The following is a 57,671-nucleotide window of genomic DNA, read 5'->3' on the forward strand; positions in this document are numbered from 1 at the left end:
TATGCCTAATCAATGGCGGTATGAATGTTTCCTTTAAAGTTTCCTTAAAATTCGCCTCAAAAAAGGTTGACTGTTTTGGGAATGGTTGGTATTATAAATATCATAAAACAGTGAACAATGTCGAATATTGACGCTTTTGAACATTGAGAGGAGCAACGATTGTAATGATGAAATCAACAGGAATTGTACGTAAGGTAGATGAGCTTGGACGGGTCGTTATTCCAATTGAATTGCGCCGCACACTGGGTATCGGAGAAAAAGATGCGCTCGAAATTTACGTGGACGGTGAGCGGATCATGCTTAAGAAATATGAGCCTGCCTGTATTTTCTGCGGCAATGCTGAGAATGTAACCTATTTCAAAGGTAAAATTGTTTGTCATGAATGTATTTCTGCTATCCCTACCCCTGTGACAAACTAAAACAAATAGGTTATAATAGGAACTAATCAAATTGTTAATTCTAACCTTTTTATATCTCCTTGGCCTCCCGTTCGCGCGGGAGGTATTTTTTTGCACTTTTTTCGGGGACTTTCCCCGGATGCCCCTTTATCCTATTTAAACATTAACTATTAAATTCATAACCCTTAGATCATAACCCTTAACTTCTTCTTACCCTCCCAAACCCTCCCTACAGGGAGGGCCCCAAGGGCCCCGGCCCTCTGGACACCCGGAAGCTTGGTTAACTGTGCAGATGGAGCGGAAGGAAGCCGTTTTCGGCGGTGGACCGGCCCTTTTCGGAGTACCTGAAGGAACGTCCTCAGGGCCTTGCCATGCGCAGAGTTTCGCCACACGCTTCGCTCTTGCGTCGGATGTGCGGCTACGCTCTTAGGTGACGCTAGCTCGTGGAACTGCTCTCCCTGCTGGAATCGCTTTAAGGCGGAGCCGATTAGCAACTTTGGTGCGTACTGGTTATTTGCCTTCATGTTACCTTCGTGCTGCGGCACGCTCTCCCTGCGGGAATCACTATGTCAGCGCGGGTGAAATGAATAGGGTATACGCAGATAGTTTAGGTGCAATATTGGATAATCGGTCTTGGAAAAATTGGATAGCTGCATTCTGTACAGTTATTTAATACCAAAATGAGAAGCTGATTGTTTTAGTTGTATTTAATACAATTATATCCATATAAGTGTATAGAATACAATTATTTCATCATACATTCTAATCATCTGAGCTATTTCAGAGTTTATCTAACAGATACTTAACTCGCAATAAACGTGATCAGTTACGCTATCCCCTTATTCCCGCTCCAGCAGCGCATTATAAATATCACGCTTGGCCAAGCCGCGGTCAGAGGCCGCTTTTTTCATAGCGTCTTTTCGCGTCAGGCCTGAAGCTTCATAGTGGGTCACATGAGCTTCGATGCTGAGCTCCCGCCACCAGGAAGACTCCGCGAGCTCCGCCTCTTCTTTGCTCTCTCCCTCAAGCACAATTACGTACTCACCAAGCGGAGGATGCTCCTCCAGCCAGGCACAGCATTCTTCAATCGTACCGCGCAGAAATTCCTCATACCGTTTGGTCAGCTCACGGGCCAGTGTAACCCGGCGGTTGCCAAAGGCTTCCTGCAAATGAACCAACGTCTTAGCGACACGATGCGGTGACTCATAGAAGAGTAGTGTGCCCTGAGCAGAGCGGAGAGGTGCCAGAACGGCCCGGATATCCTTGCGCTCTCTGGGCAGAAAACCGATAAATGTGAAGCTGGCGGTAGGCAATCCCGAAGCAATCAAAGCTGACAGCGCCGCGTTAGCTCCGGGAATCGGAATGACCGGAATTTGATGACTTACAGCAAGAGCTACGAGATCAGCTCCAGGATCAGAAATCGCCGGCAGGCCGGCATCGCTGACAAGGGCTAAATTTTTACCTTCTATTATATAGCGTATCAGTTCAGGTCCGCTTGCCGCCTTATTATGCTCATGGTAACTGAACAGCATGGAGGGTGTAATTTCAAAATGGCTCAGTAATTTACGCGTCTGTCTCGTATCCTCTGCGGCAATAATATCGCATTCCTTCAAAGTGCGTACCGCGCGGTACGTCATATCTTCCAGATTACCGATCGGTGTAGCCACCAGATACAGACAGCCGCATCCTTCGGGCTTTGCTCCGTCATTGTTATTTTGAAAGCTGCTTTGGCATGTTATCGTCATTGGCTGTTATCCTCTTTGTTCCCATAATAAATATCCATAATCTCCGGGCAGTATTGATTGTCCTCATTATATACGATTAAAGGTGGTTGTAAACGCACCTCCGGCTTCCCGTCGCGCGCCGCTTCAATCAGTACCATATTCGCCTCCAGATGGGCACGGGGATGTACAAAGCGGATCAGCTTCGGTTCCAGCCGGTGCTTACGCATTAGACTGATGATATCCACCAGACGCTGCGGCTTATGTACCATACTGACTTTGCCTCCAGTGCGGACCAGCCGGACACAGGCCTGAATGACCTCCTCCAGCGTACAGCCAATTTCATGACGGGCCATGGCCTGATGTGAATTCAGCTTCAGGTCGCTCCCGTTAAGCGGCATATAGGGAGGATTAACCGTTATTGCATCATATACACCATACCCTGCGGTATTATGCAGCTCCCGCAAATCACCTTCATGGATCAGCACCCGCTCCTCCAGCCTGTTCAAAGCTACACTGCGCCGGGCCATGTCGGCAAGACGGGGCTGAATTTCTATCCCTTCAATAGAAGCTTTGGTGCGCGTGGTCAGCAGCATAGGGATAACTCCGTTACCGGTGCATAGATCAAGTACTCTTCCGCGCGGCGGTATACTGGCGAACCGGGCCAGCAGTACAGCATCCATAGAGAAGCTGAATACTTCGTCACTCTGGATAATCCGCAGATCATGGGTTAGCAAGTCATCGATCCGCTCCGCACTATGCAAGGACACCGGGGTATCGTTAAACGAATTGGTCATTGTACATTCCTCCAAATTCAAAAAAACCGTAGGCGAAAATCTCCTACGGCTGGATATCCTCATTTATTCAGAAAAGAAAGGCAGAACAGACAATCGCCTTCCGTCCGCAAATGCCCGAAATAGACATTGCAGATGTGGAAACCTTCATGGTACAGTCTGGCCAGATTATCGTAACCTTCTCCGACAACCTCTTCTTTGCCTTCGGCAGCCAGTATAGCCTCCGCCTCAGCAGAAAGCGCGGCCTTATCCAGAGGGGCTTCCCTTTTCAATATGATACGTAGCTGCTCATTCTCCAGACTAAGCTTCTGGTTTGCTTCCATCAGCTCTTTAACCGTCTGTTTCCAATCTCCTAGAGTGGCGCGCATTTCATCCATCTGCGCTTCCATCTCCTGCATGTGTGCAAATATATTTTTCTTCTCCAAGTTTCCACCCCGAAAGTAACCTTATAATGGTTTACTTGACGACAACATCATCCATTGGAAGTTCTTTAACTTTGCCCACTTCAAACAACTGCACATGAACTGTGCGGCTTCCGGCATTAATACCTACTACTTTGCCATCACCCAGTGAGGTTACGACGATTTTGCCTACCGCCGGCATTTCTTCCTTCGTGCTCTCATAATTATCATGCTCAAACTTCAGACAACACATCAGCCGTCCGCATAGTCCCGAGATCTTGGTCGGGTTCAGCGAGAGATTCTGGTCCTTGGCCATCTTGATGGACACCGGCTCGAAATCACCCAGCCAGGAGGAGCAGCAGAGCACCCGTCCGCAAGGTCCAAGTCCGCCAAGCATCTTGGCTTCATCACGCACACCAATTTGCCGGAGCTCGATGCGGGTTCGGAAAATACTTGCCAGGTCCTTAACCAGTTCGCGGAAATCCACGCGGCCCTCGGCAGTGAAATAAAAAATGATCTTATTACGGTCAAACGTAAATTCCACATCCACGAGCTTCATTTTGAGGCCATGATCGCGGATTTTATTTAAACAGGTGGTAAAAGCGTCCTTTGCAGCACCTTTGTTCTCTTCGACCACACGTGCGTCGGTTTCACCGGCAATACGCATGACCTTCTTGAGCGGCAGTACAACGTCTGCTTCCTGCACCTCTTTTTTGCCAACGACAACCTTACCGTATTCGACCCCTCTTGCTGTCTCAACAATAACGCATTGATCGCGCTCAATCGGGAAATCAAGTGGATCAAAATAATATATTTTACCCGCTTTTTTGAAGCGGACACCTACTACGCTGTACAAAAATTAACCCCCTTGTTTGCCGGTAAAAGGAATCCTTAAGCAAGCCTGCTTCCCAGATGATTCATGCTTGTCCTTCCTCATCCGTTAAACCCGTACTTCCAGGTGCTGAAGCGTTTATCCGGAGGATTTATCATAAATAACCCGGCCTGTTAACTTTCCAACCGGATTAAGAACTGCTCCAAACACAACTGGGTATTGGTATTGGAGCGGAGCCTGCGCTTGCTCTCCACCGCAAATTCCATGTAAGCTACCCATTGTTCCGTACTCCGCTGACGGGCAGCCCTGGAAATGAAGTCTAACTGATCTATGAAAACGATACTTTCGTGCTTTCGGTACAGGAAGTAGAGCATATCTTTGAACCATAAGTGAAACATGCTGAATAGAATATCCAAATGTTCACCTAGCCCGGTCTTGAACACCTTCTGCCCTGCAGTTGCTACTGCGGAGCTGCCTTTGCCCAAAGACTCCTTTGCTAATTGTAACACTAGATTTCTCATTTCTGCAAACCAATTCTGTGCCAAAAGTTCCCTGCAGCCGTCAAGACCTGCAGTCAGTGATACCGCGCACCGTGCCAGCGGCACCGGAACCCCTTCACTGGACAGCGCCTGAAGCATAATATCCGGATGAAGCGGACTAAACGGAATGCGCTGGGTTCTGGACTGGATCGTCGGCAGCAGGGAACTGCTGTTATCAGAGATCAGAATTCCTACCGCAGGAGCGGGAGGCTCCTCCAGAAATTTCAGCAGACTGTTGGCGGCTTGCACCGTCATTTTGTCCGCTCCTTCTATAATATAAACCTTCGGGTTAATTCCTTCCGAGCGGTAGGAAAAAACACGCTGAAGTTCGCGGATCTGGTCAATCTTGATACTCGCCCCATCGGGCCGCAGCAACGATAAATCGGGATGGTTGCCATGCTCCACCTTACGGCACTCCAGACATTCCCCGCAGGCATCATCCTTGCACTTCGTGCAGAATATCGCTTGGGCGAACGTCATAGCCATTCTGACCTGGCCGCTCCCTGGCGGACCAGTGAACAGATAGGCATGACTTACAGCGTCCTTACGCAAGGCATTTTGAAGCAGCCGCTTGGCATCCTCCTGGCCTAATAATTCATGAAAAGACATATATTCCTCCAAGTTTGTCAGAACGAAAGATTAATCAGCAGTCCTCGGATCTCTCCGACCCGTCCGAGCAGATCAATCCTGCCCTGCTCACTGTCCAGCAGATCATCTGCCATATTCAGCAGAGCGGCATCAATTTCATCCAGCAGCTTGTAGCGTTTGCCCCGGCCGCGTCGGTCCCAGCCCTTGGTCTCCTTCAGGATCACTCCGCGGCGGGCGGTCTCCTCCAGGAACCGTTTGATCATGTTCCGGTAGATCGCCAGTTCACGGACGGTCATGGATTTAGAGAGCCGGTCGCCTTGCTGCTGGATATCTTTAATCTGGCGGTTTAGTTCATCTATTGTTTTTTGCTCACTTTGCTGTTGAAATACATCGGTGAAGTTCTTTTGCTGAACAGGCCGCCGGTCAGCTTCCGTGGTCGACAATTCACTTTTTAAGGGCCTGTAGCCCGGGTTGATCTTCAAAGGTATCTACCGCCCCTATGGTTTATTGCTATATTATGCGTTAGTAATGCTCGAAACGATCAACCGGAAGGACGAATACTGTAGCTCCGCCTACTTGAACTTCCACGGGAAGAGGCAAATATGAATCTGTCGTACCGCTCATCGGTGTTACAGGTGTGACCAATTGTTCACGTACTTTACAGCTGTTGCGGATTACACTCAGTACTGCATCAACCTGAATATCATCTACCCCAATCAGAAAAGTGGTGTTCCCCGCCCGCAAAAATCCGCCTGTACTGGCCAGCTTGGTTGCACGGAAATTCGCTTTGACTAGTTCACTGGATAGCCGGTTGCTGTCCTTATCTTGGATAATTGCAATGATCAAATTCATCTTCGTTTCCCCTCCTGCATGTTGTGTGATCACAGAGTTCCTCGCAGCTGCGCTAGCCTGCTTCAGGTCTGTGTGTAATCATTATACCTCTATTGTTTATTTGACAAAACCTCTTAGAAATCCTTTAATATCCGGTCTTTCAGTGTCTGTACAATGTCCTGCTCTACCATATGGATCGGGCGGTTGGCATCAAGTACAACAATCCGCTGCGGATCGGAATCCACCACAAGCTGATAACCCGCCTTAACCTTCTGGTGAAATTCAAGGCTCTCCAAATCCAGACGATTGACTTCCCGGTTCTGATTAGCTGCTATCCGAGACAACCCCACCTCAGGATCAACATCAAGATAGAAGGTAAGGTCAGGCATCCTGCCGCCGGTCGCGAACCGGTTAATTCCCCACACTTCCTCGATGCCGAGTCCTCTTGCATAACCCTGATAGACCAGGCTGCTGTCTACAAATCGGTCACATAACACAGTAATCCCCTCCTGCAGTGCAGGCTCGACTACTTCCGCCAGATGCTGGCTTCTTGCTGCCGCGTATAACAGGGCTTCTGTCCGGGCATCCATAGCCGTATGGGCCGGGTCCAGAATAATGGAGCGGATCTTCTCGGCGATTTCAATTCCGCCCGGTTCGCGGGTGATTAAGTAGGGCATGGAATGATTCTGCAGATAAGCCGCTACTCTGCCGAGTACGGTTGTTTTACCGGAGCCGTCGCCTCCCTCCAGAGTAATGAAGAAACCTTCGCGCTTCACTTATACTTCTCCGCCCTTCTGAATGTTGTATACCTTAATATGCTGTAAGGCGGGATCGGCACAGGCCTGAAATTTAGCCCCGCCAGCGCGGAGGCTGCCCAGCCTGCCGCATATGGACTCTGTTATGATCTCTCCGGGATAAAGCAGCGGTATTCCGGGCGGATAGGGAATAACCATTTCGGCCGCCACCCTGCCCGCACTTGCTTCAAGCGTTATACTCTCTGTCTCCCTAGCAGCAACCGGCTTCGTGGAGAACCGGACCGGAGCTGAGATCAGCGATGTGCTGAAATTGTTCCACGTGGAATTTAGGCTGGAAAAGGCTGACATAGCCTCTTCCCCCTTATTGTATGATGCAGCCGCCAGTATGGTCCTGGAGGTGGAATCCGATTGAGACTCTACGATAGGGGCAGAATTAAGGACAAAGCCAGAGCCTGCTGTAGCATCGGAAACAGAAGCAAGGCCGCATCCAGAATCAAAAGCTGACCCCGTGCCGCTCCTCTGCGGCACCCCGCAGGCTGTCTGCGCCGCGATATCCCGCAGCGCCTCCAGCAGCACCGCTGCATCCTCTGCCTTCGAGCCGAGGCTGAAGGCCAGTACCACGTGCCGGTCGTCGCTCATCTCCGGCACGATTCCTCTTTCTTCGAGCCTGCGCTGCAGCTCGAAGCCCCCCAGGACCCCGGCGGCGTCATAAATGACGGCCTTAAAGGTGTCCTGTGTCCCGTACGCCACCCCGTGCTGCGGCGGCGTATCTGTCTCTGCGGCGTCAGCACCGCCGCAGGTGCGCTGCAGCGGCACGGCCGGCTGCAGCAGACCAAAGCGCGGCAGCACAGCCAGGCCGCGCCGCAGGACGTCCACGGCGGCAAGCCCCGCCGTGAAGGCACCGGCGCGCTGGCTGTGCAGCAGCCGCCGGGCCAGATCGAGCGAAGCCATCACGGGGTATGATGGGCTGGAGCTCTGCACCATGGCGAGGCGCTGGCGAAGCAGCGCACGGTCGAGCCATGGCCCTTGCACATGCAGCATGGCGCCCATCGTCAGCGCCGTCAGCATCTTATGCGTGGACTGCACCACGCCGTCCGCGCCCTGGGCAAGCGCCCCGGCTGGCAGCGCCGGGTGCTGCCCGTAATGCGCCCCGTGCGCCTCATCCACCAGTAGCGGAATCCCGCTGTCGTGACAGGCCTGCGCGAGGGGCGCAAGATCGCTGCCCATGCCGTAGTAATTCGGCATAGTAACCAGTACCGCGGCAGCCTCCGGATAAGCCGCCAGTGCAGCCTGGACCGTTTCTACCGCCGGTGCAACCGCAAGCCCGCTGCCTGGATCAATCTGCGGCTCCAAGAAAACGGCCTGTGCCCCGGCCAGCATCAGTCCGTGGATTACAGATTTGTGGACATTGCGCTGCAGGATAAGCAGCATCCCCGGCTCGTAGCAAACGGTCAGAATAAGTGCCAGATTGCCTGATGTGCTGCCGCCTACCAGAAAGAAGCTCTCCTCTGCGCCGAAACAATCCGCCGCCAGCTCCTGAGCCTCCTGAATTACCCCTTCAGGATGATGAAGATCATCCGTTCCGGTAATCTCTGTCGCATCATAGCGCATCACGTCAGCCAGATACCCTGCACCGCCGGTATTCCGGTAAGCTTCGCCATTCTTGTGCCCCGGCACATGATAAGATATATTACCCTTAAGTTTATATTGTTCCAGCATTTCGTATACAGGTGCCCTGCCAGGCTGTAAATTGTTCATTTGTTCTTCCTTCCCTGGGGGTTACCTTCTATTTTAACGCAAATATACCCAAACGCCTATTATTATGCACAAAGTCTTCCTGAAACAACAAAACGGCTCCCACACCAGACCCTGGCGGAGAAACCGTTAGAGAAACCCTTTTATTTGCAGCCAACGCGACACACATCCACCGCCCGCTCTTTATATACTTACTTGTAAATTGTTGCTGCTGCTCTCGGGTTAAGCATTCTTCTGCAGATTGATCTTCTTCATCCGGCCGATGAAGAAACGGTACTTGGCATCTTCCGCCTCTGTACGCACCATCTCACTCTCACAATCCTCACAGATGAAATGCGAGACAATCACAATGCCTTCTTCCTTTACTTGCCCGCAGATGATGCAGGCCTGCCCGGTTTGCTGTTCCATAATCATCCCACCTTGACTCTTTTTAAGATCAGTATGGTACACCTTCTATCATTTTAAACCTTTTCATAGTTTTTTCCTAATCCTTCATAGCCTGAAATATATATATTCGCCTAATGCCCAATCGGTGTATCTGATCCCGGGTTTAATAAATCGCACGGTTAGGCCGATATTAATAACATGAGAACTTGTGAGGAGGTCTGAAATTTCTTTATGGAACCAAACACTAAAGGCGCTGCTACATTCTATCAATACAAGCTTATCAAAAAAATTAATATTTCCGCATCCCTGCTGCGGGTCTATATTGCGCTTCCTTTTGTGTTCCTTGTACTGGAAACAGTTTTCCTATCCTGGCTAAGCATTCTGTTCATGATTATTGCCGGACCCGTAATGCTGTGGATTCAATATGTCATTTCGCGTTCAGTTCTGCTGATCTCCGGACACCCTATCGTAAAACGGTGGAAAATGTCCCTGCACCTGCCCTGGCCCGGTTATATGCCTGATCAATATATCAACTATGGCATCTTCCGCAAAGTACAAATGCATAACCTGTGGATCGGTCTCTGCATCACAGCGCTCTTTATCGTCTGGGCACCGCCTGCATTTACCGCATCTTTAGTAATATGCCATCTATGGCTGCTGCTGCCCCGCCTGTATACCCTTCTGCGGCTGCGCAGCGAAGCGAAAGACGGCATGCTGAAATTTAATCCGTCTGATGCCTCCTATTACGCCCAATAATCTTAAGCAATCATACATACGGGCGCATATTCAACTTGCATCCCACACAAAAAAATTCGCCATCCCTATACGGACGGCGATTTTTTTATTTGCTCTTTAATCCTTTGGTGGTGACTTTCTTTTCCTTCGGGATCATTACAATGAAGTAGCCATCATGCACGGTTAAGTGTACAATAAGTCCTTCCTTCTGAAAAACGCGGGAGCTTCCTGAATCCTCATTACTCTGCTCTTCCCATCCCCATGCCTTGATCTCCTCCAGATAAGGCTCAGGTACACCCTTCTTCTCTTTCAGCCCGGGCAAAGAGTATCTTACATAATCCATGGCCACGTTCGTAGTGGTCCTGTCGGGGGAACTGGCTTCTTTAGGAACGGGAAAGCTTTTCTCATTGAGCGCACCGTCAAAAGTCTCCCAGGCCGGCTCCTTCGCTCCGCAGCCGGCCAGCATAACTCCAACTATACAAAGAATAACTAATATCCATAAAGGTTGGGTTCGCTTCATACCTTAAATCCTCCTTACCTCTACCATGCATCTAAAGACGCAAGAAAATTCAAAGTTAGAATTTATCTGTAGTTCATTCGTATTAAGGCCTCTGCTTAATATTTGCACTTTTCTATTATACTTGGAACTATCGACACGTCGGTAACAAAAATGTCACTTGTTTGTAAGCGTTTTATATATGGTTTCTGCTTATTTGCCCTCTTTTTCTCAATATATATACAAAAAAGCCATTGTCGATTGCTCAACAATGGCTCATGTGCTTGGCGGCGTCCTACTCTCCCAGGACCCTTCGGTCCAAGTACCATCGGCGCTGGAGGGCTTAACGGTCGTGTTCGGGATGGGTACGCGTGGAACCCCTCCGCTATCGCCACCAAACATGCGTCTGTGAAACAGACGCTGCCGCTTGAAATTCGGTTCATCACGGATGTGTGAATGAATTTCATGGCGTACAGGCTTGATCGCCTGAAAACTGAATCCGAAACGAATCTGCGCTCTAAGAAATTTGGATAAGCCCTCGACCGATTAGTATTGGTCAGCTCCGTGCATTGCTGCACTTCCACCTCCAACCTATCTACCTCGTCGTCTTCAAGGGGTCTTACTAGTTGGGAAATCTCATCTTGAGGGGGGCTTCACGCTTAGATGCTTTCAGCGCTTATCCCGTCCGTACGTAGCTACTCAGCCATGCTCCTGGCGGAACAACTGATGCACCAGCGGTACGTCCATCCCGGTCCTCTCGTACTAAGGACAGCTCCTCTCAAATTTCCTGCGCCCACGACAGATAGGGACCGAACTGTCTCACGACGTTCTGAACCCAGCTCGCGTACCGCTTTAATGGGCGAACAGCCCAACCCTTGGGACCTACTTCAGCCCCAGGATGCGATGAGCCGACATCGAGGTGCCAAACCTCCCCGTCGATGTGGACTCTTGGGGGAGATAAGCCTGTTATCCCCAGGGTAGCTTTTATCCGTTGAGCGATGGCCCTTCCATGCGGTACCACCGGATCACTAAGTCCGACTTTCGTCCCTGCTCGACTTGTAGGTCTCGCAGTCAAGCTCCCTTATGCCTTTGCACTCTGCGAATGATTTCCAACCATTCTGAGGGAACCTTTGAACGCCTCCGTTACTCTTTAGGAGGCGACCGCCCCAGTCAAACTGCCCGCCTGACACGGTCCCCGTACCCGCTTAGGGTACTAGGTTAGAACCTAGATACGATCAGGGTGGTATCCCAACGGCGCCTCCGCAGAAGCTTGCGCTCCTGCCTCAACGGCTCCCACCTATCCTGTACAGATCGTACCCAAATTCAATATCAAGCTGCAGTAAAGCTCCATGGGGTCTTTCCGTCTTGTCGCGGGTAACCTGCATCTTCACAGGTATTAAAATTTCACCGGATCTCTCGTTGAGACAGCGCCCAAGTCGTTACGCCATTCGTGCGGGTCAGAATTTACCTGACAAGGAATTTCGCTACCTTAGGACCGTTATAGTTACGGCCGCCGTTTACTGGGGCTTCGGTTCACAGCTTCGGGTTGCCCCTAACCACTCCCCTTAACCTTCCAGCACCGGGCAGGCGTCAGCCCGTATACTTCGCCTTGCGGCTTCGCACAGACCTGTGTTTTTGCTAAACAGTCGCTTGGGCCTTTTCACTGCGGCCCCCTCGGGCTATTCACCCTACCGAGGCACCTCTTCTCCCGAAGTTACGAGGTCATTTTGCCGAGTTCCTTAACGAGAGTTCTTCCGCGCGCCTTAGAATTCTCTTCTCGCCTACCTGTGTCGGTTTGCGGTACGGGCACCTTCTCCTGGCTAGAGGCTTTTCTTGGCAGTGTGAGATCATGACCTTCGCTACTACAATTTTCGCTCCCCATCACAGCCCAGCCTTATTGATGTGCGGATTTGCCTACACATCAGCCTCACTGCTTAGACGGACACATCCATCAGTCCGCGTCACTACCCTCCTGCGTCACCCCATCGCTCATAGCGGATTACGGTGGTACAGTAATTTCAAACTGTTGTCCTTCGACTACGCCTTTCGGCCTCGCCTTAGGTCCCGACTTACCCTGAGCGGACGAGCCTTCCTCAGGAAACCTTGGGCTTTCGGCGGATCAGATTCTCACTGATCTTTTCGTTACTCATACCGGCATTCTCACTTGTATGCTGTCCAGCGCTCCTTACGGTACACCTTCAACCCACATACAACGCTCCCCTACCCCAGATACAAAGTATCTAGCCATAGCTTCGGTGGTGTGTTTAGCCCCGTTACATTTTCGGCGCAGAGTCACTCGACCAGTGAGCTATTACGCACTCTTTCAATGGTGGCTGCTTCTAAGCCAACATCCTGGTTGTCTGTGCAACTCCACATCCTTTCCCACTTAACACACACTTGGGGACCTTAGCTGATGGTCTGGGCTGTTTCCCTTTTGACAATGGATCTTAGCACTCACTGTCTGACTCCCGGCAAGAAGTTAATGGCATTCGGAGTTTGACTGAGCTTGGTAACCCTTGCGGGCCCCGCACCCAATCAGTGCTCTACCTCCACCACTCCATTCACCGAGGCTAGCCCTAAAGCTATTTCGGGGAGAACCAGCTATCTCCGAGTTCGATTGGAATTTCTCCGCTACCCCCACCTCATCCCCGCATTTTTCAACATGCGTGGGTTCGGGCCTCCAGTGCGTGTTACCGCACCTTCACCCTGGACAGGGGTAGATCACACGGTTTCGGGTCTACGTCCACATACTCATTCGCCCTATTCAGACTCGCTTTCGCTGCGGCTCCGTCTTCTCGACTTAACCTTGCATGTTAAACGTAACTCGCCGGTTCATTCTACAAAAGGCACGCCATCACCCAGTAATAGGGCTCTGACTTTTTGTAAGCACACGGTTTCAGGTTCTATTTCACTCCCCTTCCGGGGTGCTTTTCACCTTTCCCTCACGGTACTGTTTCACTATCGGTCGCCAGGTAGTATTTAGCCTTAGCAGATGGTCCTGCTGGATTCATACGGGGTTTCACGTGCCCCGCACTACTCGGGATCCGTCTCGGAGAGAACACAGTTTAGGCTACAGGGCTTTTACCTCTATCGCGGGCCTTTCCAGACCTCTTCACCTACCATATTCCTTTGTAACTCCATGTGAGACGTCCCACAACCCCAAGAGGCAAGCCCCTTGGTTTAGGCTGTTCCGCGTTCGCTCGCCGCTACTGACGGAATCACTATTGTTTTCTCTTCCTCAGGGTACTTAGATGTTTCAGTTCCCCTGGTCTGCCTCTGCGTATCCTATGTATTCAGATACGAGTAACTGCGAATTACCACAGCTGGGTTTCCCCATTCGGACACCCCCGGATCAAAGCTTGCTTACAGCTCCCCGAGGCAGTTTCGTTGTTCGCCACGTCCTTCGTCGGCTCCTGGCGCCTAGGCATCCTCCGTGTGCTCTTATTAGCTTAACCGTCACTCCGGTGTTTCGCTTGCTTGCTCATCTTGTTTTGAATACTGCTCATGGATTGCTCCATTCACCAACACATTCAAAGCCAAAGGTCGCTGCACAATCGAAAACCTTCGTTCTGCACTAATAACTATTTCAACTTGCTTACACAAGTTTCAGCTAAAAGATGTTCTAAAACGCAAATTCGTTTCGGTATCCAGTTTTCAAGGATCAAGGTGCTGAAATTTCGGGACAATCACGACTGTGATGTTCGAAAATTCAGACAGTTTAAAGATGAGAGCTTAAACTCTCAAAACTGACCAACGAGTGAGTGTTTGAACCCTAAGGTTCGTTGTGGAAGCTTTAGCTTCCGATTTGAATGTCACCGCTTCCGGCAACGATTCTCCATAGAAAGGAGGTGATCCAGCCGCACCTTCCGATACGGCTACCTTGTTACGACTTCACCCCAATCATCTACCCCACCTTCGGCGGCTGGCTCCCTTGCGGGTTACCCCACCGACTTCGGGTGTTGTAAACTCTCGTGGTGTGACGGGCGGTGTGTACAAGACCCGGGAACGTATTCACCGCGGCATGCTGATCCGCGATTACTAGCAATTCCGACTTCATGCAGGCGAGTTGCAGCCTGCAATCCGAACTGAGACCGGCTTTGCTGGGATTGGCTCCACCTCGCGGTTTCGCTTCCCGTTGTACCGGCCATTGTAGTACGTGTGTAGCCCAGGTCATAAGGGGCATGATGATTTGACGTCATCCCCACCTTCCTCCGGTTTGTCACCGGCAGTCACTCTAGAGTGCCCAGCCTTACCTGCTGGCAACTAAAGTCAAGGGTTGCGCTCGTTGCGGGACTTAACCCAACATCTCACGACACGAGCTGACGACAACCATGCACCACCTGTCTCCGATGCTCCGAAGAGGGGCACTATCTCTAATGCTTTCATCGGGATGTCAAGACCTGGTAAGGTTCTTCGCGTTGCTTCGAATTAAACCACATACTCCACTGCTTGTGCGGGTCCCCGTCAATTCCTTTGAGTTTCAGTCTTGCGACCGTACTCCCCAGGCGGAGTGCTTACTGTGTTAACTTCGGCACCAAGGGTATCGAAACCCCTAACACCTAGCACTCATCGTTTACGGCGTGGACTACCAGGGTATCTAATCCTGTTTGCTCCCCACGCTTTCGCGCCTCAGCGTCAGTTACAGCCCAGAAAGTCGCCTTCGCCACTGGTGTTCCTCCACATATCTACGCATTTCACCGCTACACGTGGAATTCCACTTTCCTCTTCTGTACTCAAGTCACCCAGTTTCCAGTGCGACCCCAGGTTGAGCCCAAGGTTTAAACACCAGACTTAAATGACCGCCTGCGCGCGCTTTACGCCCAATAATTCCGGACAACGCTTGCCCCCTACGTATTACCGCGGCTGCTGGCACGTAGTTAGCCGGGGCTTTCTTCTCAGGTACCGTCACTCCGGTAGCAGTTACTCTACCGGACGTTCTTCCCTGGCAACAGAGCTTTACGATCCGAAAACCTTCATCACTCACGCGGCATTGCTCCGTCAGGCTTTCGCCCATTGCGGAAGATTCCCTACTGCTGCCTCCCGTAGGAGTCTGGGCCGTGTCTCAGTCCCAGTGTGGCCGTTCACCCTCTCAGGTCGGCTACGCATCGTCGCCTTGGTGAGCCATTACCCCACCAACTAGCTAATGCGCCGCAGGCCCATCCCCAAGTGGCAGATTGCTCCGCCTTTCATTCTCTCTTCAGGAGAGGAAAGAAATTATCCGGTATTAGCTACCGTTTCCGGTAGTTATCCCAGTCTTGAGGGCAGGTTGCCTACGTGTTACTCACCCGTCCGCCGCTAAGTTCATTTGAAAGCAAGCTTTCAAATGAACTCCGCTCGACTTGCATGTATTAGGCATGCCGCCAGCGTTCGTCCTGAGCCAGGATCAAACTCTCCAAATTGGTTTTAGAAAGAGCGATTGCTCATTTTGAAACATCTGACGAGAATTTTCATTCTCTTTTTTGGATCTCGCCGAAGCGATCTCCCACTCACTCGTTGTTCAGTTTTCAAAGATCAAGCTCGTTGTCAGCGACGACTACCGCGTCACCAGCAACTCTTATAATATATCACATCCAACCGATCAATGCAAGCTCTTTTTTTCAACTTCTTTTCGAGCTCGGCGTTGATGTTTCGCGGCCAGAAATAGAATATATCATGTATAGATTCTTTTTGCAAGCAGTATTTTGAAATCAAATTTAAAAGCTATGCTCCTTATAAACGCCCGGCCACAGCCAGCCACAGATGACATAGCTTCTGTAAATCATACCCGCTTACCACCTAAGCGATAATCTCCTGAATATGCAGCTCCCGTTCATTGACCAGATTCACGATCTTGCCCTCTACCTGAACCATTGGTCTTGTGGGATTAGTGCGATCCGTGAAGATGATTTCTCCGTGACGCCCGTCGCTGAGCCGTATCCGTGTTCCATTATACAGATCCGTTGTTTTTTGAATGAAGGTTTGTACAATAACCGGGTCGAGCTTCCCGAAGCTCTCCTTCTGAATCTGCTCCAGTACCAGATAAGGCGACTGAGCCTTTCTGTAGGCTTTTTCAAGCGTCATGGCATGGAAGATATCAGCTACTGCAACAATCTTGGCATAGAAGTGAATCTGAGTGCCTTCCAGCTTAAGCGGATAACCGGAACCGTCGATCTTCTCATGATGCTGCAGGGCGGCTAATCTGACGCCTTCGTTGATTGCTGTAACATTACGCAGCAGCTGGTAGCCATAAGTGGTATGCCTGCGTACTTCTTCTATCTCCGCGCCCGTCAGGGGAGTCGGTTTGTGTAGCAAAGTCTCATCTACCTTAATGTTACCTATATCATGAAGCAAGCCGGCAAAGGCAGCCTGCATCCAATCCTTTTGCGGATATCCGCACCACTGGGCAATTTTATATGAAGTTAAGGCAGACAATACAGCGTTATGATAATTATACTCCTGGTCAAACAGGACACGCGGTGCAAACTTCAGGACATGATAATCCTTCAAATGGCTGATCAGCAGCTCCAGTTGGCTCCGCAATTCAAAAATCGGAAGTACCGCTGCGGTTGCTGCACGATAGCTCTGCTTAATAAGCACCAGCATTTTCTCATACTCATCATGAAGCGGAGAATTACTTTTGGCCAGTACGGATTCATTGATCAGTGCACCTGTTTTGGCAGTCTGCTGCTTTGCTGGCGGCTTGGAGACTTCTGGCGCTTTGTCCTCTCCCTGAACTCCCTCAATTTCAACTTGTCCTATCAAAAAAGCTTGGAGAATCTCAATATCCCGCGGAAGTATGATCTTGCCTTTACCGAATAACACTCCTCCCAAAGGAGTTATTACATCCTTAATAATCTTTGATCCCGCCTTGATCTCTCCAACGGATATATTTGGCATAAATTCAGCCCCTTTATTTCTCTGACACCTCTAGTTCTCTAATTATAGTATGGAACCCGGCAAGCGGCTAGATAGAGGATTCCCATTCTACAAAATTAAAAAAAGCATGAGCTTCTATAATCAGAAACTCATGCTTTCGCTGCAAAGGATTATTCGATGCTATCGTCTTCGTTCCCGGTATCAGTTTCCGCTTCAGGCTCGCTGATTTCGCCATCGCCTTCCACTACTGCACCTTGAATTTCTTCGCCGTCCTCTTGCTCAGACAAGTCATCTTCCTCTTTATCCGCTCTGCAGAGCGTAGCCACTGCATCATCTTCACGGATGTTAATCAGCTTAACGCCCTGTGCGTACCGGCCCATGGTAGAAATTCCATCCATACTGGTCCGGATCAGGGTACCGCTGGTCGTGATAATCATCAGGTCCTCATCTGTCTTGACAACCTTCAGCCCGACTACCGGACCGTTCTTATCGGTAAGGTTAATGGTCTTGATGCCTTTACCCCCGCGTGTCTGGGAACGATAGTCGCCGGCAGGCGTACGTTTACCATAACCCTTGGTTGTTACGATCAGCACTTCAAGATCCTTATCTACGCAGTCCATACCAATGACATGGTCATTGTCATCCAGCGTGATCCCTTTAACCCCTGTAGCACTACGGCCCATGGAACGGACATCGCTCTCCGAGAAAGTAATCGACATTCCGCGTGCCGTACCGATAATCAGATTCTGCTCTCCATCTGTCAGCTTCACTTCGATCAGTGAATCTTCCTCACGCAGATTGATCGCTATCAGACCGCCCTTGCGGATGTTGTTGTAGTCTTCCAGAGGCGTCTTCTTCACGATTCCCTCACGGGTAGCGAAGAACAGGTATTTGTCGCTGTCCGCTTCCTCTACCTGGATTACCGCACTAATCTTCTCGCCCTGCTCAATCTGGATCAGGTTGATGATCGGCGTTCCCCGGGCGGTACGTCCGAGCTCCGGAATCTCATAAGCCTTAATCCGGTACACTTTACCCTTGTCGGTGAAGAACATCAGGTAATTGTGGGAGTTACTCACGAAGAGATGCTCCACAAAGTCCTGGTCCTTGGTGTCCATCCCGATCACCCCGCGGCCGCCGCGCTTCTGGCTGCGGTAAGTGCTGACCGGAAGACGTTTGATGTAACCGGTATGTGTAATCGTGATTACAACCTCTTCACGCGGAATCAGATCCTCATCGAGAATACTCTCTTCCCCAACCGTAATTTCCGTACGGCGGTCATCCGAGTACTTATCACGAATCTCCTGCAGCTCATTGCTGATAATCTCCAGTACGAGATGCTCGTTAGCCAGAATCTCCTTGTATTCAGTGATTTTGGCGAGCAGTTCGTTATATTCATTCTCGATCTTCTCACGTTCCAGACCGGTAAGGCGCTGCATCCGCATATCTAGGATCGCTTGCGCCTGCTCCACGCTTAGACTGAAGGTCTCCATCAAGCCTTCACGGGCAATATCTGTTGTCCGTGAAGCACGGATAAGAGCAATAACCTCATCCAGATGATCGAGGGCAACACGCAGCCCTTCCAGAATATGCGCCCGGGCTTCCGCCTTCTTCAGGTCAAACACGGTCCGGCGGCGGATAACTTCGATCTGATGCTGCAAATAATGATACAGCACATCACGCAGGTTCAGAATCTTCGGTTCATTATTGACAATAGCCAGCATGTTGATCCCGAAGGTAGACTGCATGGAGGTATGTTTGTAGAGGTTGTTGAGCACGACGCTAGGATTCACATCACGTCTCATTTCAACGACTACACGCATTCCGTTACGGTCAGATTCATCACGCAGATCCGTAATGCCTTCGATACGTTTCTCACGCACCAATTCAGCAATCTTCTCAACCAGTCTGGCTTTGTTGACCTGGTAAGGAAGCTCGTGCACAATAATCCGCGCTTTACCGTTATTCTCTTCAATCGTCGCTTTGGCACGCATAGTAACCGACCCGCGTCCAGTGCGGTAAGCCTGACGGATACCTTCACGGCCCAAAATATAACCAGCCGTTGGGAAATCCGGACCTTGAATATATTCCATAAGCTCCATAGGCGTAATCTCAGGATTCTTGATCATTGCCTGCACACCATCAATGACCTCGCCCAGATTGTGCGGAGGAATATTGGTAGCCATACCGACCGCAATCCCCGAAACCCCGTTCACAAGCAGGTTAGGGTAACGCGCCGGCAATACTACAGGCTCATGCTCTTCACCGTCATAGTTGGGAGCGAAATCAACCGTTTCTTTGTTCAGATCGCGGAGCATTTCTCCCGCAATTTTGGACAGCCTCGCTTCGGTATAACGCATCGCAGCTGCCATATCTCCGTCAATAGAGCCGAAGTTTCCGTGGCCGTCTACGAGCATATAGCGCATGGAGAAATCCTGTGCCATACGTACCATTGTTTCATAAACCGCCGAGTCACCGTGAGGGTGGTACTTACCGATAACCTCACCGACGATTCTCGCTGATTTCTTGTGAGGTTTATCCGAGGACATTCCAAGTTCCGACATCGCAAACAAAATGCGTCGGTGAACAGGCTTAAGTCCGTCCCGCACATCCGGCAAAGCCCGGCTTACAATGATGCTCATTGCGTAATCCATAAAGGATTCGCGCATTTCCACGCCAATGTCCCGATCCCTGATTTGCGGGTTATTTTGTTCAGCCATGAGTTGGTGGACCTCCTTCAGTTAAAAACCGCTACCCTTTATTATATTACTTTCACAAAAGCAGCACAATTAAACATGATAGCCTTTTATCTTCTATATTGATTTTCTTTTAGTACGGATAAGGATATACGCCCTTTCCGCTGGTGTCTTCAGTACATAGACTGTAAAGACTAGAAGAATGGCTCTATGACCCTGATTTCGTCCAAAAAAGCATAACCCCATATCCTTATATTATAACATTGTTTAGTTAGATTGTCCTGAAAATTCGCCACAGATGAACAAACGGATATACGTTCATCTGTGGCGAAACCGGCAACCGCACAACTACCCAAGGAGGCAGAAAATGAGGATTCAGCGCGTGTCCAGCAAGTGGGCAAAAACGAAAGTCATTCTTCAGAACCGCCTGCTCTCGGTCTTCATTCCGGAAACACGTAAATACGCCCTGGAAGATTTGAAAGAGCTGCTGGGTCTGTACGGAACGGTATATATCAAACCGGACCGCGGCACCTACGGCAGCGGAGTCATGAGAGCTGAACAGCGGGTAGTTCATTTAAGCCCAAGCGAGCAGCAGCCGGATTTAAGCCAACCGGAAACAGAACCTTTAACATGTGAAGCGGAAGCACCAGCAGAACCCAAGCTGATGTATATTCTGAGATACGCCAAGGATGCAGAAATCTTCAATACACCGGAAGAGCTTCATGCTGCCCTATTGCCGCGGATTAAGGGACGTTCTTATCTCGTTCAGCAAGGCATTGATTTGCTTCAGCATCAGGACCGGCCATTTGACCTACGGGTATTGACCCAGAAGAATCTTCAGGGATCCTGGGAGACTACAGGCATGCTCGGGCGGGTGGCTGCGCCGCAAAAGGTGGTCACCAACTATCACAATGGAGGCAGCATTTTTTCGGTAGATGCCCTGTTCAAAGAACATATGACGCCTGAAGAAATGACGGCAACCATCCAGCAGTTGAAATCACTGGGGGTTAGAATCGGGTCCCAGCTGGAAACTGCCTATCCGGGCCTCAAAGAAATCGGACTGGATGTGGCGATGGATCAGCATCATGATCTATGGCTGCTTGAAGTTAATACGCTGCCTTCGATCATCGTCTTCAAAATGTTTCCGAACAAAGCCATTTACCGCAGAATCCACCGCTATGCTGTTGCCTATGGACGTTTGAAACGCACCCACCCGTCCCCAACCTACCGCCGCAGACGAACACTCAAGCATTAAAGTTACGCCAAAAAACTCTCTCCCTGCATTAAAAAACCTCCGGTCCCCCCTATAAGGGAGAAAACCGGAGGTTCGTTATACAGCTTACGCTTAAATGTCGAGATTTTTGACCGATTGGGCATGCTCCTGAATGAATTCACGGCGCGGCTCAACGTTGTCACCCATCAGTGTATCGAAAATGCTGTCAGCCAGCATCGCATCCTCAATCGTTACCTGCAGCATCGTGCGGCTCTCAGGATCCATTGTAGTATCCCAGAGCTGTGCAGCATTCATCTCACCCAGACCTTTGTAGCGCTGAACGTTTACTTTGACGTTCTCACCAAAGCCGGCAATGATCTCATCGCGTTCCTTCTCGGTCTGCGCATAGCGGATGACTTTGTTGCGTTCGATCTTGAACAACGGAGGCTGGGCGATATAGATATATCCGGCATCGACAATCTTCCGCATGTAGCGGTAGAAGAACGTCAGCAGCAATGTTCTGATGTGGGCACCGTCGACGTCCGCATCGGTCATAATTACAACCTTGTGGTAACGTGCTTTGGACAGATCGAAATCATCGCTGATGCTAGTCCCAAGAGCGGTAATAATCGCCCGGATTTCCGCATTGGACAAGATCCGGTCGAGCCGGGCTTTCTCTACGTTCAGAATCTTACCGCGCAGCGGCAGGATCGCTTGGAAATGACGGTCACGGCCTTGCTTGGCCGATCCGCCCGCAGAGTCACCTTCGACGATGTACAGCTCACTGATCGACGCATCCTTGGAGGAGCAGTCAGCCAGCTTGCCCGGAAGGGCGCTGACTTCTAGGGCACTCTTACGGCGGGTCAGCTCACGGGCCTTGCGGGCCGCTTCACGGGCACGGGAAGCCTGCAGCGACTTCTCCAGCACCTTGCGTGAGACAGCAGGATTCTCTTCCAGGAACTCCTGCAGCTTCTCGCCGAACAGAGATTCGACGATCCCGCGGACTTCACTGTTCCCCAGCTTGGTCTTGGTTTGGCCTTCAAACTGCGGCTCAGGAATTTTGACGGAAATAATCGCCGTCAGACCTTCACGGACATCATCTCCGGTAAGATTCTGGCTGCTGTCCTTGATCACGCCTGCCTTGCGGGCATAATCATTGATAATCCGCGTCAAAGCACTCTTGAAGCCGGATTCATGCGTTCCGCCCTCATGGGTGTTGATATTGTTGGCGAAGGAATAGATGTTCTCTGTATAAGAATCGTTATATTGGAGAGCCACTTCAACAGCGATCATATCCCGTGAGCCTTCCACGTAGATCGGGTCATCATGCAGGGCTTCTTTTTTCTCGTTGAGATACTTCACATACTCCACAATACCGCCGTCATACTTGAACGTATTGGAGACTCCGGTCCGTTCATCCAGCAGAGACAGCTCAATGCCCTTGTTCAGGAAGGCAAGCTCGCGGATGCGGGTAAGCAGAGTGGAATATTCAAACACAGTGGTCTCGGTAAAGATCTCCGGATCCGGATGGAAGGTTGTTGTTGTCCCTGTCTCCTCGGTATCACCGATTACCTTGATATCATATTGCGGCGCACCGCGTCTGTATTCCTGCTGGTAGACATGTCCGTCACGTTTGACCGTTACAACTACCTTCTCGGACAGTGCGTTAACTACCGAGATCCCCACACCGTGAAGACCGCCGGAAACCTTGTAACCCCCGCCGCCAAATTTACCGCCTGCATGCAGGACAGTCATAACGACTTCAAGCGTGGATTTCTTCAGCTTTACGTTCTCGCCGACAGGTATTCCCCGGCCGTTATCAATAACAGTCACACTGTTATCTTCATGAATTTTCACTTGAATCCGGTCGCAAAAACCTGCCAGCGCCTCATCGATACTATTATCGACAACCTCCCAGACCAAATGATGCAGACCTTTGGCGCTAGTGGAGCCAATGTACATGCCGGGACGTTTCCGAACCGCTTCCAGCCCTTCCAGTACCTGAATCTGGCTCTCATCATATGTCGGTTGATTCATTGACATGCCTTCACCTACTTCTTTCAGATTATCTCCTGTAACTACCGAAACATTATATTTCTAACAAGATTTTGGCTCTTTTTTTGAGAGTGGAGGAGGAGATAGGGGAGTAGTAGACAGTATTCTTGGTGACGACAATAGACTTCGCTTCCTCTTCACCAATGCGCTCCAGCTTCTTATCCTGCTGGGAATGAGTCATAAATTGCTTCGACACCTTGGAGGACTTCTCAATCGATATATCAAATATAGCAATTAACTCTGAGGATCGAATAATTTTCTCTCCACCCAAATGAATATACATGGTCTTCCTCCGCTCTTTATAGCTCCACTGTGCCGCCGTGCACATGATACAGGCTTGCGCCTTTTAATTTATCGGCATTCAGTCCCTCTACACCGGTGGCGGTGATGAAGGTCTGTACCTTGCTTTGAAATGTTTCGATAAGCTGGGTCTGACGATAGGGATCAAGTTCGGACAAAACATCATCAAGAAGCAGCACAGGATACTCTCCGATCTCCTCATGGATCAGTTCAATTTCCGCCAGCTTGAGCGATAAAGCTGCCGTACGTTGCTGTCCCTGGGAACCGTAGACCTGAGCTTCTCTTCCGTTGATAAAAAAGGACAGGTCATCCCTATGGGGACCCGTCAGCGTCATGCCGCGCCTGATTTCCTGATCTCTTGTTTGTGATAACTTTAACATAAATTTGTCCAATAAGACAGCTTCATCTTCCTCTTCGCGCTCACCGAAAGAGGGGACATAGAGCAGTTTGAGCTCTTCTCCGCCGTTTGTAATGCCGCGATGGATGCTTTCTGCCCATATCTGCAGCTTCTTTATGAATTGTTTCCTTTTTTTGACGATTTTAACACCATGCTCTATAAGTTGCGCATCCCATATCTCCAGAAGCTCCTTGCCGGCAGCTTCTTTTCCCCATAGCTGCTTCAGCAGATTCCCTCTTTGGAGCAGCACCTTCTGGTATTGCTGCAGATGAAACAGGTAGCTGGGCTGGACCTGTCCAATCTCCATGTCAAGGAACCGGCGCCTGATGCCCGGGGTGCCTTTGACAATCTCGAGATCCTCCGGAGCAAACATCACCACATTCAGTGAACCTACGAATTCACTAAGCCGGCGCTGCTCCAGTCCGTTAATTCTGGCTTTTTTGCCTTGGGGTGACAGGGTAAGCTCCAGTTTAAGATCACCGTATTTGCGCTCCACTTCGGCCACAATCTGTGCGGAACCTGCAGGAGCATCGAAGGATATGAGTTCCTTGTCCTTGGAGGTACGGTGGCTTTTGGTCATCGCCAGGACGAACAAAGCCTCCATGAGATTTGTTTTGCCTTGGGCGTTCTGACCGAGAATGAGGTTTACATCGCCCAGGCTCGTAAGGCGCAGCAGCCCATAGTTGCGGTAATACTGCAGACCGATATTTTTGACAAACAAGACCCTGTGCCTCCTTGGGTGTACTACTCTTTGACTCCGCCGCCTTCAACCTCGAATACGCCGTTATCCTGTACCTCTATCTTATCACCCGGGTAGAGCTTTCTGCCACGCCGTTCTTCTTTCTCCCCGTTCACTTGTACGTGCCCTTCCTGCAGCAGCGCTTTGGCCATACCACCTGTGGATACACAATCTGCCAGCTTCAAAAACTGGTCCAGCTTGATATATCCACTGTGGATAACTATTTTTTTCATCTTTTTTGTCCTTTCCACCACTTATCCACAGGCCATGGACAGGGCATTAATTGGTTGTGCGGTAAGGCAGAATGACGTACAGGCTGCGGCTCTCGTCGAGCGGTCTGAGAATAATCGGACTCATCATGCCGGTGAAGGCAATCACGAGCTGCTCACTCTCCACAACCTTCAGCACATCGAGCATATATTTGGAGTTGAAGGAGATCCGCAAAGGCTCACCTTTGAAATCAATTACTTCAAGTTCTTCCCGGACCTTACCCAGCTCTGATGAGCTGGAAGAAATCTCTACGTCGCCATTCTCAAGAGTCTGCATCCGGACAATGTTCGTTTTTTCTTCACGGGATAGCAAATAAGCGCGGTCAATCGATTCGCTGAGTTTTTTTGTATCAAGAGTTAGTTCTGTTTTGTAGGTGGTTGGAATAATTCTAGAAGTATCCGGATAAATGCCGTCCAGGATCCGCGAATAGAACAGCACTTTGTCGATTTTGAAGAGGACCTGGTTATCCGCAACGACAATATCCACCAGCATATTCTGATCCGGGATAATTTTGCTGAGCTCGTTCAACGTTTTGCCGGCAATAACAATATTCGCAAACTGAACATTCTCTGTACCTTCCAGATGTGCTGCTCTTGTTGCCAGACGGTGGCGGTCGGTAGCCGTGAACTTGAACTCGTTATCGGCAAGATTCCAGAGAATACCCGTCAGAATTGGTGTTGTCTCTTGGGTAGAGATGGAGAACGCGGTTTGTTTAATCATATTCTTCAGCAAATCGCCTGGCATTGAGATGGTTTCATTCTCCTCAATGCTTGGCAGAACAGGGAATTCTTCAGGGTCCAGGCCAACAATCTGAATCTCCGTAGATCCGGAAGAGATATAGGTTTGAAAGCCCTCTTTGACTTCCATGTGAATTTCTTTGGAGGGAAGCTTCTTGATGATCTCGACAAAGAACTTGGCTGGAAGCACTACGCTGCCGGGCTGTTCCACTTTTACGATCGTATGGCTGTCATTCTCGGCAGGGATGAAGGATTGAATTGAGATATCCGTGTCGCTTGCCGTCAATGTTACTCCCTGGTGGCTAACCTCAAGCTTTATTCCAGTCAAAATAGGGATGGTTGTTCTGCTCGAGATCGCCTTGGAGACATGGCCTATAGATTCGTTGAGTTCATTTTTGAGAATGCTGATTTTCATGATTTCACTCCTAGCTGAAAAATTGGGAAATGGGTGTACGTTTGACCTCTTTGAATCCTGCTCTTAGAAGATGAATTATTATAGTTATTTAATAGTATTAGTAGTAGGGGCTCCGTTTATGTGGATAAGTCGCTAAACAGCATAAAATTAAGCCTACCCACATGTGTATAGATTGTGTATAGGCTCTTTGTTCCTCTTAGGAAGGATTTTTAATTTTCTCCGCAAGATTATTTACCACTTTATAGAGCTCCTGGTCCACCTTTAATTGCTGCGTAATCTTCTCATGGGCATGGATAACTGTCGTATGATCGCGCCCTCCGAAGGCTTCACCGATCTTGGGAAGCGAATAATCCGTTAATTCACGTGAGAGATACATGGCAATCTGCCTTGGAAAAGCAACAGCCTTCGTGCGTTTCCGTGCTTTGAAATCCTCCATGCGCAAATTGTAGTATTCGCCGACTTTTTGCTGAATATCATTCATGGTGATCATCTTCGGCCGGCTGGAGGGAATGATATCCTTCAGCGCTTCAGCTGCCAGATGCGTATTCACATCCTGATTTGTCAGTGATGAATAGGCTACAACGCGGATCAGTGCACCTTCCAGCTCGCGGATATTTGTGTCGATCTGATTAGCGATGTACATCATCGCTTCGTTAGGGATATCCAGGTTCTCCGCCTTGGCCTTCTTACGGAGAATCGCAATCCGTGTCTCCAGATCAGGAGGCTGAATATCGGTGATCAATCCCCATTCAAACCGGGATCGCAGCCGTTCTTCCAGTGTGGGAATCTCCTTGGGAGGCCGGTCGCTTGAGATGATAATTTGCTTGCGTTCTTCATGAAGAGCATTGAACGTATGGAAAAATTCCTCCTGCGTTGACTCTTTGCCGGCCAGGAATTGAATATCGTCAATCAGCAAAATGTCAACACTGCGGTATTTGTTACGGAAGCTTTCGCCGCGGTTGTCACGGATGGAGTTGATGAATTCATTCGTAAACTTCTCGGACGAGATGTAGATAACCTTATTGTTGGGGTTATGCTCCAGCACATAGTGCCCGATGGCATGCATCAAGTGAGTCTTCCCGAGACCCACGCCTCCGTACAAAAACAAAGGATTGTAAGCTTTGGCGGGCGCTTCGGCTACAGCCAGTGAGGCTGCATGCGCAAAACGGTTGCCCGAACCGATCACGAACGTATCAAAAGTGTATTTGGGATTGAGCAAATGCGTCTGTGCTTCTTCGCGTGAAACTGCGGGAGTGGTCGCCATTTGTTGAACTATTGGCTCAGAGGGTTTGTTCTCTTCAATTACAAATTTGACGTCAACCTGTTGTCCGGTGACCTCATAAACCGTTGCTCCTACCAGTTTGGTGTAGCGACTTTCCAGCCATTCTACGGCAAAAGTTGTAGGCGCCGAGATAATAAGAGCCTGGTGGCTAAACGTTAAGGCCTTGGTAGCCTTAAACCAGGTGTCAAAGCTCGGCTTGCTTAGTTTGGTTTGAATAATCGATAAAATTTGCTGCCATAATTCGGAAGTATGGCTGTCCACAGACTGTCACTCCTTTAAATCTTCCAAATGTGGCATCAGCCATGAAGTGGAAATGTCGAAGAAAATGGGTTGTTGCTGAATCTTATCCCCAATATGCAATATCAAGAGACAAAAAAATATGGATAAATTTGAATTGTTCACAACTTTATCCACAGCTTGTTGATAATATAGAGAACAAACAAATCTATTCACATTCAAAAGTAATACTATCATAGCAAAACCCCCCTTGTTTTTCAATGAGCCACGCTATTTTATCCACAAATTCAATCACTTGTGTATAATTTTTAAGAACACCACTACATATTGTTGATAAATTGTTTACCGTTCGACAGTTTACGTCATGGCTTCGATATTTTTATACACAGGTTGTGCTCAGTTGTGAGCAGTCGACTATTTTTTTTGATCACAAGTGGATAACTATAATGTTCTGTGGATTACTTTTTGGAATAAAAGAACTGTGGATAAGACGCAGAGACGAAAATTCATGGGGATTAAGCAGGCTGGGGATAGCGGCGGAGCTGCTGAAGAGAACTGTGGAGAAATAAAAAAGAGGGAGGAAGGGGACAAGGTTGACTTTTGCCTTGATTATGTGTTTAAATATATAAAGGTGTTTTCTGTGAGGATATGTCTCCAAATTTAATTGATAATACTTGTAGATACTGTCCCTACTCTAAGGACGGCTTAGTCCGTTTCTGCTTATATGACAGTAATTAAGTTCCTGTAAGGGAGGTGCAATACATGAGACCGACGTTCAGACCGAATGTGAGCAAACGCAAAAAGGTGCATGGTTTCCGCAAAAGAATGAGCACGAAAAACGGCCGCAAAGTGCTGGCAGCCCGCCGCTTGAAAGGCAGAAAAGTTTTGAGTGCGTAAGTTAGGCCACTTAGGGACCACTGCGGTGGTCCTTTTTTACAAGATGAGAATTCAATGGGTCCCCATAAATATTTGAGTAATCATCGAAGCAAAGCCCCACTTTGTGGGGTTATTTTACATGGGGTCCCCGCAAAAGTTACGGATCAGGCTTCACTATAGAGCCGCACTTTGCGGGGTTTTTTTTGATATATAAGGAAGGAAGAGGACGCCTATCATTTTTTCCTTCTATATATAGCACAGAATTGGCAGCATCTCCTCAGAGCGGGAGGACCACTGTTATTCTGCAGCTGCAACAATAAAAGTATGGCTCTGCAGAGGAAGATAGCGCTACTGCGGGGCTTTTTTTGAAAGATAAAAATGTATACGCTTTGCATCCTTAAGGAGCCTTATCTTTCCGCTGAAACGGATGCCGTTTATGGCATCACCTGAATGACTATACTAATTAGAAGATGAAATTCCGGAGCTTACGCGAAATCCGGTATTTGAATAGGAGAGTCCCGTGCACAAAAGTCTACGATTACGAAACCGTGCCGACTTCAGCCGCGTATACCGCCATGGGAAGTCATTTGCGAATCATCAATATGTGGTGTACTGGTTTCCCAGAAAAGAGGTGGAGCGTTTCCGCGTAGGTATATCTGTCAGCAAGAAGGTTGGAAACGCCGTGGTACGCAACCGGATGAGGCGGCTGGTAAAGGAAATTGTCCGTCACCATGAGCCGGAAATTATCGGGGGTCTGGACATCGTGTTCATCGTAAGAAAAGGAGCGCTTTCCAAGGATTACGGCGAGCTCGAGAAAAGTGTGCTGCATGTGCTTCGCAAAGCCAAGCTGCTCAAGGCTTTGCACAAGTAAGAGGGACACAGGGGCTTGTTTATTTGTATCCATAATTATGTTATGATTTACGGTGCAATGGAATGTTTATGAGAGGGGTTTTGAAGTGTCTCTAATGAAGACTAAGCGAGGAAAAATGTTTCTTCTCCTCGGGTTAATGGTTCTAATGATCGCTGTTCTGTCGGGATGCTCTCCGTCTGCGGCAACAGTGACGCACACTACGGAGGATTTGAAAAATGGAGGCTTCTGGCAAAGTAATGTCGTTTATTATTTCGCCATTGCACTGGATACTTTCGCGAAGTGGTTTAATGGCCAGTACGGATTAGCCGTACTTGTAATGGTTATCATTGTGCGTACGTTAATTTTGCCGCTTACCATGAAACAGGTTAAGAGTTCACGTGCGATGCAGGCCATCCAACCGGAGCTTGAGAAGATTAAGAAAAAATATAAAGATGAGCCCGAAAAGGTACAGCAGGAAACGATGCGCCTGTTCCAGGAGAACAAGGTAAATCCGATGGCAGGCTGTCTGCCGCTGATCGTGCAGATGCCGATCTTCATCGCCCTGTACAACTCGATCTATTACAATCCGGATCTTAGATTGCATGACTTCCTGTGGCTGCAGCTCGGCAAGCCCGATCACCTGTTCATTTTGCCGCTTCTTGCCGCTGCTACGACATTCATTCAGACTCGTATGATGACCAAAATGAACCCGGTACAACAGCAGGGTCCAATGCAGTTCATGATGATGGTATACCCGGTTCTGATTTTCATCATGTCCTACAACTTCCCGTCCGCGCTTCCGCTGTACTGGTTCTATAGTAATCTGTACACCATTATTCAGAACTACTTCTTGTACCGCAACAATGATAAACATAAAGCGGCTATTGCAGCTGCCGGTGCCACCGCTTCCGCTACTGCAGGTAACGGCAAAGCCAAAGAAGTGAATTTGACGAAGAGCAAGAACAGCAACAATAACGCCCGCAAAGATGTTACTCCTGCTGCAAAAGGCAATAGCAGCAAAGGTAAGAAGGGGGTCAAAAAGTCAAAATGAGCAAAGTCGTCGCGACAGGGAAAACCATTGAAGAAGCTGTAGAACGGGGACTTAACCAGCTTGGAGTTCAGAAGGACCGGGTAACGGTCAACGTACTTGAACAGCCGTCAAAAGGATTCCTTGGATTGATCGGTGCAAAGGGAGCCAAGGTAGAATTAACCTTGATCTCTGAAGCCGCACCGGCATCAGCGGCGAGTGCTCCGCTACTGTCTCAGCAGTCAACAAGAGAGAGCAAACCAGAGGCGATCAGCGGCGTACCGCGCCAGGATTCCGGACAACCGGTGGAGGAAGCTTACGGGCAGGCCGTTCATTTCATTGTGGATGTCGCCAAGAGCATGGGGCTCGAGGTGGAAGTTGAAATCGTTCATACCAAGGAATCAACTGTTCTGCAAATATCCGGCCCGGATCTCGGGCTGCTGATCGGCAGAAGAGGACAAACTCTCGATGCTCTGCAGTATTTGGCTAATATTGTTGCCAACCGCTATTCCGACAGCTTCATCCGCCTTGTGCTGGATGCGGAGAACTTCCGTGAACGCCGCAAGAAGACGCTTGAGGAATTGGCGGATCGGCTGGCGGGACGTGTAGTCCGGACCCGTAAAGAGGTTGTCCTGGAACCCATGTCCCCGCAGGAACGCAAGATTATTCATTCCAGATTACAAGATCACCGGCAGGTAAACACGCTTAGCAAGGGTGAAGAACCGAACCGCCGCGTCGTTATAACTTTGAAGTAGATCTATATGCCGCAATGACTCCTTGACCTATGCGAGGAGTCATTGTTTTTTTGAAATATAAGAATTTATATGGTTCGCGCAATATATTACCCTTATATTTCGCGCTGAAACGGATGCCGTCCTTTGGAAGGACGGCTTAACCGTTTCCACTTGAAGAGACAAATAAGAAAAGATCAATCCAGAGGTGAATAACAACATGCTTAGTGACACTATTGCTGCTGTATCGACGGCTCTGGGCGAGGGCGGAATTGCCATCATCCGGGTTAGCGGACCGCAGGCTATCAGCCAGGTGGCTCCATTGTTCAAAAGCCGTATCCCCCTTACGGAAGCTGAATCCCATACTGTACATTATGGACATATTGTAAGTCCGCTGGATGGGGAGCGGATGGAAGAAGTGCTGGTTACGGTCATGAAGGGACCGCGTTCTTTTACAACGGAAGATGTAGTGGAAATCAGTGCCCATGGCGGCGTAATCTCTGTAAGAAGAGTGATGGACCTACTGCTGCAGCAGGATATCCGGCTGGCTGAGCCGGGGGAATTCACCAAACGTGCTTTTCTGGGCGGACGGATTGATCTTTCGCAGGCAGAGGCTGTTATAGACCTGATTCGTTCCAAATCGGACCGGGCCTTCTCGGTTGCGCTTAAGCAGGTTAGCGGTTCTCTATCCGCACGGATTCATGAGCTTCGGCACACTCTTATTGAGATGCTGGCTCATATTGAAGTGAACATTGATTATCCGGAACATGATGTGGAGTCCTTAACTGCCGATTTCATTAAGGACAAGAGCCAAGAGGTTATGGAAGGCATTAACAAGCTGCTTCGTACAGCTAATGAAGGAAAGATTCTGCGCGAAGGGATCACAACAGCAATTGTGGGCCGGCCTAATGTCGGCAAGTCCTCCCTGCTTAACGCGCTTGCCCGCGACAACAAGGCGATTGTAACCGATATTCCGGGAACAACGCGTGATGTAATAGAAGAGTATGTTACGATTAATAATATCCCGTTGAAGCTGCTGGACACTGCCGGTATCCGTGAAACGATGGATGTGGTAGAAAGAATCGGTGTGGAACGTTCGAAGGCGGCTTTTAGCGATGCGGATCTGATTCTGCTGGTGCTGAACGCCAACGATGAGCTCCATGAGGATGAATTGGCACTGATGGAACAAATCCACGGTAGACAAGCCTTGGTCATCATGAATAAAATGGACTTACCGTCCCGTCTGGATACGGATAAGCTGCGCTCCTTTTTTGACGAATCGAGCATTGTACCGATGTCTGTGCTGGAAGAGGAAGGACTGGATAAACTGGAAGAGGCGATCTCGGCACTCTTTTTCGGAGGCAAGCTGGAATCAGGTGATTTAACCTATGTAAGTAATGTAAGACATATAGCATTGCTCAAGAAGGCACACAGATCACTGCAGGATGCCTACGAAGCGGCGGAGATGCTTATTCCTATAGATATGATACAGATCGATGTACGCCTTGCCTGGGAGCAGCTCGGTGAGATCATTGGAGATACGGCTGCGGATTCTCTGCTGGATCAGATTTTCTCGCAGTTCTGCTTAGGTAAATAAAAGGAGGTAACAGTTATGAATTATGATGGAGGCAGCTATGACGTTGTCGTCATTGGCGCCGGACATGCCGGCTGTGAGGCGGCTCTGGCTGCTGCACGGATGGGCTGCCGCACACTGATGATCACGATTAACCTGGATATGGTGGCCTTTATGCCATGTAATCCATCCATTGGCGGACCAGCCAAGGGCCATGTAGTGCGTGAAATTGATGCGCTGGGCGGGGAAATGGGCCGCAATATAGATAAGACTTTCATTCAGCTGCGGATGCTTAATACCGGGAAAGGACCTGCTGTCCATGCACTTCGTGCACAGGCGGACAAGTTCCTCTATCAGCATGCGATGAAGGAAACGATGGAAAAGACACCTAACCTGACCCTGCGCCAAGGCATGGTAGAAGAACTGATTGTTGAGGACGGCCGCTGCGCCGGGGTCATTACGAAGACCGGAACCGTATACCACAGCAAAACTGTTATTCTGACGACCGGAACCTATCTGCGCGGCAAAGTGATTATGGGTGAACTGACTTATGAGAGCGGACCAAACAATCAGCAGCCATCCGTACGGTTGTCGGAGAATTTGCGTGAGCTTGGATTCGATCTTGTCCGCTTTAAGACAGGTACTCCGCCGCGTGTGCACAAGGATACGATTGATTTCTCCAAGACAGAAATTCAGCCGGGTGATGATAAGCCGAAATTTTTCTCTTTTGAAACCAAGTCATCAGATAATGAACAGCTGCCTTGCTGGCTGACTTACACTTCACCGGTCACACATCAGATTATTAATGACAACCTGCACCGGGCACCGATGTTTACCGGAATTATTGAAGGAACAGGTCCTCGCTATTGTCCATCGATCGAAGATAAGGTCGTGCGGTTCAGCGATAAATCACAGCATCAAATCTTCCTTGAGCCTGAAGGAAAAAACACATCGGAATACTATGTACAAGGTCTGTCTACAAGCCTCCCTGAGGATGTACAACTGGCAGTGCTGCGTTCCATTCCCGGCATGGAAAAGGTTGAAATGATGCGTAACGGCTATGCTATTGAATATGATGCGATGGTTCCAACACAGCTCTGGCCTTCCCTTGAAACCAAACGGTTACCGGGACTGTTCACAGCCGGACAAATCAATGGTACCTCCGGTTATGAGGAAGCTGCGGGGCAGGGTGTAATTGCAGGCATTAACGCAGCGCGTAAAGTACAGGAAAAGGAGCCGGTGGTGCTTGACCGGTCCCAGGGTTATATCGGTGTGCTGATTGATGATCTGGTCACCAAGGGAACCAATGAACCTTATCGTCTGCTGACTTCGCGTGCGGAATACCGGCTGCTGCTCCGTCATGATAATGCGGATCTGCGCCTGACTCCAATCGGTTATGAGATCGGACTTATTCCAGAGCAACGATACGAGGCATTCCTTGATAAAAAGGGACGGGTGGACCGTGAAATCATCCGCCTGCAGGAAACGAAGGTTAAACCTGTTCAAGTAAATGAAGCTCTTGCCGGGTATGACTCTGCACCGATTGTTGACGGAAGCAATCTGCTGACCTTAATGCGCCGTCCGGAGCTTGCCTACAGCTTCGTAGATATGATATCGCCTGCCCCAGAAGAACTGGACGAAGATATGAAGGAGCAGGTTGAGATTCAGATAAAGTATGCCGGATATATTGAGAAACAGCTCCAGCATGTTGAGAAGCTGCAGAAGATGGAGAAGAAGAAGATCCCTGAAGATATCAACTACAATGAGATTCATGGACTTGCGATGGAAGCCCGGCAAAAGCTGACCAAAATCGTACCCATCTCCATTGGCCAGGCTTCACGCATCGGAGGAGTAACACCGGCGGATATCTCGATTTTGCTGGTGCATTTGGAGCATTATAACCGTGTGACAGCGGCGAAAGGATAATCTATGGATAATACGGCAGCCCAGTTCACCGCTCTGCTCAAGGAGCGCGGACTACAGCTCTCAACGAAGCAATTAGAACAATTCGAACTATACTTCCAGGAATTGATTTCCTGGAATGAGAAGATGAACCTTACAGGTATTACGGAAAGAAGTCAGGTGTATACGAAGCATTTCTACGACTCTCTATCTCTGGCCTTCTATCTGAATATGAACGAAACCAAGAGTCTCGCCGATATTGGCTCAGGAGCAGGTTTCCCTGGAATTCCGCTGAAGATTTGTTTCCCGCATCTGAAGCTGACGATTGTAGACTCACTCAGCAAACGGATATCCTTTCTGCAGCATGTATGTGATACCCTGGGCCTGACGGGCGTACAACTGATCCACGGACGTGCCGAGGATGTCGCCAGACAGTTTGTCCACCGTGATGCTTATGATGTGGTGACTGCCCGTGCAGTTGCCCGCCTATCTCTTTTGAATGAGTTTTGTCTTCCGTTCACACGTAAGGATGGAATCTTCGCCGCAATGAAGGGAAGCGACCCGGCTGAGGAATTGGCAGAAGCCAAACGCAGCTTCAAGGAACTTCGCGCTGAGCTGCAGAAGGTGGAATCCTTCAGCTTGCCTGTTGAAGAATCCGCCCGGCATATTATTCTCGTACGTAAGACCGGGGCAACACCAGCGAAGTATCCGCGTAAGCCAGGCGTACCAGCTAAGTCGCCTCTTGTATAATTGTTTCACGTGAAACAATCAAAATCATATTTGCGAAACCAGATCAAGCTCATGCAGAATGGGCTTGATCTTTTTTTATGAGATTTGTGGTATATGTCCTATATTGAGTTTATTTGTGAATTAGGGGACCTGAGGGGACCTTTAGGCAGGAAAAATAGGTCTATATGGAGAATAGGATTATGAGCAGAAAAGTGATAGAATACTATAGTAAGACTTTTTATAGAGAAGACTCTTCTGCTACTCTGTCACTACCTTGGTTGTAGAGAGCTGGAGGTCAGAAATATGGCCAGGCTGTTCTTGAATTATTGAGCTGATCAGTGATCTGTTCTTTAATTGTAGAAAAGCGACTATGAATCGGATAGATGCTTTTCTTACGCTGTACGATAGGCTTTTCGCAAGAAAGGTTAGAAGGATCGTACTATAACGAAATTAGGTGGTTATGAACGGAATGAAAGAACAATTCACCAAGCTTTTTGGATTTACCGAGCGGAGCAGCGGAGAAGAGATCAAACAAATCCCGGTTCATGAGGTCATCAGCAGTCCATATCAACCACGGACGATTTTTGATGATGACAAGATAGATGAGTTATGCCAGACTATCAAAACTCATGGAGTTATCCAGCCGATCGTTGTGCGTATGCGTGATTCCCAGTATGAAATCATTGCCGGTGAAAGACGCTGGCGGGCGGTCAAAAAGCTGGGCATGGAGACTATTCCAGCTCTTGTGCGCGAATTCAATGATTCACAAGCAGCTTCAATTGCACTGATAGAGAACTTACAGCGTGAGGGTCTTACTTCTATTGAAGAGGCAATCGCCTATCAGAAGCTGATTGATCTGCATCAACTGACGCAAGAGAGTCTGGCTCAAAGGCTTGGTAAAAGCCAGTCAACGATTGCCAACAAAATCCGCTTGCTGAATTTACCGGAGGCAGTCAAAGTTGCACTGATGGAAAGAAAGATCACTGAGCGTCATGCGCGTTCGCTTTTGTCTCTGGACAGTGAAGAGATGCAGATGAAGGTGCTGGCTGAGATTATCTCCAAAGAGCTCAATGTGAAGCAAACAGAAGCACGTATTGCATTCTATAAAGCTGTTACACAGACTAAGAAATCAAAACGGGTATCCTATACAAAAGATGTTCGTCTCGCCCTTAATACAATTCGCCAATCCATAGACATGGTGTCCGGTTCGGGGATGGAAATCAAGACCTCTGAGAATGACCGTGGCGATCATTATGAGATTGTTATTCAAATCCCAAAAAGATAAATGGTTTCAAAAGCTGAAGGCGGCCCTGAGGTGATTGGCCGCCTTTTCTATGACTAGCTCCAGACGTTATCACACATACAGTTTATGGATAAGTTAATGTATATTTGTCTACAATTCCCGCACATGTGATGCCGTAGTATACAAATCATTATGATAATACAACTCATGACCCTACAAGATGATTCTTTCTAACAATTCGAGGTGAAATAAGTGTCCAAGATTATTGCCATAGCAAATCAAAAAGGCGGGGTCGGTAAAACAACAACCTCTGTAAACCTGGGTGCCGGTATGGCTACTTTAGGGAAAAGAGTGCTGCTTGTTGATATTGACCCGCAAGGCAACACTACGAGCGGCGTTGGCGTCAACAAAGCGGATGTAGCAAATTGCATTTATGATATTCTTATTAATGAAGCAAACCCGCAGGAAACGATATTGGAGACCCAAATCGAAGGCCTTCATATCATACCGGCGACTATTCAATTAGCGGGTGCGGAAATTGAATTAGTCTCTACCATATCCAGAGAACTAAAGCTGAAGAAGGCTCTAAATGCGGTCAAGGCGAATTATGATTACATCATCATCGATTGCCCTCCATCATTGGGCATTCTTACCATTAACTCTCTGACAGCAGCGGATTCAGTCATTATACCGATTCAATGTGAATACTACGCACTTGAAGGGCTAAGCCAACTGCTTAACACTGTAAGACTGGTGCAGAAGAATCTTAACCCTCACCTTAAGATAGAGGGGGTACTGCTCACTATGCTTGATGCCCGGACCAATCTGGGGATTCAAGTGATTGAAGAAGTGAAAAAATACTTCCAGGAGAAGGTATATAGAACCATTATTCCGCGTAATGTCCGTCTGAGTGAAGCTCCTTCACACGGACAATCTATTATTACTTATGATTCCCGTTCTAAAGGAGCGGAAGTGTATTTAGAGTTGGCAAAGGAAGTGATTTCTTATGAGTAAGCGCCTAGGCAAAGGCTTGGATGCTTTAATACCTTCTTTATCTATTAACGAGGATGATAAGGTTGTAGAGATACCTTTGTCTCAGTTAAGAGCCAATCCGTATCAGCCGCGTAAAGATTTCAACGAAGAGGCTATTCAGGAGCTGGCTGAATCAATCCGACAGCATGGGGTTATTCAGCCAATCATTGTCCGCAGTGTATTGAAGGGGTATGAGATCATTGCCGGTGAACGCCGGTTCCGTGCATCCCAATATTGCGGCAAAGCAACGATCCCTGCGGTGGTCCGCAGCTTGAGCGACCAACAGGTTATGGAGATTGCCCTGATTGAAAACCTGCAGCGTGAGAATCTAAACGCAATGGAAATTGCGGTTGCATATCAAGGGCTAATGGATCAATTCGCTCTTACCCAAGAAGAGCTATCATTAAAGGTGGGGAAGTCCAGATCCCATATTGCCAACTTCTTGCGACTGCTTAGTCTGCCGGAGGAAGTGAAGGATTATGTTTCACGTGGAACAATTTCTATGGGTCATGCCCGGGCAATTGTAGCGCTGAAAGATCCGGAGACGATAAAGCAATTAGCCGGACAGTGTGTGGAACAACAGTGGAGTGTAAGAGAACTGGAAGAGGTAGTGAAAAACCTCGACCGCAAACCCGCTAATGGAATCAAAGCTAAGGTGGTCAAACGCGATCCTTATATTGATAACGTTGAAGAAGTGTTGCGGGAACGGTTCAAAACAACTGTTAAGATTAAGCAAGGTAAGGAAAAAGGCAAAATAGAATTAAATTATTACAGCGCCCAAGACCTGGAAAGACTACTGGAGTTGCTTGGGAACTGATTTGGATATTTATGCCGAAAACATATCCTGAGATATCCCTAAAACGGATATGGAGGGATATGTTTTTTAAACGGAAAATAGTGAGGGTGAAGAGATGGAGAGACTGGTATATCTGGATCATGCAGCAACCTCGTGGCCAAAGCCGCCTGCAGTGGCTGCTGCAATGATGGAGGCTCTGGAACATTCAGGGGCAAATGCTGGACGTGGTAACCATTCGCTGGCGATAGGTACAGGCCGCGTGCTGGTGCGGGCACGGGCACTACTTGCTCAACTGTTCGCGGTCTCCAATGCTCAGAATATTGCCTTTACCCATAACACCACCATGGGGCTAAATATGGCTATTAAGGGTACACTTCAACCAGGGGATCATGTGATTTCAACGATGACAGAACATAACTCTGTACGCAGGCCCTTAGAGTATTTGCGCCGGACAATAGGTGTTGAAGTGGATTATTTACAAGTGGATGGTGAGGGGCAGGTTGATCTGCTAGAACTTCAACAATCGTTCCGCCACAATACCAGAATGGTGGTTTGTAATCACAGTTCCAATCTGCTCGGGAGTATACTTCCTCTTGGGATTATCGGCGATATGGCCAAATCACACGGAGCTGTGTTTCTGGTGGATGCTGCTCAGAGTGCGGGCTCACTGGATATAAATGTGCCGGCAATGAATATAGATTTGCTGGCTTTTCCGGGGCATAAGGGGTTGTTAGGACCTCAAGGGACCGGGGGTCTGTATATATCACCATATTTAGATCTGGAGCCTCTGGTGCACGGCGGAACAGGCAGCCAGTCAGAGAATAGTGATCAGCCCATGGTACGGCCTGACCGCTATGAAGCGGGCACTCAGAACGCTGTTGGTGTAGCTGGGCTGCTGGCGGGTGTGAAGGAAATTCTGGCAATGGGAACGGAACGGATTCATATGCAGGAGTGGGAACTGACACAGAGACTGATGGAAGGCTTGGCCTTCATTCCGGGGATTCGGATTCTTGGCCCTGGTCTGGGCATTCAGCGCAGCGGAATTGTCGCGTTTGTAATGGAGGGACAAGAGTCAGCGGATATTGCCCATCGCCTGGACCGTGAATATAACATTGCAGTGCGTGCAGGCATGCACTGTACGCCGCTCGCTCATAAAGCCGCAGATACTTTGGAGAGTGGAGCGGTTAGGGCGAGTGTTGGTGTAAGCTCGACAGAAGAGGACGTTAACAGATTGCTGGATGCGATGGCTGAAATGTATGGTGCTTCATGAACAAGATAACAAGTGGCTATGGTGTTGGTGTCCTTTAAAAGGACGGTACCGTTTCGTCGGGGAATAGATGGATAAGCTATCATGTGAAACCTGTAAATTTTTATATTTAGACAAAGGATGGTCCATATATGTCGGAATTAAATGAAGTAATAAGTGAACAGCTGTCGGTGTTCATTATGGGGTTTGCAGTGATAATTATTCTGCTGGCAATTGTTCTGATCATTCAGGGTGCCAAGCTCCGCAAGATGCGGCGCAGATATGAAGCAATGATGACCGGCAATGGCATTGAGGATCTGGAGAGCCTGCTGGTAAACCTGAAGAACCAGGGAGATATGCTGGAGGATGGTCAGCGTGAGCATAAGGCAATGATTGAAGCTGCACAAGCCAAAATGCGGGGGATGAAGTCAAAGGTAGCCATGAAACGCTATAATGCCTTCGGAGAGCGCGGCAATGATCTGAGCTTCTCGCTTGCCATTCTGGATGACAACCATAGCGGAATTGTGCTGAGCAGCCTGCACAACCGCGAGAACTCATATATATACTCCAAGCCGCTTGTAAAGGGAGAGTCGCAGTATCCTCTGTCTCCAGAGGAGAAGGAAGTCATTGCTCTCGCGCTGCAGCAGATCTAGCATGAAGGTTCCATTGCTTAAGTGCGGAGTATAGGCTGGAAGCAATGATATCGGATAATCTCATTACAAGGCTTAATCTCGTATTCTGCAGTACAAAATACTCCATGAAGCCGCCGACATTCACAATGCCAGTCAAATGGATATCGCCTACTGGAGGGAGCTGCTTGTTGACCCCTGCTCCCGGCCGGAGGGGGCCGTCTACGACCTGGATGCAGCCAACACTTGTTGACTGGCCGAGACAGGCATCGATTCCGATGATGAACGGGTTAGGGTGCTTCTGATAAATCAGGGAGAGAGTCTCCTCCAGGTTAACAGCATGAACTGGATCGTCCAGCGTTCCGTAGAGATGGAATAAGGAGCTATGGAAGCGGGCAAGCGCAGTGCCGACCAGCGGTCCAAGTGAATCACCGGTAGAGCGGTCTGTGCCTACACAGACAATAACAATTGGTGTATCTGTACGTGTGCGTGAAAAGTGAAAAAGAAGCCGGTGGGTAATCGCAGAATAGATATCGGGATCAGCATGTGATATTTTTAAACAGGATGGTTCTTGCAGGGATGAAGCTTTAGAAGAGAAATTCATATGATCTTCCTTTCTGTTCTGATGATCCTAGTATATGGATGAAAGTGGCTTTTTATACTATGGCGGCAATAGATAGGACGAAAAGCCCAGAGGGAGGCGTGGAGTGTGGAGGATGAACTGCTGATAGCCTTTGATTCGACCCAGCAGGCGCTGCGCGCTGAGATGCTGCTGGAATATGCGGAGATTGAAATTGATATATTTCCTACACCCAAGGAGATTACAGCCGGTTGCGCCATGTCGATCCAATTCTACCGGAATGCATTGGAAGAGGTGCGGGTCATTGTGGCGGAGCAGAATGTAGAGATACGCGGGATCTTTGCCAAATTAAGTGATGGTATAGGATATGTGGAGGTTGTGGAGAAGGAGGAGCAGAAGCAGGATGAATAACTGGATGCTGGAAGTGACAACACCGGGTCAGGCAGTCGACGAAGTGGTCCGCTTTAAGGATAGAATATGGGAATGGGTAACCAATGCAGATATGTGGGCAACCGTGCTGTTTTCCGGGGTACAGATTCTGCTGCTTTTTCTTGTGACCCGGGTGATTATTAAAGTAGTCTCGGGTGTTATTGACCGTTCCCTGGAGAGGGAGACGCGGGGAAGACGCTTAGCGAATAACCGCCGATTCTCAACAGTAGGCGGACTTATGAAAAATGTGGTTGCCTTCATCTGTAATTTTGTCATGATTATGATGATTCTGTCTGTATTCCAATTCGATCTGAAACCGCTGCTGGCCGGGGCCGGAGTTGTGGGGCTGGCGATAGGGTTCGGCGCACAAAGTTTGGTCAAAGATGTAATTACCGGTTTCTTCATCATCTTCGAGGATCAATTTGCAGTAGGCGATGTCATCCAGAGTGGAACCTATAAAGGTACGGTAGAAATGATTGGCCTGAGAACGACCCGGCTGCTGAGTGCCACAGGGGAAGTGCATATCATACCTAATGGCACGATTGTAAATGTTACGAATTATTCGCTGGCTAATGCTCTGGCGGTGGTGGATGTGCCTGTCAAAATAGAGCGGGGGTTAGAAGCAACTCTTGCACTGATTGGAGAAGCACTTAAGGGGATAGAGGAACGGAACCCCAGTGTAATTAACTACCCCAATGTGCTGGGCATTCAGTCGATGAGTACTTCGGAGTATGTGATCCGGGTGGCGGCTAATTGCATGCCTAACGCCAGGGATTCTGCAGAGCGGCAGATTCAGAGTGATATTAAGCAGGCCCTGGAGCAGCAGAGCGCTTTGGAAGCAGCTAAGGCAGAGCAGGAGGCGCGTGTGCAGGCAGATAGGGAGGCGAGGGAGGCTGAAGCGGCTCAAGAGGAGGGACTCTCTGGAAGCGCCCGTAGAGCCCGTGAGGAGCAGCCGGCAAGTCCGAGAAGACAGATAGCTGCTGCGCAAGAGGGAGAGGAAGGGGAAGAAGAATAATGGAACGTAAAGTATTCGGGCTGGGTGATATTGTACAGATGAAGAAGCCGCATCCCTGCGGAACGAACGAGATGGAGATTATCCGTATGGGGATGGATATCCGGATTAAATGTACCGGCTGTCAGCATAGCGTCCTAATCCCCCGTGCAAAATTCGAAAAAAACATGAAGAAGGTTCTTCGTTCCGCTGAAGGCGGGGGAGAAAACAATTAAGCTTGCTGCAGGAGGCAAAGCGGTAGTGCAAAAAGCTTGCAATTGTAACCTTGGCATGATACAATAATTCTTGCTGCGGAGAGGTACCCAAGAGGCCCAAGGGGGCTGACTCGAAATCAGTTAGGCGTGTCACAGCGTGCGTGGGTTCGAATCCCACCCTCTCCGCCACTTCAGCATTATATACTTTAACTACTATTCCTTCGTTCAGGTGACGAAGGTTTTTTTATTTCTGCATGAAGACATACAAAAAGAGAGACCTTTGCAGGTCTCTCTTCAAGAGGCAGCACATCAATGATGTTCGGAAATCTCTGTCTGTAGCCGCTAAAGTGAAACAGGTTGTGCCAGGCTGCTTTTTTTAGGAGCGGCCTTTACTCTCCCCGGGTTACAATAGTTGCTGATTCAGAATCCCTGTGATTGTGTTCGTCTACGACGTTCAACGGAACCACACCTCTCTTTTGTACTGCCTGAGTATAGTATGTGCAGCCAGACAGGTTTTATACATGCAATTGATTAATTAATGCACGCGTGCTTTCTCGACTTTTTTCCACTTGCGGTTCTGGTTGGAGGTCTCAGGAAACGTGTCTCCCTTCTCCATTTCAATCCGCTTAGGATTCTGGATCTCGGTATGGAAGCTGCGCGCTTCGCCTACTTCTGTATAAACCCCCGGATTGGGGGCTTTATCGCCCTTTTCGTACTCTGTTTTCTCGCCCATAGTATGAAGCCTCCTTCTGTAGAGTGGTGGAGCGGTTATATTGTGGCCTTGCAGAGACATCTTCATGTACATAAATTAACCCCACAAAGTGGGGCGAGCTTTAGCGACTAGTCCGGTGCTTTGCGGGGACCCCGAAAGATGAATACAAGTCCATGATCAGGTGCGTATGAATAAAGCTTGCATTCATCAGTGGGATTTGGTATATTGATTTGGTGCGAGTCTATGTTTGTGCTCGTTCCTTGCTCCTGACGTGATCAGGGGCCTCAGACCATAAGGAGGTGAAAATTATGCGCAAATATGAAGTCATGTACATTATTCGTCCTGACATTGAACAAGAAGCCGTTCAAGCAGCAGTCGAAAAATTCCAAGGCATCATCTCCAACGGCGGAGAAATTACAAAGCACGATGTGCAAGGTAAACGCCGTCTTGCGTATGAGATCAAGAAATTCCGTGATGGCGTTTATGTTTTGGTTAACTTCAATGCAGAACCTGCAGTAGTTACCGAATTGGAACGTCTCATGAAGATTTCCGACGAAGTAATTCGTTATCTCATTACGAACGACGTTGCCTAAGATATTGACAAGCTTTGTAACGAATCGCGCTATAAGGAGGGGATTGAATTGTTGAACCGTATCATTCTGATCGGTCGGTTGACCCGTGACCCGGAACTTCGTTATACTCCCGCTGGTGTTGCCGTAACGCAGTTTACGCTTGCCGTAGACCGCAACTTTACGGGCCAGAACGGTGAACGCGAAGCGGACTTTATCCCGGTAGTAACCTGGAGACAGCTGGCTGAGACCTGTGCCAATTACTTGCGCAAAGGACGACTGGCAGCCGTAGAAGGACGCATCCAAGTACGGAATTACGAGAATAATGAAGGTAAACGTGTATACGTCACTGAAGTTATTGCTGATAATGTCCGATTCCTGGAATCCTCGCAGAACCGTGAAGGCGGAAATGCACCAAGTGGTGGAAGTACTCCCGAAGAGCCTGCCTTTGGTGGCGGCGGTAACGGCGGTAACAGTGCACGCGGAAATAACAATAATTTCTCGCGTAACAACAATACTCAAGATCCTTTTTCGGGCGATGGAAAACCGATCGATATATCGGACGATGATTTGCCATTTTAATAAGGAAGGACTGAACTGAACATGGCTTTTAAACCAAGAGAAGGTGCGGACAACGACAAAAGACCGGCACGTCGTGGTGGACGCAACAAGCGTAAAAAAGTGTGCTACTTCACTGTGAACAAGATTACTCACATTGACTATAAAGACACTGAGCTTCTTAAGAAGTTCATCAGCGAACGCGGAAAGATTTTGCCGCGTCGTGTAACTGGTACAAGTGCAAAATACCAACGCGCTCTGACCATTGCTGTAAAACGCTCGCGTCAAATCGCGCTGCTGCCTTACACAACGGAATAGGACGTTTTATGAAGCAGCCGGCTAAGCCGGCTGCTTTTTTTTCTGAGTGTTGGGAAGTCCCTGCAAAGTGCCTGAATAATCGCCTAAGCTAAGGCCCCACTTTGTGGGGTTATTTTGCCTAAATATATGTATCAGCTATATATCAGCAGCTATCCGAAGATCAGCCCGGCCATTTTTTAGATATGAAAAATTGTATATGCTAACGGAGGAAAGACTGGTTAGTCCATTTAAATTCAACTTGGAGGAATGAACAATGATCAGTGATCAGTGCAAGTTCCGATGATTACGGCAAAGGTGCCAAGACAGAGAATGTAAGTGTTATTCTGGGGCTGGACAATGAAGATGAGATGCGGGCGATTTATGAGAAACTGAGCTCAGAGGGCGGGCAGGTCAGGGTAGAACTGCAAAAAACCTTCTTCGGCGCACTTCATGGACAGGTTGCCGACGGTAAAAACGGAATTACATGGGTAATGAATTGCTCTGCCGGCAATTGACAACCGGATTCCAGATGTAGTAAATTACAGGTATCCTATAACTAAAGGGGAAATATTGATGTTGGTGAGCGTTCTTAACTAAGCAACTTCATATCATTCCGGCAGTAAGCCGCAGCGTGCTCCAATCATTGCAGGAGCATGTCTTGTTAGACTATGTCCAGAGGGCATGTCTGATTAGCCGCGGGCTGTAAGAATGAATGATTTAGTTAAGAACACACGCGAAGCGTCATGATGGCCTCTTTACGGCTATTATTCTCTTTGTGATTAACCGTGCTCTTTGCAGCACGGTTTTTTCTGTTTTCAGGAGTATTCATCCGGCGGGTGGGGACTGTTTCTGAAGCCAAAGAGGAGAATAGCATTCAAAGGAGGGCGAAGACTGCCGCAGTGGCGGGTCTTCGCCCTTTTTGCGTTAGGGAGCAAGCCTGAAATACAGGCATCTATACAAGGAGGAATCAGAGTGAATCTACAGAGTATGAACACCTTGGAATACGAGACAATCAAACAGGAGTTAATGCGCCATGCCGTATCCTATGAAGGGAGAAGATATGTGAGCGAGCTTGCGCCGATGACCTATCTGCCGGCTATACACCGCGCACTGGATGAAGCGGACGAAGCCAAAGAGCTGCTGGAGCGGGGGGCGAGTGTGCCCATTCCGTCACTGGAAGGCATTGAGTGGGTTCTGTCACTGCTTGGAGCGGGTTATCTGTACAATGAGCAGGATTTCACCGCAGTATCCGTATTCCTGCACAGCTGTGGACAGCTGCGTAAGTATATGGCCTCCAAGGAGCAGAGTGCACCGCGTATTGCTGCTTACGGAGCTTCTCTGCAGGAGCTGAGTTCTGTCAGGGATGAGATCGAACGTTGTATCCGGCTGGGTGTTATTGACGATCAGGCCAGTAAAGGACTGGAGCGGGTGCGCAAACGGCTGGCTGTGGCCAAGGATCGTCTGCACCGAAAGCTGGAGAGTATTATGTCGCGCCATAAATCCATCCTCCAGGAGAGTCTGATCAGCATGCGCGGCGGCCGGTATGTGATTCCGGTGAAACGGGAGTATCACAAGCAAATCAAGGGCTCGGTGCTCGATCAGTCGACCAGCGGGCAGACTGTCTTCGTGGAGCCGGACGAGGTGGCCTCCCTTCAAGGAGAGATTGAGCTGTTGTCCGCTGATGAAGCCCGCGAGGAAGGAATCATCCTAAGTATGCTGACAGGGCTGCTAGAGCAGGAACAAGCTGCTCTGCGGCTGAATATTGAAGTAACCGGCACCTATGATTTCATCTTCGCCAAGGGGAAATATGCCAGGGTTCTAAATGCCCGGACTGTCTCACTCAATGAACGCGGCTTCCTGCGGATGAATGGAGGCAGGCATCCTCTGCTCAAGGATATGGTGCCGGTCAGTCTGGAGTTTGGTCAAGGCTACAAATCTCTGATCGTAACCGGCCCCAATACAGGCGGCAAAACGGTAGTACTCAAAACGCTGGGCCTGCTGTCGTTGATGGCGCAATCCGGACTGCTGGTGCCGGTTGCGCCGGGCAGTGATTTTACCGTGTTCAGTAATGTAATTAGCGTAATTGGCGATGGTCAGAGTCTGACGCAGTCGCTCAGTACCTTCTCTGCACAAATGAAGAGTATAGAAAGAATGCTTAGTGATGCCGGCAGAGGCGTACTGCTGCTGATTGATGAGCTGGCGGCAGGTACGGATCCCGGGGAAGGGTTCGCACTGTCGATTGCTATTCTGGAGGAGCTGAACCGTAAAGGCGCTAATATTGTGGTAACCACTCACTTCAACGAACTTAAGGTATTTGCTGCGGCTTCACCGGGATTCCAGAATGCACGGATGGAATTTGATAAAGAGACTCTCCAACCGCTGTACCGGCTGACGATTGGCGAAGCGGGCGAGAGCTATGCCTTGCAGATAGCCGAGCAGCTTGGCATATACAAACCGGTAATTGAGCGCGCCAAACAGCTTGTAGCCGAGCAGCAGGAGCATAGAGGCAGCCTGAAGCCGTGGAATAGCCCTTACAGACAGGAACAGAGTTCAAGAGCTGCTGATGCTGAGAAGAGGAATGCTGCGTCTAAGAGCGGCAATCCGGATCAAAACCGGGATGATGCAGCTGATGCAGGGCACAGCGTGCCGGCGGCGAAGCCCGATTTTGAAGTGGGAGATGCTGTTTACGTCACTACCCTGGGGCGTAATGGCATTGTATACATGAAGCAGGACAGCCGGGGGATGGTCGGAGTGATGATCCAGAAACAGAAAATAACCGTAAACCATAAGCGGTTGAAGCCATACCTGTCCAAAGAGGAGCTATACCCCGAGGATTATGATTTTGATATTATTTTCGAGAGCAAGGATACCCGCAAGAAGCGCAAACTGATGCAGAAGAGGCATGTTGAAGGCCTTAGCATCATACATCCCGAGGAGGAGAAATAAGTGTGATTACTCCAGGAGTCTGCCCGTTAGGGCAGGCTTTTTTCATATATCACGGGGGCTTCAGCAGAGCAAATAGAAATTAAAGGCTTCACTTTAGAGCCAATATTGGTTATCCTCTATTATGTGGCGTATTCAAATGTCCATGAGCTGAACAATCAGAGTTATAGTAAAATTAAGTGTAGAAACCGCTTACATTAACGCGTGATGGAACCCGGGAGGGAAGAAATATATGTCAAAATATATCATCGGCCGGCTAATGCTTCCGCTTATGCTTGCGGTGGCGTTGTCTGCATGCAGCGGGCCAAGCCCGGGCGCCCAGTCTTACATGGCGCGCTTAAGCAAAACAGCCGATGAACCTATAGCAGGCGGGACAGTAACATATGGATATTCATCTGCGTTTCAGGGCAATTTCGAACCGGCCTTTATTGAGGGGGAGGACGATGCGAATGTGCTGGAGTTCACTACGGAAGCCATGTTCAAAGTCAACGATGACTTGTCTACGGCTCCTAACATTGCCACTTGGCAGGAATCTGAGGATCATACGGTATTTACATTCACCATCAAACCCGGAGTCCGCTGGCACAACGGCGATGAGCTGACCGTGGAGGATTGGAAATTTGCCCTGGAGACCATCGCCAGCCCGGATTATCCAGGCTCCAGGTATTATAGCGTGGAAATGATTAAGGGAGCCGAAGCTTATCACCTGGGGGAGGCTAAGGAAATCACCGGACTCAAGGTGATGGACCCGTATACGCTGCGCATTACGATGAATACAGCGCGGGCAAACATGATCGATAATCTGTGGGCCTATCCCATGAACAAGAGGTATTTTGAGGGAGTCACAGTGAAGGATATGCTGGACAGTGATCAGGTGCGTAAGCAGCCTATTGGCACCGGTCCTTTCATGATTAAGGCTATTGTGCCGGGTGAGAGTGTCGAGATGATACGGTTCGATGATTATTATAAAGGGAAAGCTCTGCTGGACGGAATATCCTACAAAGTAATTGACAGCAAGGAAATGACGGCCCTGCTTGAAGCCGGAAGCATTGATATCGGGACCCTTCCGCGGGATGCCTACCAGACTGCAGGCCAGCTGAACAATGTGGAGATCAAAGTGACACCGGGGCTGTCTTATGAATATATAGGGTTCAAGTTCGGACACTGGGATGAAGAGAGCGGCCAAGTGGTGATGGATAACCCAAAATTCCAGGACAAGCGGCTCCGCAAAGCGATGTATTATGCGATTGATCGACAAGGTATTATTGATAAATATTCCTATGGCCTGGGAACACTGATCGAGACCCCTATTCCCAGCTCAAGCTGGGCTAAGATCGATGACCAGGAAATAGATACCTATGCTTATCTTCCGGAGAAGGCAAAAACTTTGCTGGATGAGGCAGGATATCTCGATACGGACGGAGACGGGCTCCGCGAGGACCCAGGCGGTAAAAAATTCACGATTCATTACGACGCTATGTCCGGCAGCAAAACAGCAGAGGCGCGTACTGCAGCGATTCTGCAGAACTGGCATGATGTCGGCCTGGATGTTCAGTTAAACGGCGGCAGCCTGAAGGAGCTGAACAGCTTTTATGAAGCGGTAGAGTCCGATGATCCGTCCGTAGAGCTGTTTAACGGTGTATGGGGGCTGGCGAGCGACCCAGATCCTTCGGGCTTATGGCGGGCAACCGATTCGTGGAATTATCCGCGGTGGACGTCCAAGCGCAGCGAGGAACTTATCCGTGACGGGGTAAGCCTGAAAGCTTACGACCAGGATTTCCGCAAAGAGGTTTATTATGAATGGCAGAAGCTGATTAATGACGAGGTTCCGATGATCTTTTTCTCCGAACGCTCTAATATTACCGCGATTAATGAACGCCTCCAGGGTGTATCTACGAATGCGCTCAGCAATATACGTGATCCGCAGAACTGGTGGATCAAGGAAATGGATTAGTTAAATAATGACGGTCCGATCTGTTGCCTAGGCAGGCAGTGCGGACCGTCATTTTTTATTTATTTTTTGGAAATGAGCATCAAAACGGACTTTCTTGCGTCATATACTTTAAGGAATACAAGCGGCTATCGCGCCGATGCTGTCGTTATTTGTTGTTTCTTTTTAGGTGTGAAGTGATTACAATAGAAATATTGTTTATGTGTCAAAGCAGTTTTCCAGGTTTATTCTACAAATGGAACGACCCGAATCCCGGAAAGGGGGAACCATATCCTTAAGCAGGGCAGCGCATAGCAGCAAGAAGAGCCCAGTCATGACTGTCTGAAAGTTCAGGCAGGCATTGTAAATAGAGCACGGCAATCATATGTACAATCCACCATAAAGAAGGAATTATAATTATGAAAAAAATAAAAAAATTGAAGAAAAGATACATTGCACTCATTGTAGCCCTGGTCATTGTAGCTGGAGGATTTTTGTTCCAGAAGCCGCTCGCGGTGCTGGCCTTTGACCTCTTTTTGTCGGATCAGGTGGAAACCAAGCTGGCGGAAGAATCCTACCAGCCGTTGGAGAATAACGGTACAACTACCACAACGGTTAAACCAGCCCCGGTAGTATTCAAAAGCGACCCGTTCTCTTTAATGCTCCTGGGTACAGACCAGCGGGGCAATGAAGTGGCCCGGTCCGATACAATGATCTATGCTGTTATCCGTCCGGAGGATTATAAGATTCTGCTGATCTCTATCCCCCGTGACACGTACACGGAAATTATCGGGCATGGTGACAATAAGAAGGACAAAATCACGCATGCATATGCTTTTGGCGGCCAGCAAATGGCTAAAGATACCCTGGAAGCACTGCTTGGCCATGATATTCAATATTATGCCACAATTAATTTCCAGGGCCTGAAGGATGCGGTTGACGCTATTGGCGGTGTTCCGCTGCCGATCAAGAAGGATATTGTCAACAAAGGTGCAGATCATGAGAAATTCACCATTAAGGCCAATAAGTCGAATTACAGTGGTGAAGAGGCGCTTAACTACACCCGTTACCGTGAGGATAGCGATTTCAACCGGACCAAACGCCAGCAGGTATTTATCGATGTGGTAGCGAATAAAATGTTATCAATCAGCCAAATCGGCAACATCCCGGAGTTGCTGGATATTATGGGTGATAATTTCAAAACAGACATACAGCCTTCCACGATTATCAGTCTGGCCAAGAAATTCATGGGCGGCAAGGATATGGATATCTCCAGCTTCACGGTGATGGGCGAAGGCGAACGCATCAATGGCGTGTATTACGATATTGTTGATGAAGAGGATCTGAGCGAAGCTAAGGCCATGATCGATAACTGGATGAATGCCAGCACACCAGTGGACCAGCTAATTGAACCAGGCAAAGCAGAGAATGCCCTGGAGCCTGCGGCTACAGCTACAGCCCAGTAAGGGCGGACACGTACTTTCTGTCCCGCATAAAAACAGCAGCCATTCGCAAGGTTAATGGCTGCTGTTTATTGTCTTCATGGTATAATGAAGTGGAACGAATTGCTGTCTCAGGCGTATAACTACGGTGGGCCTTGCAGCACGGAAGGGTAGAGCATCATTCCTTCGGAACTCTTTGAGGAGGATCAAGAGATGAATATTGCGTTTTTTTTACTTCCGAAACAGGAGGTAGCTTGCGTTACACTGGATTCGACGCTGCGCCAGACCTTGGAACGGATGGAGTTTCACCGCTATACCGCAGTGCCGATTCTGAACCGGAACGGGGAATATGCCGGAACAGTCACAGAAGGTGATTTGCTCTGGTACATGAAGGAGTCGGGCGGCGCCGTTACTTTTGAGAATGCTTCCAAATATCTGCTTAAGGATGTACCGCTGCGGATGAACAATCTGCCGGTATCCATTGATGCGGATATGGAGGACTTGATTAACCTGGCCAAAGTACAGAACTTTGTACCTGTAGTTGACGACATGAAACGGTTCATTGGTATTGTGCGCCGGAGTCAGATCATCGAATATTGCGAAAAGGTTGTCTCGCGACAATCCCAGGAATCGTTATAACCTCATCCATATGGCGACAAATGCTTAAGGAACCAAGGCCTGTATTTCCGGCGTAACGGAATGCGGGCCTTTTTTGAAAGGCAGGCTGTGGATACCTGCCGGTATGCCTGTAAAGTCCAGGAATCACACCCGGTTGTAAGGCTCCGCCATGCGGATGATCCGGGAGGCTGGCGTCCGTGTGGCTCGGAAATATTTATGCTATAATGGAGAATAATGCTTTTTGCCGGAGGTAGAGAGACGTGCCCAATGTGCCGAAGGACCTGGACGTGGCCAAACGCGCCAAGGTAATTGAGTGGTTAAAGACTGAAGTAATCGATCAAGTCTCACGGTTATTCAAAGCGTTGTGGGAAGGCAGTACCGCCCGTGTAGGCGACAGCCTGGCCAGCCTGATTATGAGCTCATATATATTGGGGCGCAGACTTGGTATCCCTTATCGTGAACTGGATGACTTGCTCATGGAGAAGCTGAGGAAGCATAGGCAGGAAGGCCATCAGCTGGAAGAATGGTACCAGGATATATCTGCACTAGAAGAACATATGCGTAAGAGGTGAATACTGTTGAAATTTCGCTGGACATCTGTGGCTTGGAGCATAGCTTATCTGCTGCTGCTGTTATCCCTGTCCACCCCATTGCTGCTTATCACGACGCTCTTTATGATTATCCCGGCCATTGTGCTCTTTACGACGCTTAGCACGAAGCAGTTTATTCTGCATATAGTGCCGGTCCTGCTGATTGTGGGCCTGATTACACCGTTTTACGTATTGATAGCCATTTATTTCCTGATACCGGCCCTTGTAATGGGACGCCGGTATAAGAAACGCGCCTCTGCGATGTCTACGCTAATTGCCGGTATGGTCGCAGTATTAGGTGAATTCCTGCTGATTCTGTTAATCAGCACTACGTTCCTGCAGTTTAACTTGTACGATTATGTATACGATGTTCTGCAGACTTATACGGACTGGCTGGCCACTATGGGGGCAAGCAATCCTCTGCTCTCCGAGATCACTATCTCATCGGATCAGATTGGCATGATGAGCTGGATGACCATCCAGGCTATTCCGATGACGCTCATCCTCAGCGCATTCATCATAGCTGTCATTACGCATTCCATTGTCCGTCCGATTCTGAACAGCATGGAATACGCGGTGCCAAGACTGAAGCCTGCACGGGAGTGGAGACTGTCCAGAGCCTTCATCTGGTATTATCTGCTCGGTGTAGTGCTCAGCCTGCTCTTCGGCGGTGCGGACAGCGGCTTCATGCTGATGGTCTCGGCCAATCTGCTGCCGCTGCTGCAAATCGCATTCAAGATTCAAACCATCGGTTTCCTCTTCTTCCTGATACATGAACGGAAGTGGAGCAAGATAGTAGCGCTGCTGCTGGCGATACCTGTTATCGTCCTGCCGGGATTCTGGATTATCGGTGTTGTCGATCTGGCGTTTCCGCTGCGGGAGCTTGTGAAGAAATCGAAACGATAGGGTGAGAGCTCATGCCAAAATTTCTGCAAAGACGCTGGCACGGGTATCATACCGTGTGGGCGTTCTTGCTGCTGCTGGTCCTGATTATAGTGGTCAGTATCTATAACTGGGTCCTCGGTGTTGCCAGCCTCTTTCTGGCCGGCACATTGTGTTTCACCATGCTGCAGGCCGAGCTGTCGTTCCGCCGCAACCTTGTAGATTATATTAACGGCCTCTCCTTCCGCATTAAACGGGTGGAAGGTGAGGCTGTAAGTATGCTTCCCTTAGGGATTATCCTGTACAGTGAGGACCGTACAGTGGAGTGGAATAACCGCAATGCCAGCCAAATCTTCACCCGCAAGACTCTTGTGGGTGAAGATATGCAAGAGCTGATGCCTGATGTCATTGCCTCTCTGAAGAATATACCGCAGAAGCGCGAACCTGCCAAAGACGGTGCGCTGAAGGATCACCGCCAGGAGATCACGGTCGATGACCGCTATTATCAGGTGGTGGTGATTCCAAGTGAACGTCTGCTCTATCTCTACGATATCACTGAGCTGGTGGTCCTGCGTGAGCGGTATGAGGAAGAAAAGCTGGCGATCGGTATTGTAATGATGGACAATCTGGATGAAGCAGCCCAGGGAATGGACGATCAGCAGCGCACGTCACTGATCGCGAAGGTAGCCAGCGAGATTACGGAGTGGAGCAAACAGTTTGAAGTCTATCTGCGCCGCCTGTCCTCAGAGCGGTATCTGATGCTGCTGAATCACCGCAGTCTCCAGGCGCTGGAGGAGAGCCGGTTCGTTGTACTAGATGAGGTCCGCGAGATGACGGCTGATCTCAAGGTGCCGATGACGCTCAGCATAGGCCTTGCCTATGGCTCGGAATCGGCCAGTGAGCTCGGAGCTCTTGCCCAGTCGAGTCTGGATATGGCACTGGGCCGAGGCGGCGATCAGGCGGCTGTGAAGGCGGGCCAGCGGCTCTCCTTTTACGGCGGCAAGAGCAATGCCGCAGAGAAACGGACGAGGGTACGGGCAAGGGTGATCGCCCATGCCCTGCGCGATTTGATGCAGGAGAGCGACCGGGTGCTGATTATGGGGCACCGGGTGCCTGATATCGACGCTGTAGGTGCAGCAATCGGCCTGCTCAAGGCTGCGCAGATGTACAACGTGGAAGCCAGTATTGTAATGGAGACGCCGAATCCGTCCATTACCCGCATGATGGAGCAGATCCGTAAGGATGAAGCGCTATACAAGACCTTCATCACGACAGAGCAGGCGCTGCAGGTCATGACAGAGCATACGCTGCTGATCGTTGTAGATACACATAAGGCTTCCATGACCATGGAGCCGCGGCTGGTGCAATACGCCAGCCGGATCGTCGTAGTAGATCATCACCGCCGGGGAGAAGAGTTCATCAATGATGCAGTGCTCGTGTATCTGGAGCCTTATGCATCTTCAACCTGTGAGCTGGTGACCGAACTGCTGCAGTATATTCACGACAAGATCAAGCTCAGTCCGCTGGAGGCTACCATGCTGCTGGCGGGCATTACGGTCGATACGAAGCATTTCGCACTGCATACCGGGTCGCGGACCTTCGAGGCAGCCGGCTTCCTGAGGCGTATCGGGGCAGATACGATTCTGATTCAGCGCATGCTGAAGGAGGATCTGCAGGAGTACATCTCCAAGGCGGAGATTATCAAGCATGCGCGGATGGTATACGATCATATCGCGCTGGTGGTTACTGCGCCGGGAATGAAAATTCCACAGCTGCTGATTGCCCAGACGGCGGATACGCTGCTGGGGATGACCAATGTGGTTGCCTCATTCGTGATCAGTGAGCGGCCTGACGGACTGATCGGCATCAGTGCCCGGTCACTGGGGCGGATGAATGTACAAGTGGTTATGGAGAAGCTGGGCGGCGGCGGACATCTGTCCAACGCGGCTGTACAGCTTGAAGGAACCAGCAAGGAAGCAGAAGCCAGACTGCTTGCAGTACTGGCTGAAATTGAAGCGAAAGAGGGGCTATTCGAATGAAGGTCATTTTCATCAAGGATGTTAAGGGTCAAGGCAAGAAGGGGCAGGTTAAAGAGGTATCGGAAGGTTATGCAGCCAACTTCCTGCTGCCGCGCGGACTGGTTCGTCCGGCTACCGATGGCAATGTGAAGACGCTGGAGAACCAGGCGGCAGCGGAACAGCGCCGTAAGGACCAGGAGAAAGAGGAAGCTGTTCAGCTCGGCAAGAAGATTGATGAGCTGACCCTGACGCTGAAGGCCAAAGCCGGCGAAGGCGGCCGTCTGTTCGGGGCAATCACCAGCAAACAGATCGGCGAAACGCTGGCCGCTACGCAGGGAATCGTGATCGACAAGCGCAAGATTGAGCTGAGCGATCCGATCCGCCATGTAGGCACGTTCCAGGTAACAGTGAAGCTGCACACTGAAGTAAAGGCTAACCTCACGGTGCAGGTAACGGAGGAGTAGAATGGGTGGAGATCTCTTTTTCGATCGGGTTCCCCCGCAGAATCTAGAGGCAGAACAGGCCGTACTAGGTGCGGTTCTGCTGTCGGATGAAGCGCTTATTACCGCGATGGAGCGGGTGAATACCGAAGACTTCTACGACAAACCGCATCAGATGATATTTGAGGCGATGGTGCAGCTCGGAGAAGAGAGCCAGCCGATTGATCTGATTACATTGACATCCCGGCTCCAGGACAAGGGTGAGCTTGAGGATGTCGGCGGTGTCAGCTATTTGGCTAAGCTGGCGCATGCAGTACCGACTGCGGCCAACGTCGACTATTATGCACAGATTATAGAAGAGAAGGCGATGCTGCGGCGGCTGATCCGTACAGCAACGCAGATTGTCAGCGAAGGTTATACGGGCGGCGAAGATGTAGGCATCATGCTGAGTGATGCCGAGCGGCGGATCCTCGAGATCTCTAACCGCCGCAGCGGCAGCGGGTTCATTGCCATCCGCGATGTGCTGATGCAGGTATTCGACCGGGTGGAGCTGCTCCATCAGAACAAGGGCGGCACTTCGGGGATTCCGTCCGGTTTTGCCGATCTTGACCATATGACGAACGGTTTCCAGCGTAACGACTTAATCATTGTGGCTGCCCGTCCATCCGTAGGGAAGACGGCATTCGCCTTGAATATTGCCCAGAATGTTGCGGTCCGTGCCAAAGAGACCGTAGCGATCTTCAGTCTGGAAATGTCCGCGCCCCAGCTGGTACAGCGTATGATCTGCGCAGAAGCCAATCTGGACGCCAATATTATGCGTACCGGTGATTTCAAAAGCGATGATGACTGGTCCAAGCTGACCATGGGGATCCAGTCGTTGTCTGAGGCTGAAATTTATATCGACGATACACCGGGGGTTACCGTTACAGATATCCGCGCGAAATGCCGCCGGCTGAAGAAGGAAAAAGGCCTCGGTATGATCGTCATCGACTACCTGCAGCTGATCCAGGGCCGCGGCAAGGCCGGAGAGAACCGCCAGCAGGAAGTATCCGAAATCTCCCGTACCCTGAAGCAGATTGCCCGTGAGCTTGATGTTCCGGTTATTGCCCTGTCCCAGCTCAGCCGTGGTGTGGAGCAGCGTCAGGACAAACGGCCGATGATGAGTGACCTTCGTGAATCGGGTTCGATCGAGCAGGATGCCGATATCGTAGCGTTCCTGTACCGTGACGATTACTACAATCAGGATACCGAGAAGAAGAATATTATTGAAATCATCATCGCCAAACAGCGTAACGGTCCCGTAGGCACGGTAGAGCTGGTGTTCCTCAAGAACTTTAACAAGTTCGTCAACTACGAGCGGGCACATGCGGAACCGTTCGCAGGTTAGGCGAATTTCGCACAATACACGAACGATCGCACATATTCAACTGCGATCGTTCGTTTTTATTTGACTTTAAAAAGTGCCGCTGTTACACTGATTATTGTGCTTTGGCGGGCTGGCCCGCCCTGGTGTCCGGGGGGCTGCGTACATAAGAAGTCCGTACAGAGCCCATATTACAAGTGGAAACAGCTTCGCTGTCCTTATAAAGGGACGGTGGGTTTCAGCGTGGAAATAGAAGGGAAATTTATAGCTTAATCATGATAATTTATAGCGTGAGCATATAAATTCTTCTATTTTGAAAAATAATGGTGCTTGCTAGCACCTACGGAGGAATGAACATGTCAACGGTAGTCGTCGTGGGAACACAATGGGGAGACGAAGGCAAAGGAAAGATCACGGATTTTCTGGCAGAGAGTGCAGATGTGGTCGCTCGGTATCAAGGGGGTAACAATGCCGGTCACACGATTCTGATTGACGGAAAGAAGTTCAAGCTGAGCTTGATTCCATCAGGTGTATTTTATAAAGAGAAAACTTGTGTTATCGGCAACGGAATGGTTATCAATCCAGAAGCCCTGATTCAAGAAATTAATTATATTCATGAGAATGGCTTTGATACAAAGAACCTCGTGATCAGCGACCGTGCCCATGTCATTATGCCATATCATATGCTGCTGGACGCGCTTGAAGAAGACCGCAAGGGTCCGAACAAAATCGGAACAACACGCAAGGGTATCGGCCCGTGCTACATGGATAAAGCGGCCCGTAACGGTATCCGTATTGCCGATCTGATGGATGCCGAGGAATTCGAACTGAGACTCCGTCCATTAATGGAAGAGAAGAATCAGGTCATCACTCAGGTATACGGAGCGGAACCCCTGAATGTAGAAGAAATTCTGACCAAATATCTGGAGTATGCTGAAGTGCTGCGCGGTTATGTGACGGATACTTCGGTGGTGCTGAATGATGCTATTGATGCAGAGTCCAGAGTATTGTTCGAGGGTGCACAGGGTGTAATGC

General features: G+C 49.4%; 53 protein-coding genes, 1 tRNA gene and 3 rRNA genes (1 of these 57 running past the window's edge). 33 read left to right on the plus strand and 24 right to left on the minus strand.

Annotated features, from left to right (window positions below; all coding sequences use genetic code 11):
* The first annotated feature begins 164 nt into the window (after window positions 1-164).
* Window positions 165-419: an AbrB/MazE/SpoVT family DNA-binding domain-containing protein gene (locus MKX70_RS05650; RefSeq protein ID WP_019914502.1), complete on the plus strand. Its 255-nt coding sequence runs from the start codon at window positions 165-167 to the stop codon at window positions 417-419.
* A gap of 818 nt (window positions 420-1,237) precedes the next feature.
* Here MKX70_RS05650 and rsmI read toward each other — a convergent pair.
* The 10 genes from rsmI to MKX70_RS05700 all read right to left on the minus strand — a co-directional run bounded on the left by rsmI (window position 1,238) and on the right by MKX70_RS05700 (window position 9,022).
* A complete protein-coding gene (gene rsmI / locus MKX70_RS05655) occupies window positions 1,238-2,143 on the minus strand; it encodes a 16S rRNA (cytidine(1402)-2'-O)-methyltransferase (RefSeq protein WP_042231404.1) in 906 nt (301 codons plus the stop codon).
* Window positions 2,140-2,916, minus strand: a complete 777-nt coding sequence (locus MKX70_RS05660) for a tRNA1(Val) (adenine(37)-N6)-methyltransferase (RefSeq protein WP_042231402.1) — start codon at window positions 2,914-2,916, stop codon at window positions 2,140-2,142. The genes rsmI and MKX70_RS05660 overlap by 4 nt, the downstream gene beginning before the upstream one ends.
* Before the next feature lie 59 nt (window positions 2,917-2,975).
* On the minus strand, window positions 2,976-3,338 hold the full coding sequence (gene yabA / locus MKX70_RS05665) for a DNA replication initiation control protein YabA (RefSeq protein WP_039305729.1): 363 nt from the start codon (window positions 3,336-3,338) through the stop codon (window positions 2,976-2,978).
* A gap of 31 nt (window positions 3,339-3,369) precedes the next feature.
* Entirely contained in the window at window positions 3,370-4,170 is an 801-nt protein-coding gene (locus tag MKX70_RS05670) for a PSP1 domain-containing protein (RefSeq protein ID WP_039305726.1), read from the minus strand.
* Between the two features lie 149 nt (window positions 4,171-4,319).
* Window positions 4,320-5,294 (minus strand): DNA polymerase III subunit delta', encoded by a 975-nt coding sequence (holB, locus tag MKX70_RS05675; protein WP_042231400.1) that lies wholly within the window; start codon window positions 5,292-5,294, stop codon window positions 4,320-4,322.
* A 17-nt stretch (window positions 5,295-5,311) separates the two neighbouring features.
* A complete protein-coding gene (locus MKX70_RS05680) occupies window positions 5,312-5,755 on the minus strand; it encodes a YaaR family protein (RefSeq protein WP_039305718.1) in 444 nt (147 codons plus the stop codon).
* A 40-nt stretch (window positions 5,756-5,795) separates the two neighbouring features.
* Window positions 5,796-6,125: a cyclic-di-AMP receptor gene (locus tag MKX70_RS05685; protein WP_036723983.1), complete on the minus strand. Its 330-nt coding sequence runs from the start codon at window positions 6,123-6,125 to the stop codon at window positions 5,796-5,798.
* 113 nt (window positions 6,126-6,238) lie between these two features.
* Window positions 6,239-6,880, minus strand: a complete 642-nt coding sequence (tmk, locus tag MKX70_RS05690; RefSeq protein ID WP_039305713.1) for a dTMP kinase — start codon at window positions 6,878-6,880, stop codon at window positions 6,239-6,241.
* Window positions 6,881-8,617: an aminotransferase class I/II-fold pyridoxal phosphate-dependent enzyme gene (locus MKX70_RS05695; RefSeq protein ID WP_340839655.1), complete on the minus strand. Its 1,737-nt coding sequence runs from the start codon at window positions 8,615-8,617 to the stop codon at window positions 6,881-6,883.
* A gap of 219 nt (window positions 8,618-8,836) precedes the next feature.
* On the minus strand, window positions 8,837-9,022 hold the full coding sequence (locus MKX70_RS05700) for a sigma factor G inhibitor Gin (protein ID WP_042241246.1): 186 nt from the start codon (window positions 9,020-9,022) through the stop codon (window positions 8,837-8,839).
* A gap of 210 nt (window positions 9,023-9,232) precedes the next feature.
* Here MKX70_RS05700 and MKX70_RS05705 point away from each other — a divergent pair, with 210 nt between their 5' ends.
* A complete protein-coding gene (locus MKX70_RS05705) occupies window positions 9,233-9,757 on the plus strand; it encodes a hypothetical protein (RefSeq protein ID WP_340839656.1) in 525 nt (174 codons plus the stop codon).
* Window positions 9,758-9,842: 85 nt separating this feature from the next.
* Here MKX70_RS05705 and MKX70_RS05710 read toward each other — a convergent pair whose 3' ends face one another.
* The 6 genes from MKX70_RS05710 to gyrA all read right to left on the minus strand — a co-directional run bounded on the left by MKX70_RS05710 (window position 9,843) and on the right by gyrA (window position 19,804).
* Window positions 9,843-10,256, minus strand: a complete 414-nt coding sequence (locus tag MKX70_RS05710; RefSeq protein WP_042231394.1) for a hypothetical protein — start codon at window positions 10,254-10,256, stop codon at window positions 9,843-9,845.
* A gap of 258 nt (window positions 10,257-10,514) precedes the next feature.
* Window positions 10,515-10,631, minus strand: a 5S ribosomal RNA gene (rrf, locus tag MKX70_RS05715).
* A 127-nt stretch (window positions 10,632-10,758) separates the two neighbouring features.
* Window positions 10,759-13,687: ribosomal RNA gene (locus MKX70_RS05720) — 23S ribosomal RNA — on the minus strand.
* A gap of 386 nt (window positions 13,688-14,073) precedes the next feature.
* Window positions 14,074-15,631 (minus strand): 16S ribosomal RNA (locus tag MKX70_RS05725).
* The 16S, 23S and 5S rRNA genes sit together here, the layout of an rRNA operon.
* Window positions 15,632-16,007: 376 nt before the next feature.
* Entirely contained in the window at window positions 16,008-17,108 is a 1,101-nt protein-coding gene (locus tag MKX70_RS05730; protein WP_042231385.1) for an HD-GYP domain-containing protein, read from the minus strand.
* A 149-nt stretch (window positions 17,109-17,257) separates the two neighbouring features.
* Window positions 17,258-19,804 (minus strand): DNA gyrase subunit A, encoded by a 2,547-nt coding sequence (gyrA, locus tag MKX70_RS05735; protein ID WP_042231383.1) that lies wholly within the window; start codon window positions 19,802-19,804, stop codon window positions 17,258-17,260.
* Window positions 19,805-20,147: 343 nt separating this feature from the next.
* Here gyrA and MKX70_RS05740 point away from each other — a divergent pair, with 343 nt between their 5' ends.
* Window positions 20,148-21,035 carry a YheC/YheD family protein gene (locus tag MKX70_RS05740; protein ID WP_042231381.1) on the plus strand — a complete coding sequence of 296 codons (888 nt, stop codon included), beginning with the start codon at window positions 20,148-20,150 and terminating at the stop codon, window positions 21,033-21,035.
* A gap of 90 nt (window positions 21,036-21,125) precedes the next feature.
* On the opposite strand, the gene gyrB is transcribed toward MKX70_RS05740, so the two are convergent.
* The 6 genes from gyrB to dnaA all read right to left on the minus strand — a co-directional run bounded on the left by gyrB (window position 21,126) and on the right by dnaA (window position 27,449).
* A complete protein-coding gene (gyrB, locus tag MKX70_RS05745) occupies window positions 21,126-23,036 on the minus strand; it encodes a DNA topoisomerase (ATP-hydrolyzing) subunit B (protein WP_042132667.1) in 1,911 nt (636 codons plus the stop codon).
* Between the two features lie 46 nt (window positions 23,037-23,082).
* Window positions 23,083-23,331, minus strand: coding sequence for an extracellular matrix regulator RemB (gene remB, locus MKX70_RS05750; protein WP_039295738.1), 249 nt, complete (start codon window positions 23,329-23,331; stop codon window positions 23,083-23,085).
* Between the two features lie 16 nt (window positions 23,332-23,347).
* Window positions 23,348-24,466 (minus strand): DNA replication/repair protein RecF, encoded by a 1,119-nt coding sequence (gene recF, locus MKX70_RS05755; RefSeq protein WP_042231378.1) that lies wholly within the window; start codon window positions 24,464-24,466, stop codon window positions 23,348-23,350.
* A 23-nt stretch (window positions 24,467-24,489) separates the two neighbouring features.
* Entirely contained in the window at window positions 24,490-24,717 is a 228-nt protein-coding gene (yaaA, locus tag MKX70_RS05760; protein WP_039295744.1) for a S4 domain-containing protein YaaA, read from the minus strand.
* A 46-nt stretch (window positions 24,718-24,763) separates the two neighbouring features.
* Window positions 24,764-25,906, minus strand: coding sequence for a DNA polymerase III subunit beta (gene dnaN / locus MKX70_RS05765; protein WP_039295747.1), 1,143 nt, complete (start codon window positions 25,904-25,906; stop codon window positions 24,764-24,766).
* Window positions 25,907-26,102: 196 nt separating this feature from the next.
* On the minus strand, window positions 26,103-27,449 hold the full coding sequence (gene dnaA, locus MKX70_RS05770) for a chromosomal replication initiator protein DnaA (protein WP_340781465.1): 1,347 nt from the start codon (window positions 27,447-27,449) through the stop codon (window positions 26,103-26,105).
* A gap of 738 nt (window positions 27,450-28,187) precedes the next feature.
* On the opposite strand from dnaA, the gene rpmH reads away from it, so the two are divergent.
* The 12 genes from rpmH (at window position 28,188) to MKX70_RS05830 (ending at window position 40,083) form a co-directional block, all read left to right on the plus strand.
* On the plus strand, window positions 28,188-28,322 hold the full coding sequence (gene rpmH, locus MKX70_RS05775; RefSeq protein ID WP_039295761.1) for a 50S ribosomal protein L34: 135 nt from the start codon (window positions 28,188-28,190) through the stop codon (window positions 28,320-28,322).
* Between the two features lie 499 nt (window positions 28,323-28,821).
* Window positions 28,822-29,172, plus strand: a complete 351-nt coding sequence (gene rnpA, locus MKX70_RS05780; protein ID WP_042140607.1) for a ribonuclease P protein component — start codon at window positions 28,822-28,824, stop codon at window positions 29,170-29,172.
* 85 nt (window positions 29,173-29,257) lie between these two features.
* Window positions 29,258-30,202, plus strand: coding sequence for a YidC/Oxa1 family membrane protein insertase (locus MKX70_RS05785; RefSeq protein WP_042241243.1), 945 nt, complete (start codon window positions 29,258-29,260; stop codon window positions 30,200-30,202).
* On the plus strand, window positions 30,199-30,933 hold the full coding sequence (gene jag, locus MKX70_RS05790) for an RNA-binding cell elongation regulator Jag/EloR (RefSeq protein WP_042241240.1): 735 nt from the start codon (window positions 30,199-30,201) through the stop codon (window positions 30,931-30,933). The genes MKX70_RS05785 and jag overlap by 4 nt, the downstream gene beginning before the upstream one ends.
* 196 nt (window positions 30,934-31,129) lie before the next feature.
* Window positions 31,130-32,506, plus strand: a complete 1,377-nt coding sequence (mnmE, locus tag MKX70_RS05795; protein ID WP_340781470.1) for a tRNA uridine-5-carboxymethylaminomethyl(34) synthesis GTPase MnmE — start codon at window positions 31,130-31,132, stop codon at window positions 32,504-32,506.
* Between the two features lie 15 nt (window positions 32,507-32,521).
* Window positions 32,522-34,408, plus strand: a complete 1,887-nt coding sequence (mnmG, locus tag MKX70_RS05800; RefSeq protein ID WP_340781471.1) for a tRNA uridine-5-carboxymethylaminomethyl(34) synthesis enzyme MnmG — start codon at window positions 32,522-32,524, stop codon at window positions 34,406-34,408.
* Between the two features lie 3 nt (window positions 34,409-34,411).
* Complete coding sequence (gene rsmG, locus MKX70_RS05805) at window positions 34,412-35,134, plus strand: 16S rRNA (guanine(527)-N(7))-methyltransferase RsmG (RefSeq protein WP_042241235.1); 723 nt, start codon at window positions 34,412-34,414, stop codon at window positions 35,132-35,134.
* Window positions 35,135-35,582: 448 nt separating this feature from the next.
* Window positions 35,583-36,398 (plus strand): nucleoid occlusion protein, encoded by an 816-nt coding sequence (noc, locus tag MKX70_RS05810; RefSeq protein ID WP_039295780.1) that lies wholly within the window; start codon window positions 35,583-35,585, stop codon window positions 36,396-36,398.
* A gap of 210 nt (window positions 36,399-36,608) precedes the next feature.
* Window positions 36,609-37,370: a ParA family protein gene (locus tag MKX70_RS05815; RefSeq protein ID WP_042140602.1), complete on the plus strand. Its 762-nt coding sequence runs from the start codon at window positions 36,609-36,611 to the stop codon at window positions 37,368-37,370.
* Window positions 37,363-38,205, plus strand: coding sequence for a ParB/RepB/Spo0J family partition protein (locus MKX70_RS05820; RefSeq protein ID WP_042218719.1), 843 nt, complete (start codon window positions 37,363-37,365; stop codon window positions 38,203-38,205). The genes MKX70_RS05815 and MKX70_RS05820 overlap by 8 nt, the downstream gene beginning before the upstream one ends.
* 94 nt (window positions 38,206-38,299) lie before the next feature.
* Window positions 38,300-39,454 (plus strand): aminotransferase class V-fold PLP-dependent enzyme, encoded by a 1,155-nt coding sequence (locus MKX70_RS05825; RefSeq protein WP_042241230.1) that lies wholly within the window; start codon window positions 38,300-38,302, stop codon window positions 39,452-39,454.
* A 128-nt stretch (window positions 39,455-39,582) separates the two neighbouring features.
* A complete protein-coding gene (locus tag MKX70_RS05830; protein ID WP_042241229.1) occupies window positions 39,583-40,083 on the plus strand; it encodes a DUF4446 family protein in 501 nt (166 codons plus the stop codon).
* Here MKX70_RS05830 and yyaC read toward each other — a convergent pair.
* A complete protein-coding gene (yyaC, locus tag MKX70_RS05835; protein WP_340839657.1) occupies window positions 40,055-40,663 on the minus strand; it encodes a spore protease YyaC in 609 nt (202 codons plus the stop codon). The two genes, MKX70_RS05830 and yyaC, sit on opposite strands and share 29 nt — an antisense overlap.
* A 105-nt stretch (window positions 40,664-40,768) precedes the next feature.
* Between yyaC and MKX70_RS05840 the strand changes: the two genes are divergently transcribed.
* From MKX70_RS05840 to MKX70_RS05855, 4 genes are all read left to right on the plus strand, one after another.
* Window positions 40,769-41,050: a DUF3343 domain-containing protein gene (locus MKX70_RS05840; protein ID WP_340839658.1), complete on the plus strand. Its 282-nt coding sequence runs from the start codon at window positions 40,769-40,771 to the stop codon at window positions 41,048-41,050.
* Window positions 41,043-42,083: a mechanosensitive ion channel family protein gene (locus MKX70_RS05845; RefSeq protein WP_340839659.1), complete on the plus strand. Its 1,041-nt coding sequence runs from the start codon at window positions 41,043-41,045 to the stop codon at window positions 42,081-42,083. Before MKX70_RS05840 ends, MKX70_RS05845 begins: the two co-directional genes overlap by 8 nt.
* Window positions 42,083-42,295: a DUF951 domain-containing protein gene (locus MKX70_RS05850; RefSeq protein ID WP_340839660.1), complete on the plus strand. Its 213-nt coding sequence runs from the start codon at window positions 42,083-42,085 to the stop codon at window positions 42,293-42,295. Before MKX70_RS05845 ends, MKX70_RS05850 begins: the two co-directional genes overlap by 1 nt.
* Window positions 42,296-42,372: 77 nt before the next feature.
* A tRNA-Ser gene (locus tag MKX70_RS05855) sits at window positions 42,373-42,463 on the plus strand.
* 346 nt (window positions 42,464-42,809) lie between these two features.
* Here MKX70_RS05855 and MKX70_RS05860 read toward each other — a convergent pair.
* Window positions 42,810-43,007: a YjzC family protein gene (locus tag MKX70_RS05860; RefSeq protein ID WP_039295806.1), complete on the minus strand. Its 198-nt coding sequence runs from the start codon at window positions 43,005-43,007 to the stop codon at window positions 42,810-42,812.
* Between the two features lie 287 nt (window positions 43,008-43,294).
* Between MKX70_RS05860 and rpsF the strand changes: the two genes are divergently transcribed.
* The 14 genes from rpsF to MKX70_RS05930 all read left to right on the plus strand — a co-directional run.
* On the plus strand, window positions 43,295-43,579 hold the full coding sequence (gene rpsF, locus MKX70_RS05865) for a 30S ribosomal protein S6 (protein ID WP_038598251.1): 285 nt from the start codon (window positions 43,295-43,297) through the stop codon (window positions 43,577-43,579).
* 48 nt (window positions 43,580-43,627) lie between these two features.
* Window positions 43,628-44,137 (plus strand): single-stranded DNA-binding protein, encoded by a 510-nt coding sequence (gene ssb, locus MKX70_RS05870; RefSeq protein WP_039295814.1) that lies wholly within the window; start codon window positions 43,628-43,630, stop codon window positions 44,135-44,137.
* 21 nt (window positions 44,138-44,158) lie between these two features.
* A complete protein-coding gene (gene rpsR, locus MKX70_RS05875; protein WP_036699837.1) occupies window positions 44,159-44,431 on the plus strand; it encodes a 30S ribosomal protein S18 in 273 nt (90 codons plus the stop codon).
* Window positions 44,432-44,691: 260 nt separating this feature from the next.
* Window positions 44,692-44,925 (plus strand): hypothetical protein, encoded by a 234-nt coding sequence (locus MKX70_RS05880; RefSeq protein ID WP_340839661.1) that lies wholly within the window; start codon window positions 44,692-44,694, stop codon window positions 44,923-44,925.
* Window positions 44,926-45,382: 457 nt separating this feature from the next.
* Window positions 45,383-47,356: an endonuclease MutS2 gene (locus MKX70_RS05885; protein WP_340839663.1), complete on the plus strand. Its 1,974-nt coding sequence runs from the start codon at window positions 45,383-45,385 to the stop codon at window positions 47,354-47,356.
* Window positions 47,357-47,585: 229 nt separating this feature from the next.
* A complete protein-coding gene (opp4A, locus tag MKX70_RS05890; RefSeq protein ID WP_340839664.1) occupies window positions 47,586-49,307 on the plus strand; it encodes an oligopeptide ABC transporter substrate-binding protein in 1,722 nt (573 codons plus the stop codon).
* Between the two features lie 395 nt (window positions 49,308-49,702).
* A complete protein-coding gene (locus MKX70_RS05895) occupies window positions 49,703-50,749 on the plus strand; it encodes an LCP family protein (protein WP_042241211.1) in 1,047 nt (348 codons plus the stop codon).
* A gap of 189 nt (window positions 50,750-50,938) precedes the next feature.
* A complete protein-coding gene (locus tag MKX70_RS05900) occupies window positions 50,939-51,364 on the plus strand; it encodes a CBS domain-containing protein (protein WP_039295831.1) in 426 nt (141 codons plus the stop codon).
* A gap of 248 nt (window positions 51,365-51,612) precedes the next feature.
* Window positions 51,613-51,915: a MazG-like family protein gene (locus MKX70_RS05905; protein ID WP_171717780.1), complete on the plus strand. Its 303-nt coding sequence runs from the start codon at window positions 51,613-51,615 to the stop codon at window positions 51,913-51,915.
* A gap of 6 nt (window positions 51,916-51,921) precedes the next feature.
* Window positions 51,922-52,839: a DUF2232 domain-containing protein gene (locus tag MKX70_RS05910; RefSeq protein WP_039295837.1), complete on the plus strand. Its 918-nt coding sequence runs from the start codon at window positions 51,922-51,924 to the stop codon at window positions 52,837-52,839.
* An 11-nt stretch (window positions 52,840-52,850) separates the two neighbouring features.
* Window positions 52,851-54,854, plus strand: a complete 2,004-nt coding sequence (locus MKX70_RS05915; RefSeq protein WP_042241206.1) for a DHH family phosphoesterase — start codon at window positions 52,851-52,853, stop codon at window positions 54,852-54,854.
* Window positions 54,851-55,297, plus strand: coding sequence for a 50S ribosomal protein L9 (rplI, locus tag MKX70_RS05920; RefSeq protein ID WP_039295840.1), 447 nt, complete (start codon window positions 54,851-54,853; stop codon window positions 55,295-55,297). Before MKX70_RS05915 ends, rplI begins: the two co-directional genes overlap by 4 nt.
* A 1-nt stretch (window position 55,298) precedes the next feature.
* A complete protein-coding gene (gene dnaB, locus MKX70_RS05925; RefSeq protein ID WP_042140590.1) occupies window positions 55,299-56,660 on the plus strand; it encodes a replicative DNA helicase in 1,362 nt (453 codons plus the stop codon).
* A gap of 332 nt (window positions 56,661-56,992) precedes the next feature.
* A protein-coding gene (locus tag MKX70_RS05930; RefSeq protein WP_340839665.1) for an adenylosuccinate synthase crosses the window boundary here: on the plus strand, window positions 56,993-57,671 show its 5' portion. 608 nt of this gene lie beyond the right edge of the window; only the first 679 of its 1,287 coding nucleotides appear in the window; the start codon lies at window positions 56,993-56,995; the stop codon falls past the right edge of the window.

The organism is Paenibacillus sp. FSL R7-0312 (assembly GCF_038004445.1).
GTDB lineage: Bacteria > Bacillota > Bacilli > Paenibacillales > Paenibacillaceae > Paenibacillus_AQ.

Bases quoted from the DNA above. Each gene is read 5' to 3' on its own strand.
- MKX70_RS05650 (WP_019914502.1), top strand. From the start codon at position 165: ATGATGAAATCAACAGGAATTGTACGTAAGGTAGATGAGCTTGGACGG.
- rsmI (WP_042231404.1), bottom strand. From the start codon at position 2,143: ATGACGATAACATGCCAAAGCAGCTTTCAAAATAACAATGACGGAGCA.
- MKX70_RS05660 (WP_042231402.1), bottom strand. From the start codon at position 2,916: ATGACCAATTCGTTTAACGATACCCCGGTGTCCTTGCATAGTGCGGAG.
- holB (WP_042231400.1), bottom strand. From the start codon at position 5,294: ATGTCTTTTCATGAATTATTAGGCCAGGAGGATGCCAAGCGGCTGCTT.
- MKX70_RS05685 (WP_036723983.1), bottom strand. From the start codon at position 6,125: ATGAATTTGATCATTGCAATTATCCAAGATAAGGACAGCAACCGGCTA.
- MKX70_RS05695 (WP_340839655.1), bottom strand. From the start codon at position 8,617: ATGAACAATTTACAGCCTGGCAGGGCACCTGTATACGAAATGCTGGAA.
- MKX70_RS05700 (WP_042241246.1), bottom strand. From the start codon at position 9,022: ATGGAACAGCAAACCGGGCAGGCCTGCATCATCTGCGGGCAAGTAAAG.
- MKX70_RS05705 (WP_340839656.1), top strand. From the start codon at position 9,233: ATGGAACCAAACACTAAAGGCGCTGCTACATTCTATCAATACAAGCTT.
- MKX70_RS05710 (WP_042231394.1), bottom strand. From the start codon at position 10,256: ATGAAGCGAACCCAACCTTTATGGATATTAGTTATTCTTTGTATAGTT.
- MKX70_RS05730 (WP_042231385.1), bottom strand. From the start codon at position 17,108: ATGCCAAATATATCCGTTGGAGAGATCAAGGCGGGATCAAAGATTATT.
- gyrA (WP_042231383.1), bottom strand. From the start codon at position 19,804: ATGGCTGAACAAAATAACCCGCAAATCAGGGATCGGGACATTGGCGTG.
- MKX70_RS05740 (WP_042231381.1), top strand. From the start codon at position 20,148: ATGAGGATTCAGCGCGTGTCCAGCAAGTGGGCAAAAACGAAAGTCATT.
- gyrB (WP_042132667.1), bottom strand. From the start codon at position 23,036: ATGTCAATGAATCAACCGACATATGATGAGAGCCAGATTCAGGTACTG.
- remB (WP_039295738.1), bottom strand. From the start codon at position 23,331: ATGTATATTCATTTGGGTGGAGAGAAAATTATTCGATCCTCAGAGTTA.
- yaaA (WP_039295744.1), bottom strand. From the start codon at position 24,717: ATGAAAAAAATAGTTATCCACAGTGGATATATCAAGCTGGACCAGTTT.
- dnaN (WP_039295747.1), bottom strand. From the start codon at position 25,906: ATGAAAATCAGCATTCTCAAAAATGAACTCAACGAATCTATAGGCCAT.
- rpmH (WP_039295761.1), top strand. From the start codon at position 28,188: ATGAGACCGACGTTCAGACCGAATGTGAGCAAACGCAAAAAGGTGCAT.
- jag (WP_042241240.1), top strand. From the start codon at position 30,199: ATGAGCAAAGTCGTCGCGACAGGGAAAACCATTGAAGAAGCTGTAGAA.
- mnmE (WP_340781470.1), top strand. From the start codon at position 31,130: ATGCTTAGTGACACTATTGCTGCTGTATCGACGGCTCTGGGCGAGGGC.
- mnmG (WP_340781471.1), top strand. From the start codon at position 32,522: ATGAATTATGATGGAGGCAGCTATGACGTTGTCGTCATTGGCGCCGGA.
- rsmG (WP_042241235.1), top strand. From the start codon at position 34,412: ATGGATAATACGGCAGCCCAGTTCACCGCTCTGCTCAAGGAGCGCGGA.
- noc (WP_039295780.1), top strand. From the start codon at position 35,583: ATGAAAGAACAATTCACCAAGCTTTTTGGATTTACCGAGCGGAGCAGC.
- MKX70_RS05820 (WP_042218719.1), top strand. From the start codon at position 37,363: ATGAGTAAGCGCCTAGGCAAAGGCTTGGATGCTTTAATACCTTCTTTA.
- MKX70_RS05825 (WP_042241230.1), top strand. From the start codon at position 38,300: ATGGAGAGACTGGTATATCTGGATCATGCAGCAACCTCGTGGCCAAAG.
- MKX70_RS05830 (WP_042241229.1), top strand. From the start codon at position 39,583: ATGTCGGAATTAAATGAAGTAATAAGTGAACAGCTGTCGGTGTTCATT.
- yyaC (WP_340839657.1), bottom strand. From the start codon at position 40,663: ATGAATTTCTCTTCTAAAGCTTCATCCCTGCAAGAACCATCCTGTTTA.
- MKX70_RS05845 (WP_340839659.1), top strand. From the start codon at position 41,043: ATGAATAACTGGATGCTGGAAGTGACAACACCGGGTCAGGCAGTCGAC.
- MKX70_RS05850 (WP_340839660.1), top strand. From the start codon at position 42,083: ATGGAACGTAAAGTATTCGGGCTGGGTGATATTGTACAGATGAAGAAG.
- MKX70_RS05860 (WP_039295806.1), bottom strand. From the start codon at position 43,007: ATGGGCGAGAAAACAGAGTACGAAAAGGGCGATAAAGCCCCCAATCCG.
- rpsF (WP_038598251.1), top strand. From the start codon at position 43,295: ATGCGCAAATATGAAGTCATGTACATTATTCGTCCTGACATTGAACAA.
- rpsR (WP_036699837.1), top strand. From the start codon at position 44,159: ATGGCTTTTAAACCAAGAGAAGGTGCGGACAACGACAAAAGACCGGCA.
- opp4A (WP_340839664.1), top strand. From the start codon at position 47,586: ATGTCAAAATATATCATCGGCCGGCTAATGCTTCCGCTTATGCTTGCG.
- MKX70_RS05895 (WP_042241211.1), top strand. From the start codon at position 49,703: ATGAAAAAAATAAAAAAATTGAAGAAAAGATACATTGCACTCATTGTA.
- MKX70_RS05900 (WP_039295831.1), top strand. From the start codon at position 50,939: ATGAATATTGCGTTTTTTTTACTTCCGAAACAGGAGGTAGCTTGCGTT.
- MKX70_RS05915 (WP_042241206.1), top strand. From the start codon at position 52,851: ATGCCAAAATTTCTGCAAAGACGCTGGCACGGGTATCATACCGTGTGG.
- rplI (WP_039295840.1), top strand. From the start codon at position 54,851: ATGAAGGTCATTTTCATCAAGGATGTTAAGGGTCAAGGCAAGAAGGGG.
- dnaB (WP_042140590.1), top strand. From the start codon at position 55,299: ATGGGTGGAGATCTCTTTTTCGATCGGGTTCCCCCGCAGAATCTAGAG.